We start from the raw sequence: 56,648 nt of genomic DNA, 5'->3' as shown, positions 1-56,648 counted from the left end.
GCTCGGGGCCGGAGTCCTGGGTCGTGCAGGCGGGCCCGGACTGGTCGCGCGAGCACCTGGAGGAGGCGCCGGCCGCCATCGTGCCGAAGCTCCTCGCCGCGCTGGCCGACGCGGCGGGCGGCCCCCTGCCCGAGCCCGCGGCGGCCTCGGCCCACCGCTGGCGCTACGCCCGCTCGGGGAGCCTCGGCCGGGACGCGCTGTGGGATGCCGAAACCCGGCTCGGCGTCTGCGGCGACTGGCTGCTCGGCCCGCGCGTGGAATGCGCCTGGATGTCGGGCTTCAGGCTGGCGGGGATGATCGGGGCCGCGTGAGCGGCCGGGTCCCGGGCGCGCCGAGCGCCTTCCCTCAACCGTCGTCGCGAGCGAGGCGATCCAGGACCGTGGTGAGCCGCCCGGAAGGCCGCCGCGGCGCGCCCCGTCCCAGAGGGGTCGGCTGGACCGCGTCGCTCCGCTCGCGATGGCGGTGGAAACGGCGGTGCCGGATCCATCCGGAGCGAGCGGGCGGCTGCCCCGCGGCTCTACTTCTTCTTGCCGATCGGCTCGGTCGAGCCGCGGGTCATCAGGCCGGCGGCCTCGCTCGTGGCGCCGGCCTTGGGCTTGGCGTCCTTCTTCGGCTTGCCCTTGCTTTCCTTCTTAGGCTTGTCGCCCTTGGCCATGGCGGTCTCTCCGTCGACGCTCGCTCGCGGTCGGCGGGAGCGCCGACCGCGGCAGCATAGGCCGGGACCGGCGCGCTTCGCCAGGGGGCGGGGCTACTCGCCGAGCAGCCCCATGTCGACCTCGCCGAAGCTCGCGGTGAGCTTGGCCTCGTCGAAGTCTCCCGTGTTGGGGTCGCCGGTGCGGCTGAAGGCGAGCGCGCCGGCGTGCTTGGCCGCGGCCGCCTGGGCGCGGCGCCGGGCACTCTCGGCGTTGGGCGCTTCCGCCGGCTCCAGCGGCACGAGGTCGCCCTCCTCGCTGCGGGCGAAGGCCACCACGACGTGATAGGTGATCGGAATCGGGAGAGCCTCCTCGTCGGGTCGGCGCGGTCGGGCGCCGACGAAATCGTAACCGCCGTCGGCGATGGTGCGGCGTCGGGGAGCGGGTGCGATGGCGATCAGATACGTGGACATCGAGCCCGAAGACGGCAAGGCGAAGCCCGCCAAGGCGGCGGCCGGACCCGCCCCCGCGTCCGTCCCCGCGCCGCCGCCCGCCGACGAGGCGCCCGCCCCGGCCGCCAAGCCCAAGCGCCGCAAGAAGTAGGCCTCCCCTCCCCCCTCGTCGCGATATTTCGGCCGAACCAGTCCCCGCCGGGATCGTTCTGACAGGCCGCCTTGGGCCGGATCCTTGCATCCGGGGGGCGAGAGACTGTCGGGATCGAGGATCACGCATGACCACACGGCCTTCCGCGCGGCGCTTCCCCATGGGGGCGGAGCTCCTCGACCGCGGCTGCTCCTTCCGCGTCTGGGCGCCGGACCACCCCACCGTGACCCTGGTGCTGGAGGGCGGCGGCGAGCACGTGCTCGAACCCGAGCGGGACGGCTACCACGCCGCGACCGTGCCGGGGGTCGAGGCCGGCGCCCTGTACCACTATCGCCTCAGCGGCGACGACACGCTCTACCCCGACCCGGCCTCGCGCTCGCAGCCCGAGCGGCCGATGGGCGCCTCGCAGGTGGTCGACCCCCGCGCCTACCGCTGGACCGACGGCGACTGGAAGGGCGTCACCATCGTCGACCAGGTGCTCTACGAGATGCACGTCGGCACCTTCACGCCCGAGGGCACCTGGGCGGCGGCGGCGGACAAGCTGCCCTTCCTGAAGGACGTCGGCGTCACGGTCGTCAACATGATGCCGGTCAACGAGTTTCCGGGCCGCTTCGGCTGGGGCTACGACGGCGTCGACCTGTTCGCGCCCACCCACCTCTACGGCAAGCCCGACGACCTGCGCGCCTTCGTCGACAGGGCCCACGGCCTCGGCATGGGCGTGATCCTCGACGTGGTCTACAACCACATCGGCCCGGACGGGAACTTCCTCAAAGCGTTCGGGAAGGACTACTTCACCGACCGCCATTCGACGGAATGGGGCGAGGCGCTGAACTACGACGGCCCCAACAACACCGGCATGCGCGACCTCGCCGTGTCCAACGCCGCCTACTGGATCGCCGAATACCACTTCGACGGCCTGCGCCTCGACGCGACGCAGAACATCTACGACGAATCCGACGACTACGTGGTGGCGGCGCTGGGGCGCGCGGCCCGCGAGGCGGCGGGGGAGCGCAGCATCATCATCGTGGCCGAGAACGAGCCGCAGGACTCCGACCTCGTGCGCCCGGCGACCCAAGGCGGCGCCGGCCTCGACGGCGTGTGGAACGACGACCTCCACCATTCCGCCATGGTGGCCGCGACGGGCCGCAACGAGTTCTACTACCACGACTTCGAGGGCTCGCCGCAGGAGTTCATCTCGGCCGCCAAATACGGCTACCTGTTCCAGGGCCAGCGCTTCGGCTTCTCGGACGAGCGGCGCGGCGTGCTGGCGCTCGACCTCAAGCCCGACGCCTTCGTGACCTTCGTGCAGAACCACGACCAGGTGGCGAATTCGGCGCGCGGCTGGCGCCTGCACCAGCTCACCAGCCCGCCGCGGGCGCGGGCCCTGACCGCGCTGTCGCTGCTGATGCCCGGCACGCCGATGCTGTTCCAGGGCCAGGAGTTCTGGGCCTCGACGCCGTTCCTGTATTTCGCCGACCACCGGCCCGAGCTCGCCAAGCTCGTGCGCGAGGGACGCCACAAGTACATGGCGAACTTCCCCTCGCTCGCGACCGCGTCGGGCCAGAAGCAGCTCGTCGACCCCGAGGCGGACGAGACCTTCGAGCGCTGCAAGCTCGACTGGCGCGAGGCGGAGGCCAACGCCGCCGTCGTGGCGATGCACCGCGACCTGCTCGCCCTGCGCCGCACGGACCGCGCCTTCTCGTCCCACCACCGTCCGGCCTGCGACGGCGCCGTGATCGGGCCCGACGCCTTCGTGCTGCGCTTCTTCGAGAGCCACGGCGACGACCGGCTGCTGATCATCAACCTCGGGCGCGACATCGACCGCAAGAGCTTCCCCGAGCCGCTGGTGGCGCCCCCGCGCGGCAAGAGCTGGGAGGTGCTGTGGTCGAGCGAGGAGCCCGACTACGGCGGCACCGGCACGGCCGAGTTCGAGACCGCCAAGGGCTGGCACCTGCCCGCCAACACGCTGCTGGTGCTCAAGGGCCGGTAGGCGACGGCCGGTGCAGGCTTACATGTGTCGATCTCCAGAACACATCCCCCTCGACACGATCAAATGATAGTCTACATCGGCCGATGCTGCGACATTCGGGCCACTTCGGGCGTCCCGGCACAATAGTGCGATGCGCCGGGGCGGCCCGTTACGCTCTGTTGAGAGTCTGCGACGTAACGCTGTTTACGCGTGAGGCCGGCCCGCGGTGGGCCGGGCGAGCGTGGGACAGGGGTTCGCAGCGTCATGCAAGCGTCGAGGCCGCAACGGGGTGAGAGCTTCGGCCGTCCGTCGTCCGACGGGGGCGCCATGGCGGCGACCTTCCTCGACGGCGCCCCGGGCGGCGTCCTGCTCGTCGGGCGCGACGGCCGGGTGGCGCTGTGCTCGTCCGAGGCGCGGCGCCTCCTCGGGCTCGCCGCGGACGTGGTCGGCCTGTCCCTGCGCCACCTCCTGTCCGCCCTCGGACGGGGCCGGGCCGACGAGCGGCGCGTCGCGCTGATGCGGCTGCGCGGGCCGCTGCGCCGCGGCGAGGCCGTCACGCTGGCGCTCGCCTTCGCGGGCGTGCCGGTGCTGCTCGACGTGGCGCCGCTCGGACAGGCGGGGTGGTCCGTGACGGTCGAGGCCGCGGCGGCCCGCGCGGCCCGGCTCGACGGCGGCTCGGCCGGCACCGTCGATGCCCTGACCGGCCTCGCGAACCGCGTCCGCTTCGGGACCCGGCTCGACGAGGCCCGCGCGCGGCTCGACCGGCAGGGCGAGGGCTTCGCCGTGCTGGCCGTCGACCTCGACCGCTTCAAGCACGTCAACGACACGCTTGGCCACCCGATCGGCGACGCGCTGCTGCGCAAGGTCGCGGAGCGGCTCGAGATCACGCTGCGGCCCACCGACACGGTCGCGCGGCTCGGCGGCGACGAGTTCGCGGTTGTGCAGAGCGACGCGTCCGGGCCCGAGGAGGCCGGGACCCTGGCCAAGCGCATCGTCGACCTCCTCGGCCGCGCCTACGTGGTCGACGGGCACCTCGTCAACATCGGGGCCAGCGTCGGCGTGGCGCTCGCCCCCGCGGACGGCACCGATCCCGCCGCCCTGATGCGCTGCGCCGACCTCGCGCTCTACCGCGCCAAGCTCGACGGGCGCGGCGCCTTCCGCTTCTTCGAGCCCGAGATGGACGCGCGCGTGCAGGCGCGGCGGCAGTTGGAGCTCGACCTGCGCCGCGCCGTGGCGGCGCACGAGTTCGAGCTCGTCTACCAGCCGCAGTTGAACCTCGAAACGGAGCGCCTCGTGGGCTGCGAGGCCCTGATCCGCTGGCGCCACCCGGTGCGGGGCACGGTGTCGCCGGCCGAGTTCATCCCGCTCGCCGAGGAGATCGGCCTCATCGTGCCGATCGGCGAGTGGGTGGTCCGCACGGCCTGCCGCGAAGCCGCGTCCTGGCCCGGGGACCTGACGATCGCCGTCAACCTGTCGCCGGCCCAGTTCAAGAGCAGCAGGCTGGTGCAGGCCATCGCCTCGGCGCTCTCGTCCTCCGGCCTCGCGCCGCACAGGCTGGAGCTGGAGATCACCGAGGGCCTGCTGCTCCACGACAACGCCGCCAACATCGCCACGCTCCACGCCCTGCGCGACCTCGGCCTGCGCATCTCCATGGACGATTTCGGCACCGGCTATTCGTCGCTGAGCTACCTGCGCTCCTTCCCCTTCGACAAGATCAAGATCGACCGCTCCTTCGTGTCGGGCATCCCCAAAGCGGCCGGCGGCGACCACATGGCGATCGTGCGCGCCGTGGCGAGCCTCGGGGCCGCGCTCGGCATGGCCACCGTCGCCGAGGGCGTCGAGACGCTCGAACAGATGAGCCACATCCGCCGCGAAGGTTGCACCGAGGTGCAGGGCTACTTCATCTCCCGCCCCGTCCCCCCCGCCGAGATCGCCCGCCTCTTCGCCGAGCAGGCGGGCGCCGACCGACACGCCTCCCTCCCCCTGAGCCTGGCAGCCGCGCGATGAACGACCTTTACCGCCTGATCTACACCAGCCGGAACTTCCTCGGCGGCAGCGACGCCGAACAAGCCGCCGCCGTGGACGGCATCCTGGCCGTCTCCAAGCGCAACAACGCCCGCGTCGGCGTGACCGGGGCGCTGCTGTTCAACGCCGGCTTCTTCGCCCAGATCCTCGAAGGGCCCCGCGCTGCCGTCGAGACCACCTTCGAGCGCATCCAGCGCGACACTCGCCACAGCGACGTCAGCGTGCTGCAGTGCGAGCCCGTCGCGGCGCGCGGCTTCCCCAACTGGTCGATGGCCTTCGTGGGCCAGGGGTCGCAGGGGCGGACGCTGTGGGGCGACGTCGCGGAACAGACCGGCTTCGACCCCGCGCACGTCGAGGCGGACCGGCTCTTCGCCACCCTGCTGACCATCGTGGAGCGGGGTGAGAACGAGGACACCCCGGCCCCGCCGCCGCCCGCGCGCGGGCCGGGCCTCGACGTCGAGCGGCTGCGCGGCGCGCTGCGGGACCGGGCGCCCGCGGTCGCCCCGGCACCGGCGGGCGGCGAGTCCGGCGTGCTGCGCGCCGCGCTCGACGAGGAGCGCCGGCGCACGACCGGGCTGCGCCGCGAGCTCGACGACGCCCGCATCGCGCTCGCGGCGGCGCGGGCGGAGGTCGAGGCCGCGGAGCGCCTGAGCGAGGTGTGGGCCGAGCGCGCCCGCGCCATGGCGGCCATCCTGGCGCGCGAGCCCGGCCTCGCCCGCCCCGACGAGGCGGCGCCGGAGCAGGCCCGGCCGACGCTGGTGCGCCGAGCCGGCTGACGGCGCATCGGGCTGCGGGAGCCGGTCTGGCCAGCGCGGCGCCGATCGGGCAAGGTGCCGCCCTCCCCCACCGAGCGACGGGCCACCCCGATTCAGTCCGACATGCCGCACCCGGCCGCCGAGCCTGAGACCTGGCCCCCGCGCCGCCGGTCCTTTGCGCTGCCCGGGGTCCTGATCGCCATGGCGCTCGTGGCGGCGGCCTCCGGCGGCTACATGGTGTGGCACGCCCCGCTGGCTCCCGACCCCGACGGCGGGCTGCGCTGCACCCGCGCCTTCGACGCCCGGATGCGCGCGGCGCGGGGCGGCAGCGACGCCGACCTCCTGAAGCTCAGCGACGAGGCGCTGGCGGCCGGCTGCGGCCGGCAGAGCTACGACGCGGCCGACCTCGTGGGCGCGGAGGCGGCGGCCCGGCTCTGCGCGCGCCCGGCCGCCGCCGCCGATGCCGCGCTGAAAATTCTCTGCACCCGTTGAGGGGTCGGACTATCCTAAGATCGAGAATCTGACCGTCGCCTGCATCTTACGACGGGTCTGCCCATTGAAGCGCAGATCACGGAGAAATGAGCGATGGCTAAGATTGTGGTGGTGACGGGCGCCGGAGCCGGCGTCGGCAGGGCCGTGGTGACGGAATTTGCCAAGCACGGCTACGACGTGGCGCTGCTGTCGCGCGACCCGGACCGCCTGGAGCGCGCCGCCTACGAGACGCGCCGCCAGGGCGTGCGCGCCCTGCCGATCCCCACCGACGTCGCGGACGCCGCCGCCGTCGAGGCCGCCGCGGAGCGCGTCGAGAAGGAGCTCGGACCCATCGACGTGTGGGTCAACGTGGCCTTCTCGACCGTCTTCTCGCCCGTGGCCGACATCACGCCCGAGGAAGCGCTGCGCGGCACGGAGGTGACCTACCTCGGCCAGGTCTACGGCATGATGTCGGCGCTGAAGCGGATGCGCCCGCGCAACCGCGGCTCCATCGTCAACGTCGGCTCGGCCCTGACCTACCGCTCGGTGCCGCTGCAGTCGATCTATTGCGGCGCCAAGGCGGCCATCCGCGGCTTCACGGATTCGCTGCGCTCCGAGCTGATCCACGACAAGCTCGACATCCACCTCTGCATGGTGGACCTGCCGGCCGTGAACACGCCGCAGTTCAACTGGGCGGTCAACAAGCTCGGCTTCATGGCCCAGCCCGTGCCGCCGATCTACCAGCCCGAGGTGCCGGCCCGCGCGGTCTATTTTGGCGCCACCAACAAGCGCCGCGAGATCTGGGTCGGCTGGCCCACCGTGCAGGCCATCTGGGCCAACCGCATCGCCCCGGCCTTCGCGGACCGCTACCTCGCCAAGTTCGGCTACACGTCCCAGACCACCGACCAGAAGCTGCCACCCAACTACAAGGGGAACCTGTGGGAGCCCGTGAAGGGCGACTACGGCGCGCACGGCCGCTTCGACGCGAAGTCGCGGACGGGCTCGCTCGAGATGTTCACCGACCGCCACCGCGACGGCGTCTATGCCGGTGCGGCGATTTTGGCCGGCATCTTCGTCTTGCATCAGCTCGCCAAAAAGTACGATTTCTGAACTCCTCATAGGTCTGGAGGTCGATCGCCCATGGATTTCACGGCGCTCCTGCTGTCGCGGATGCAGTTCGCATTCACGGTCTCGTTCCACATCATCTTTCCGGCCTTCACGATCGGGTTGGCGGCCTGGCTGATGACGCTGGAGTTGTTCAGCTACTTCAAGAAGAAGCCCATCTACCGTCGGCTCTTCGACTTCTGGCTGCGCATCTTCGCCGTGGCGTTCGGCCTCGGGGTGGTGTCGGGCATCGTGATGGCGTTCCAGTTCGGCACGAACTGGAGCGAGCTGTCGCGCCGCTCGGGCGACATCCAGGGCGGCCTCCTGGCCTATGAGAGCTTCTCGGCCTTCATGCTCGAGGCGGCCTTCTTCGGCATCCTCATCTTCGGCCGCAAGCGCGTGCCGCCGCTGGTCTACCTCCTGGCCACGGTGGCGATCTCGCTCGGCACGGACCTGTCGTCCTTCTGGATCCTCGTCAACAACAGCTGGATGCAGCATCCGACGGGCTTCGTGATGGGCCCGAAGGACACCTTCGTGCCTGTCGACTGGGTGCAGATCCTGTTCAACTACGTGACGATCGTCCGCTGGCTGCACATGATCTTCGCGGCCTACGTCACGACGTCGTTCTGCGTCGCCGCCACCGGGGCCTGGTACGCGCTCCAGAAGCGCAACGACGCGGAAGCCAGGATCATGCTGCGCTTCGGCCTCGGCCTCGCGGCCGTGCTGGTGCCGGTGCAGCTCGTCTGCGGCCACCTCGTCGGCGGCTACGTGGTCAACGACCAGCCCTCCAAGATCACCGCGCTCGAGGGCCGCTGGCACGCCCAGCAGCCCGCCGGCGAGGTTCTGATCGGCTGGCCGAACCCGGCGCAGGAGCGCAACGACTTCCAGATCGCCCTGCCGCCGCCCTTCGGCAGCATCATCGACTCGGGCAGCCTGACCGCGCGCGAGCCCGGCATCGTCGACATCCCGGTGCAGGACCGCCCGTTCGTCTACATCATCTTCTTCACGTTCCGCATCATGGTGGGGCTCGGCCTGATCATGCTGGCGCTCGCGTGGTTCGGGACGTTCCTCGGCTGGCGCCGCAAGCTGATGACGACGCGCTGGTTCCTGTGGCCCGTGTTCATGAGCTTCCCCATCGGCTTCCTGGCGACGCTGATGGGCTGGTTCACGGCCGAGACGGGGCGGCAGCCCTGGGTCGTCTACGGCCACCTGCGCACCGCGGACGCGATCACGCCCGCGCTCACCACCGGCACCGTGGCGTTCACGCTGCTGCTGTTCGGCACCATCTACTCGGTGATCTTCATCGCCGGCACCTACTACATCTACCGCACCCTCAGGCGTGGCCCCGAGGCGCTCGACCGGCCCGTCGAGGACACGACCACCAACGCCAAGCGGCCGCTGTCGATCCCCGGCGGCAGCCCGCACGGCGCCTCGTCGAAGACCGGCACCGGCGCGCCGGGCCGCCCCCGCCCCACCCCGGCCGAGTGAGGGCGACCCGTGCTCACCTTCTGGTCCGCGGCCCTCGGCCTCTCGCTCCTGCTCTACGTCCTGCTCGACGGATTCGACCTCGGCATCGGCGTGCTGTTCCTGTTCGCGCCCTCCGAGCGGCACAGGCGCCACATGATGGACGCCGTCTCGCCCGTGTGGGACGGCAACGAGACGTGGCTCATCATCTCGGGGGCGACGCTGTTCGGCGTCTTCCCCGCCGCCTACGCGATCCTGCTCGGGGCCTTCTACATCCCCGTCATCGTCATGCTGTGCGGTCTCATCCTGCGCGGCGTCGCCTTCGAGTTCCGGTCGAAGACGCTGCACATGCGCTGGCTGTGGACGCTGAGCTTCGGCGTCGGCTCGATCGTGGCGGCCTTCACGCAGGGCGCCGCCATCGGCGCCTTCGTGCAGGAGCTGCCGGTGCGCGACGGCATCTACGTCGGCTCCGCCTTCTCGTGGGTGTCCTGGTACTCGATCCTGTGCGGGTTCGGCCTCGTGTTCGGCTACGCGCTGCTCGGCGCCTGCTGGCTGATCCACAAGACCGAGACGGAGGTCCGCGACTTCGGCTACGCCGTCATGCCGCGCATCCTCGCCGGCCTCGCGGCCTTCCTGGTGCTCGCAGCGATCGGGCTCTTCGCCTTCCACATGCGCGTCGCCGGCACGTGGTTCGAGCGGCCCTGGCTCCTGGTCCCGCTCGCCGTCGGCGCGCTGGCCGGCGCCCTGCTGGTCTACGGGGTGTGGAAGCGGATCGACAGGCTCCCGCTGCCCATGACCGTGGTCATGTTCGTCGCGGCCTTCGTCACCATGGTGGGCTCGCTCCTGCCCTTCATCGTGCCGTTCTCGCTGACCATCGCGGAGGCGGCGGCCCCGCCCGCGAGCCTGGCCTTCATGTTCTGGGGCATCGGCCTCGTGATCTATCCCGTCACGCTGATCTACACCGCCGCGGTCTACTGGGTGTTCCGGGGCAAGGTGCAGCCGCTCGGCGAATACGAGGGCGACGACCTCCCCGAGCCGGGGAGCGTCCTCGCCGAGGCGACCGTCGCGGTGGAGCTCGCGCGGCGCGACCTCGCCTCGACGATGGCGGATCTCAAGTCCAACCTCACCCCGGCCCACGTCATGGAGGACGCGTCCCGCGCCGGCCGCGCGGCGCTCGGCGCGGCCGTCCACCGGGGCGCGGAGATCGCCCGCACCCCGGAAGGCGCTGCCGCCATCGGGCTCGGCGCGATGGCCCTGCTCCGCGCCTTCCTCCGGCCGCGCCAGCCGAAACGCTGACGCGCCGCCCCCTCCCCGTCCAGGACACCTCCCATGAGTTCACGCATCGCGGATTACGGCCTCGTCGGCGACGGCCAGACCACGGCCCTCGTCGGGCGCGACGGCTCCGTCGACTGGCTGTGCTGGCCGCGCTTCGACAGCGACGCCTGCTTCGCGGCCCTGCTCGGGGACGAGCGGCACGGCTCCTGGTCGTTCAGCCCCAAGGCGAAGGTCACGGGCCAGTCGCGCCGCTACGAGGAGGACACGCTGGTCCTCCAGACCGACGCCGAGGTCGAGGGCGGCGCCTACCGCATCACCGACTTCATGCCGATGCGCGACGGCGACCTGTCGTCGCTCGTGCGGATCGTCGAGGGCCTGTCGGGCGAGGTCGCGCTCGACATGGTGCTGAAGCTCCGCTTCGCCTACGGCACGGTGCCGCCCTGGTGCGAGGCGACGGAGCGGGGCATCACCGCGAAGATCGGCCCCGACCAGGTGAGCCTCGACGCGCCCGTGGAGGTCGCGCTCGACGACGACGTCGCGACGGCGCAGTTCACCGTCCGCGAAGGCCAGCGCCTCGCCTTCGTGCTCTCCTATTCGTCGCTGATGGACACGGCCCTGGCGTCCGGCCAGAAGCGCCCCCCGGAGCAGGATGACCGGCTCGACGCCGAGCGGGCGCTCGCCGACACGCGGGACCACTGGCGCCGCTGGATCGGCCGCTTCGACGCGAAGCGCACGCGCTGGCCGGAGGTCGTCAAGCGCTCGCTCATCACGCTCAAGGCGATGCAGCACCACCTCACCGGCGGCCTCGTCGCGGCGCCGACCACGAGCCTGCCGGAGCTCGCCGGCGGCGACATGAACTGGGACTACCGCTACTGCTGGCTGCGCGACGCCTCCTTCACGCTGACGGCCTTCCTCAACGCGGGCTTCACCGAGGAGGCGACGGCCTGGCGCGACTGGCTGCTGCGCGCGGTGGGCGGCGCGCCGGAGAAGATGCAGATCATGTACCGGCTCGACGGCGGCCGGCACCTCGACGAGTACAAGATGGAGGAGTTGCCGGGCTACCGCGACGCCCGGCCCGTGCTGATCGGCAACGCGGCGGCCAAGCAGCACCAGATCGACGTCTACGGCGAGGTGCTCGACTGCCTCGACCTCGCGCGGCGCGCCGGCATCGAGGTCACGCCGCACCACGTCGCGGTCGAGCGCCGCATCGTCGACGAGTTGGAGAAGGTGTGGGACACGCCGGGCTCGGGCGTGTGGGAGTCGCGCGGCCACCCGCGGCAGTACACCTATTCCAAGGCCATGGCCTGGGCGGGCTTCGACCGCGCCCTGCGCGACGGCGGCACCTTCGCCGACGAGACGCCCGAGCGCCTCGCCCACCTCAGGGTCCTGCGCGACAAGGTGCATGCCGCCGTGAACCGCGAGGCCTGGAACGAGGGCCTGGGGACCTTCACGCAGGCCTACGGCAACGAGGCGATGGACGCGAGCCTGCTGCTCCTGCCGATCGTCGGCTTCCTGCCGGCGGACGATCCCCGCATGGCCGCCACGGTCGCCAGGGTCGGCGAGGTGCTGTCCGAGGGCGGGCTGATCCGGCGCATGAAGGCCAAGGTGGACGGGCCTAACGAGGGCGCCTTCCTGCCCTGCTCCTGCTGGATGGCGGACTGCCTCGACATGCAGGGCCGGCACGAGGAGGCGGTGGCGCAGTTCGAGCGCCTGCTCGCGGTCGGCAACGACCTCGGGCTCTTCGCGGAGGAGTACAACGTCCCGGCCCGGCACATGACGGGCAACTTCCCGCAGGCGCTGACGCATCTCGCGATCGTCAACACGGCCCTCGGCCTGTCCGGCCCTGTGCTGAGCCGCGGAGCCTGATGCGGGCCGCCGCGTGATCGGCTAAGGGAGGGAGGATCGCCGCCACGCCGAAAGGACGCGCATGCCGGACCCCTCGCCGCTCCGCATCCTCGTCACCGGCGCCGGCGGCAACCTCGGCCGCAAGCTCGTCGCCCACCTCGCCGAGGCGCCCTGGTGCGCGGCCGTCCTGGCGCTCGACGTCGAGGCCCCGGCCGCGGCCCACCCCAAGGTGCGGCCCCTCGCGATCGACCTCGCGCGGCGCTCGCCCGGCCTCGACGCGGCCTGCGCCGAGGCCGATGCGGCCGTCCACCTCGCCGCGCAGCGCCCCTACCCCGACGCCACCTGGGCCGACGCCGCCGCGTCCTTCGACATGACGCTGAACCTCGCCCTGGCGCTGGGGGATGCCGGCGGCCCGAAGCGCCTCGTCTTCGCCTCCTCCAACCACGTCATGGGCGGCTACGCGGAGGCGGAGCTCGCGCCGGGCACGCTGACGACGGCGCTGCCGCCGCGCCCCGGCACCCGCACCGGCGGGGTCGAGCCCGAGCGCGCCTATGCGGCGGCGAAGCTGATGGGCGAGCGGCTGCTGGCCGCGCGGGCCGAGGCCGGCGGCCTCACCGCGGTGAGCCTGCGCATCGGCTGGTGCCAGCCCGGCGACAACCGTCCCGGCACCATGACGGCCTCCGGGATCCCCGGCGATCCCGGCCCCGACACGCCGGAGGCGGCGCGCATCCTGCGCTGGTTCCGCGGCATGTGGCTGTCGAACCGCGACTTCCTCGCCGCCGTCTCGGCCGCCCTGCGCGCCGACGCGTCGGCCTGGCCGGCGCCGGCGATCGCGGTCAACGCCATGTCGGCCAACGCCGGCATGGCCTGGGACATCGGGGCGACGCGCGCGCTCATCGGCTACGCGCCGCAGGACGACTCTTCGCGCGAGGTCGCGCCGTGACCGGGGGGACGAGCCGCTTCCACGGGCTGCGCTGGGTCCGCCTGATGGCGGTCTTCGGCTCGGAAGGCGTGTGGCAGATGGACGGCACCGAGGGCGCCCTCGACGACCTCCCCGTGCCGCTTCCCCTGCGCGACCGCATCGACGCCTGGCAGGCGGCCTATGACGAGCACGACGACATGGACGAGGACGCGCCCGCGCTCGACGTCGCGCGCTTCGCCGCGGAGGGGCTGGCCATCGCCAAGGCCCTCAAGGCGGCGCTGCCGGACTGGACCGTGGTCTACCACGACGAGGCCAAGTCGAGGCGCGGCCTGCCCCGCGAAGCCTGCGAGACCGAGATCCTCGCACGGCCGTGGTGAAGCGCGGGGTAGGCCCCGGAGGGCGCGCCGCCAAGTCTCGACGGCGCTGTTTCTTCCGATCGCCCGAACTTCATCCGGAAAGACTGTCGAGCGACGGTTCCCGGTCAATATAACATAGGATGTCACAGTTCGGCACAAGCCTCGGATGCTCCTCTTTCGGTCGAAAGGAGCCCCGGCATGAGAGTCCGTCCGGGAAGTCAGGCTGCGCAACCTATGCGACGTAGCAGCATCATGACGGACGCAGCGTAGAGGAAGGCCTTTGCGGATGCGATTGTGGCCTCCGGATCCTTCCAGAGGCGTCGATTGCGGCTGATCCAGGCGAAGAAGCGCTCAACCACCCATCGCCGGGGGTGAACCACGAAGCCGACCTGCCCGGGTGGTTTGCGGACGATCTCGACGGCGATGAGCGTGGCGCTGTCCGGCTTGTCGCCGGCGTAGCCCGCGTCGGCGAAGGCCTTGGCGATGAAAGGATATGAACGGCGTGACTGCTTGAGCACCGGCACGGCCCCGTCGCGGTCCTGCACGTCGGCCGGCTGCGGGTCGAGCACCAGGGCGCGGCCGTCCGTGTCGACCAGGGCCGGCGCTTGCGACCCTTCACCTTCTTGCCCGCGTCGTAGCCCCGCGGACCGCCGCTCTCCGTGGTCTTCACGCTCTGGCTGTCGAGCACGGCCGCGGTGGGCGAAGCCTCTCGCCCGGCCCGCTCGCGATCCAGCATGACGAGATGGTGGTTGATGCCGGCGAACAGGCCCTCATCGCGCCACGCGCTGAAGTAGCCGTACACCGTGCTCTTCGGGGGCAGGTCCTTCGGCAACAGGCGCCAGGGAACGCCGCCCCGCAGCACATAGAAAATGCCGTTCACAATCTCCCGCAACGACCACAGCCGGGGCCGTCCGAGCGGGTTGCCGGGCGGCAACAGCGGTTCGATGACGGCCCATTCGGCGTCGGTCAGATCGGTTGAGTAGCGGAGTTCGGAGCGGCTATGCTGCTCGCGGGTGGCCGGGGTCCACATGGCGGTTCCAGATCAGGTTTCAGCACCCTCCTGGAATCATCTCAGCCCCGGCCACTCAACCCCACGTGCCCTTATCGGACGGACACTGAGCCTGTTCGGAACCCTCAACACCGGCGTCTCGGGCATGGCCGCGCAGGCCAACATGCTGAGCACCATCGGCGACAACATCGCGAACTCCGCGACCACGGGCTACAAGGACGCGACGGTCGCCTTCGAGACGATGATCGGGGACCGGTCGACCTTCGACTACAGTTCGGGCGGCGTGCAGTCCAAGGTGCGCTACGGCATCGGCGACCAGGGCACGCTCACGGCCTCGACCTCCGTCACCGACCTCGCCATCAAGGGCAACGGCTTCTTCGTCGTGCAGGGCTCGAACGGCGCGACCGCGCTGACGCGGGCCGGCTCCTTCGTGGCCGACGCGTCGGGCGACCTCGTCAACACCGCCGGCTACAAGCTGATGGGCTACAACCTGACCGACGGCTCGACCGCCACGGCCAACGGCACCGGCGGCCTGCAGGTCATCAACCTCAACAAGCAGCAGCTCAACGCCGCCCCGTCGCAGACCGGCACGCTGCAGTTCAACCTGCCCTCGAACGCGGCCTCCGGCGCCACGTCCAAGACCTCGATCGTCGCCTACGACGACCTCGGCAACCCGCTCACCCTCGACATCACCTTCACCAAGACCGGCACCAACGCCTGGAGCGCCCAGATCACAAACGACGCGGATGGGACGACGATCGGCGCGGCCCAGCCGCTGACCTACGACCCCACCACCGGCAAGCTCGCGAGCGGCAGCAACGCCAGCGCCACGACGCTGACGGCGGACCTGACGAGCCTCGGCGGCAAGAAGCTGACCCTCGACGTCAGCCAGTCGACCCAGCTCGCCTCGTCCTTCACGATCAACACCGCGACGGTGGACGGCAGCGCGCCTTCCAAGCTCGACCACGTCACGATCGGCACGGACGGCACGGTGACGTCCGTCTACGCCAACGGCGTCAGCGAGGCGACCTACCGCATCCCGCTCGCCGACGTGCCGAGCCCCGACAACCTGACCTCGCTGACCGGCAACGTGTACCAGGCCAACCTCGCCTCCGGGACCGTGACGGTCGGCACCGCCACCACGGGCAGCCTCGGCGAGATCGACTCGGGCAACCTGGAGAACTCCACCGTGGACCTCGCCACCGAGCTCACCTCCATGATCTCGGCGCAGCGCTCCTACGAGGCCAACTCCAAGGTCATCCAGGCCAGCTCCGACCTCCTCAAGGTCGTCGACCAGCTGTCGGCCTGACCCACGCCGTCGATCAGGGGGAGGCGGGCGCCGCCTCGGCGATGGCGCGGAGCCGGGACGCCAGGGCGCGCAGGCTCGTCTCGCCCTTGTTGAGGATCTGGCTGGCGCCCTGCAGGCGGCGGCGGTCCTCGCGCGTCAGGTCGCGCGCGGTGAGCACCACCACGGGGATGTCGGCGCAGCCCGGCACGGCCCGGAAGGATTCGAGGAAGCCGAAGCCGTCCATCACCGGCATCTCGAGGTCGAGCAGCACCACGCGGGGCAGCGCCGCCGCCACCGAGGCCAGCGCGGCCTGCCCGTCCCCGGCCTCCACCACCGACCAGTCGTCGCGCTCCAGCACGGTGCGGAGGTGGTGGCGCGTGTCGGGGTCGTCGTCGACCACCAGCACGTCGCCCTCGGCGTCGCGGAAGCGGTCCATCACCTGGCGGAAGCGCTCCCACTTCACCGGCTTCATCACGTAGTCGGCGGCGCCGAGCGAGGTCGCGAGCCCGCGCTCCTCCTGGAAGGTCACCATCACGACCGGGATGGCGGCCAGCACCGGGTCGGCCTTCAGCGCGGACAGCACCGACCAGCCGTCGAGCCCCGGCATCGTGACGTCGAGCAGGATGGCGCGCGGGCGCAGGCTGCGGGCGAGCTGCAGGCCAGTGTAGCCGTCCGGCGCCGTGAGCGCCCCGAACCCCTCGCGGCCGAGGAAGCGCGTCATCAGATCGCGCTGGGCGGGGTCGTCGTCGATCACCAGCACCACGTCGCGGTGCACGTCGGGCGCGCGGTGCGGCGCGGGTGCGGCGCCGTGGTCTCCCCCCTCGCCCGCGGCGGCCGGCGCTTCCGGCAGGGTCGCGGGCAGGAATATCGTGAAGGTCGAGCCCTCGCCGGGCGCGCTGTCGACCGACAGGTCGCCGCCCAGCATGGTGCCGAAGGCCTTGGAGATCGACAGGCCGAGCCCCGTGCCGCCGAAGCGGCGCGTGGTCGAGGCGTCGGCCTGGGTGAAGCGCTGGAACAGGCGCCCGAGCTGCTCCTCCGTCATGCCGATGCCGGTGTCGGCCACGCGGAACACCAGCCAGTCCGCATCGCCGTGGGCGCCCGTGATGCGCGACACCGACAGCGTGACGGTGCCGCCTTCCGTGAACTTGGCGGCGTTGGACAGGAGGTTGAGGAGCACCTGCCGGAGCTTGGTCACGTCCGTGTGCATGGTGCCGAGGCCGGGCTCGAGGTGGAGGTCGAGCCGGTTGTCCTTGCGGTCCACCAGGGCCTGCACGGTGGAGCCGAGGTCGCCCACCATCTCGGCCACGTCGAAGGTTTCGGCGTAGAGCTCCATGCGGCCGCTCTCGATCTTGCTGAGGTCGAGCACGTCGTTGATGAGGCCGAGCAGGTGGCGGGCGTTGGTCTCGATCTTGCGCACGTCCTCGGCCGGCGCGTCCCCGCCGCCGGCGTCGGCGAACTCCTCCTGCAGCATCTCCGCGTAGCCGATGATGGCGGACAGCGGCGTGCGCAGCTCGTGGCTCATGTTGGCGATGAAGGTGCTCTTCGCGAGGTTGGCCTCCTCGGCGGCGTCGCGCGCCGCGGCGAGCTCGCGCTCGGCGCGCTTGCGCTCGCCGATGTCGATGGCCACGGCCAGCAGGGTCGGCGCGGAGGCGCCGCCCGACGGGGCGCCCGAGGCGATGAGGCTGACCGTGTCGGCGACCCACACCTCGGCCCCGTCCGGCCGGACGTAGCGCTTCTCGACCGCGACCGCCTCGCCGGTCTCGGCCATGCGCTCGACCGGCAGCGCGATCCCGTCGTCCGGATGCGTGATGTCGGCCATGCGGAGCGCCAGCAGCTCCGCGCGGCCGCGCCCGACGAGCTCGCAGAAATGGTCGTTGACCGACAGGAAGCGGCCGTCGACGTCCGTCTCGGCGAAGCCGGCGCCGGTCTGGCGGAAGATGCCGGCGAGGTGGGCCTCGCTGTCGCGCAGCGCGGCCTCGGCCCGGGCGCGGTCCACCGCCTGCCACACGCGCGCCGCCACCTCCTCGACCAGCGCCACCTCGTCCGGCGTCCAGCGCCGCGGCTCGCGCCCGTTGACGAAGAGCCCCGCCGCCATGCGGCCGTCGCGGATCAGCGGCACGGAGATCAGCGCCCGCGCTTGCACGGCCAGCCATGCCCTGGGGTCGTCGGAGGTGTCGGCCAGCACGTCGGCGCGCACCACCGTCTCGCCCCGCCGCTGCGGCGCCACGATCGAGGGGCCGAAGTCGTCGAGGCGGAACAGGCCCGTCACCGGCGGCAACCCGTCGGCGTAGCTGGTTTCGAGCACGATGCTCTGGTCGTCGGCCAGCACGTGGCCGTAGCCGACCCGGTGGGCGCCGAGGTGGCGGCCCAGCGCCGACACGCTTTCGCGCACGATCCCGGCCGCGTCGGACACCTCGCGCAGCCGGGCGTCGAGGTCGAGGCGGAAGCGCTGGCGCCGGTCGGCCAGCACCTGGCCCGTGGTCTCGGTGCAGGGGCAGAACAGGCCATCGACGGAGCCGTCCTCGGCCCTCACGGGCGTGTACGAGAAGGCGAAATGCGTGTCCTCCGGGCCGTCGCCGCGGTCCAGGGTCAGCGCGATGTCGTCCATGTGGACCGGCTCGCCGCCGTACACCTGGTCGACCAGCGGCTGCAGCGCCTCGCGCAGGTCCGGCCACACGTCGAGGAAGGGGCGGCCGAGCGCGTCGTCGACGTCCTTGCCGCCGAGGATGGACGTGTAGGCGTCGTTGAACAGCAGGAGCCGCTCCGGCCCCCAGCACAGGAACATCGGCTGCTTGGCGGCCAGCATCACGCCCACCAGCGTCTTCAGCGACTGCGGCCAGGCCCCGGCCGGCCCGAGCGGCGTCGCGCCCCAGTCGCGCGCCCGCATGCGGGACCCCATGGCGCCGCCGCCCGACAGGAACACGGCCGATCCCGTTTCCATCACCACTGCGCCGCTCCGGCCGTCGTCCACGATGTCACGCCGCCGCCTCGCGCGCCGGCGCCGGGTCAATGCCGCAGGCTCGCGTTCCGTTCGGCGGAGCGGCCCCGCGGACGCGCCTCCGGCCTGGACGCAGGGCCGCGGCCCGGCTACTCGGCGCCGGGACGGCGTTGGAGGGGGCGGACATGGCGGACACAGGCGCGGACGATCCGGCCATCGCGGCGCTGTTCGGCCGGCTCGGCCTCGACCCCGCGCGCGTCGAGCACCCGCCGGTCCACACCGTCGAGGAAGCCCTGCCGCACTGGGCCGGCCTGCCCGGCGAGCACACCAAGAACCTGTTCCTCAAGGACGGCCCGCGCCTCTACCTCGTGACGCTGCGGACGGGCACCCGCGCCGACATGAAGGCGCTGGCCCCGCTGCTCGGCGCCAAGCGCCTGTCCTTCGCCAGCCCCGAGCGGCTGATGGAGCACCTCGGCACGGAGCCCGGCTCCGTGGGCTTCCTGAGCCTCGTGAAGGACGATGCCAAGGCGGTGCGCTTCGCCGTCGAGCGGGCGCTGTGGGACGCCGAGCGCGTCACCGCCCACCCGCTGCGCAACACCGCCACGGTGTCGCTGACGCGGGCCGAGTTCCGCGCCGTGCTGGCCGACCTCGGCGTCGAGCCGATCGTGCTCGACCTGTAGGGCGGGACCGGCGGCGCGGCATCGGACCGCGCGGCACGGGGCGGGATTCGCGCGGGCGGGCGAAGTCGGGCATTGCGGAAATGTCCGACGTCCGGGATGTTGCGCCGCACCCAAGCGGCGGAACGGGGTCTTCGACCCGCCCGTTGGCGTCACACGCGCGCGACCGTCCCTCCCGTCAGATCAAGGCAGCCCGTTGGATTCCTTCTCCGATCCCCGCATCCCGTCAGGCGCCACGCCCCCGGTCTCGGCTTTCCAGAAGGATCTCGTCGTCTGCTTCAGCCATCTGCGGTGGGACTTCGTGTTCCAGCGCCCGCAGCACCTGATGACGCGCTTCGCGCGGCGCGGCCCCGTGGTGGTGTTCGAGGAGCCGGTGTGGACAGACGAGGGCGCCCCGCGCCTCGTCAGCCGCACCGACGAGCGCAGCGGCGTGGTGGTGGCCACGCCCCACCTGTCCTGGCACCTGCCGGCCGCCGACAAGCGCGCGGCCCTGCGCTCCATGCTGGACCGCCTGCTCGCCGAGCGCGGCGCGCGCTCCCCCGTGCTGTGGTTCTACACGCCGATGATGTTCGACTTCGCGTCGCACGTCGGGCACGCGACCGTGGTCTACGACTGCATGGACGAGCTGTCGGGCTTCAAGTTCGCCGATCCCGAGCTGCCGCGGCTCGAAGCCGCGCTGATCGCCCGCGCCGACGCGGTCTTCACCGGCGGCCACGCCATCTACGAGGCCAAGCGCCACCTCCACGGCAACATCCACCCCTTCCCGTCGAGCGTCGACGCCGCCCACTTCGCGGCCGCCCGCGCGGGCGGCGAGGAGCCGGCCCTCCAGCGCGCCATCCCGCATCCGCGGCTCGGCTTCTACGGCGTGATCGACGAGCGCATGGACCTCGGGCTGGTCGACGCCCTGGCCGCGGCGCGGCCGGACTGGCACGTCGTCATGGTCGGCCCCCTGGCCAAGCTCGACCCCGCCGCCCTGCCGCGGCGCGCCAACATCCACTGGATCGGGCCGGCGTCCTACGACGAGCTGCCGCGCTACCTCGGCGGCTGGGGCGCGGCGCTGATGCCCTTCGCCATCAACGAGGCGACGCGCTTCATCTCGCCCACCAAGACGCCCGAATACCTCGCCGGCGGCCGGGTGGTCGTGTCCACCGCCGTGGCCGACGTGGTGCGGCACTATTCCGGCCTCGAATCCGTCCGCATCGCCGACACCGCCGAGGGCTTCGTCGCCGCGTGTGAAGCCGCGCTGGCGCTCGCCGCGGAGCCGGAGCGCTACGCCGCCGAGGTCGAGGCCCTGCTCGCCTCGAAGTCCTGGGACGCGACCTTCGACGCCATGGCGCGCATCGTCGACGCCGCCGCGGCCCGCCGCAGGGTGGCGCCGCCGGCCGGCATCGCCCTGCCGGCGCTCGACCGCGGCGCCCGCGCGGCCGACGTGCTGGTGGTGGGCGCGGGCTTCGCCGGCTCCGTCATGGCCGAGCGGCTCGCCGCCGAGGGCAACAAGCGCGTGCTGGTGATCGATCGTCGCCCCCACGTCGCCGGCAACGCCTACGACCACCTCGACGCGGCCGGCGTGCTGATCCACCGCTACGGCCCGCACATCTTCCACACCAATTCCGCGGCGGTGTTCGACTACCTGTCGCACTTCACCGCCTGGCGCCCCTACGAGCACCGCGTGCTGGCCCGCGTGCGCGGCCGGGAGGTGCCGATGCCGATCAACCGCACGACGCTGAACGCGCTCTACGGCCTCGACCTCAAATCCGACGCGGAGGCCGCGGCCTACCTCGCCTCTGTGGCCGAGCCCGTGTCGCCCGTCAGGACCTCGGAGGACGTCGTGGTGGCCGGCGTCGGCCGCGACCTCTACGAGACCTTCTTCCGGGGCTACACCCGCAAGCAGTGGGGCATGGACCCGTCCGACCTCGACAAGTCGGTGGCGGCCCGCGTGCCGGCCCGCACCGACACGGACGACCGCTACTTCACCGACGCGTTCCAGGCCATGCCGCGCGACGGCTACACGCGCATGTTCGAGCGCATGCTCGACCACGAGCGCATCGAGGTCGAGACCGGCGTGGAATACCGCGACGTCATGGCGGACGGCGTGTTCGACCACGTGGTGTTCACCGGCGCGGTCGACGAGTTCTTCGACCACCGCTTCGGCCGGCTGCCCTACCGCAGTCTGGAGTTCCGGCACGTCACGCTGGACCAGGAGCGGTTCCAGGCGGTCGGCACGGTGAACTACCCCGACGAGGCGGTGCCCTACACCCGCATCACCGAATACAAGCACCTCACGGGGCAGAAGCACCCGAAGACGTCGCTGACCTACGAGCACCCGCGCGCGGCAGGCGACCCCTACTACCCGATCCCGCGCCCCGAGAACCAGGCGCTGTTCAAGCGCTACGAGGCGCTGGCGCGGGAGCGCCACGACGTCAGCTTCGTCGGGCGGCTCGCCACCTACCGCTACTACAACATGGACCAGGTGGTCGGGCAGGCGCTGTCCACGTCCAAGGCGCTGCTGGCCCGCTGGGCGGCCTCGCCCCGCGACGGCCTGGGCCGCGGCGCGCTCGCGGACGCGTGACGTCCACCGTCATCGTGTAGGCGGATCCGGAGTCGGAGCGGAGCGGCGGCGGCGCCGAGCATCGCCCCGTATCCGCCACGGGGACCTCACCGTCATCGCGAGCGCAGCGAAGCGATCCAGCCTGCGCGCGCCGGAAGGGACGCCCCGCGCCGGGACGCGCGGCGGCTCACCGCGGCTGGATCGCGTCGCTCCGCTCGCGATGACGGCGGAGCCGTGGATCATCCGTTGACGGCGCTGGTGGTTGGAGTGGCGCGGTGGCGCCGCCGAGCCTCGCCCCGTGTCCGCCACGGCGTCCTCACCGTCATCGCGAGCGCAGCGAAGCGATCCAGCCCGCGCGCGCCGGAAGGGGCACCCCGCGTCGGGGCGCGGCGGCTCACCGCGGCTGGATCGCGTCGCTGCGCTCGCGATGACGGCGGAGCCGTGGATCATCCGTTCGCGCGGCCGGGGTCGAAGCGAAGCGGTGGCGCCGCCGAGCCTTGCCCCGTGTCCTCCACGACGTCCTCACCGTCATCGCGAGCGCAGCGACGCGATCCAGCCCGCGCGCGCCGGAAGGGGCGCCCCGCGCCGGGACGCCCGGCGGCTCACGCCGCCGTGAGGTCGTGCACCGTCACAGCCGGGCAGGCCGCGCGGGCGACGTCGATCAGGTGGCGGTGGTGGGTCAGGTAGATGACCTGCCCGACCTCGGCCATGCCGGCGAAGAGCCGGAACGCCTCCTCGGCGCGGAAGTCGTCGAACGTCTCCATGATGTCGTCGGCCACGAAGGGCACGGGCCGCCGCGTGCGCGCGAACTCGTGGTAGCCCGCGATGCGCAGCGCCAGGTAGAGCTGGAACCGCGTGCCCTTGCTCATGTCGGTGGCGAGCTTGGTGGCGCCGTCGGCCGCCACCCCGAGCAGCACCTCGGCGTCCTTCTCGGGCTGCGTGGCCAGCCCCCGGTAGCCGTGGCGGCTGATGTCGCGGAACGCGTCCGAGGCGCGGCCCATCATGGCGCTGCGGTGCCGGTCGCGGTAGGCGCGCAGCGCCGCCTCGGCGGCCGCCACGCCGGCGCGGAGCCGGAGGTAGCGGCGCGCCTGGTCCTCGACGTCGACGAGCAGGTTGCGCCGCTCGGCCTCGATGCGCGCCACGGCCTCGTCGCCCCCCACAGCCTCGACGGCGGCCAGAGCCGCGGCGCCGGCCGCGTAGAGCTCGCGCGCCTGGCTGTCGAGCGCGGCGAGGCGCGGCTCCAGCCCGGCGCGCTCCGCCTCCAGCGCGTCGCGGTCGAGCCCGTCGAGCGCCGCCTCGGCGGCGAGGGGGTCGTCCGTCCGCAGCGCGTCGCGGATCTCCCGCGCCGCCGCTTCGGCCTGCCCGCGCAGCTCCGAACGGCGCGCGGCGGCGCGCAGCCGGGTCTCGACGCCGGCCAGCGTGTCCACACCGAGATGCGCCGACATGAGGGAGGAGCGCCGCCCGACCGCCTCGGCCGCCTCGGCCGCCGCCCGGTGCCGCTCGCGCGCCTCGCCGAGGCGTCGTCCCGCGCCGGCCCGCAGCTCGCCTAGCCGCCGCGCTTCCGCGACCCGGCGCAGCACGGCCTCGTCGAGCCCGGCCTCCGGCCCGTCGGGGGCCATGCCCAGCGCATCCGCCACGGACCGGAGTTCGGCCGCGAAGGCGTCGCCGTCCCGGATCGCCGCGGCGGCGCGCTCGGCCAGGGCCGCGCGGGCGCCGAGCAGCGTCCCGAGTTCGGCCGCGGCCTTCAGCACTTCCCCGGCGGCGTCGGTCGAGGGCGTCCCGTCGAGGCCGGCCGCCGCGCAGGCCTCGGCCCAGGCGGCGCGCCACGCCGCGTCGGCAGCCTCGGCCTCGCCGAGCGCGCGGTCCCGCGCCGCGGCGTCGCGGCGCCGGTCCTCGGCCCGCGCCCGCAGCCCCTTCAGCGCCGCCGCGCCGTCGAGCGCCGCCGACGCCGCCGCGAGCAGGCGGTCGAGCGGCGCCGTGGGATCGTGCTCGACGCCCGCCTCGGCCAGCGCCGCACCGACGTCGGCGCGCGCCGCGGCGAGGTCGTCCGCCGCCTCGTCGCGGTCGCGCTCCGCGTCCCGCAGCGCGGAGGCGGCCGCGAGGGCCGCAGTGCGGCGCGCCGCCCAGGGGCCGAGGCGCGCCGCCACCGCGTCGGGCAGCGGCGGCTCCACCGGGCGCAGGGCCTCTGCCATCGCCGCCGCGGCGGCGTCGAGCGCGCCCGCCGCGGCCTCGCGGCGCCGCCCGGCTGCGGCCCGGTCGACCTCCAGCGTGGCGAGGGACAGGTGCAGCGCGTGCAGCCGCGCGACGTCCGCGGCCCGTCCGAAGCGCGCGCCGGCCGCGACGTCGTCGCGGCGCAGGGCGTCCTCGAAGGCCTCCGCGCTCGCGCTGTCGAGCCGGGCGCGGTGGTCCGCCCAGGCGCGCTCGCGCGCGGCCCGGAGCGACGCGGCCTCGGCGTCGCCGACGACGCCCGCCACTTCGCCGAGCGCGTCGGCCTCGGCGCGCATCCGGTCCCGCTCGGTTCGGAGCCGCTCCGCCTCCTCCTCGGTGCGGGCGAGCCGCGCGTCCGCCTCGGCCCGCGCGCGCTGCAGGGCCTCGAAGGCGGGGATGTCGGGCAGGCGCAGCGCGGCCAGCGCCGCGACGTCGCCGCTCCAGGGCGCGAGGTCGCGCAGCCGTCCCGCCAGCTCGTCGGCGAGGCGCGGCAGGGCGCGCTCGGCGAGGCGAAGCCGCGCTGAGCCGTCGCCCCCGCGGCAGGCCGCGACGGCCGCGGCGAGCCGGTCGAGGCCGACGGCGTCGGCCGGCGCGTCGCCGAGCGCCGCCACGGCCTCGGCGAGCCGCAGCCGGGCCTCGTCGCGCTCGGCCCGGGCCGCGGCGCAGCGGGCCTCGACGCCGGAGCGCCGCTCGATCAGCCCGCGCAGCGCGCCGCCCGCGGCGGCCGGGATCGCGGCGCGCTCCGGCGCCTCGCCGTCGGGGCGGCCGAGGCGGCGCAGGAGCTCGGCCGCGGCGCGGTCGGCGTCGCGCAGCTTCACCTGCAGCTCGGGCAGGTCGCGCGCGGCGGCGCGGGCGCGCCCGCGGAGGTCGGCCATGCGGTCGACCCGCGACGCCAGCGCCAGCGCCGCGGGATCCTCCGCGACGGCCTCCGCCTCGGCGGCGAGGCGCGCGAGCTCGGCGTCGAAGCCGCGGAGCTGCTCGCCGAGCGCGGCCTCGCGGCGGACGAGGTCCGGCAGCTCCTCGGCCCAGCCGGCCGGCGCCTCGGGCAGGCCGGCCAGGAGGGCGTCGAGCGGGGCGATCTCCCGCCGGACCTCGCGCAGGGCCGCGAGCCGCGGCAGGGCGCCGAGCAGGCGCGCGACCTCGCCGTGGCGGGTGCGGGCGGCCGCGAGCGCGGCGCTCCCCTCGGCATAGGCCGCGGCCGCGCGGTCGCGCCCCGCGACGAGCTGCGCGTATTGCGCCGCGTAGGTGTCGAGCGCGTCGCGGCGCGCCTTGCAGTCGGCGAGCCGCGCCTTCAGCTCGGCGAGGGCGGTGTCGCGCTTCTTCGGGCGGTGGAAGCCGTCGGCCTCGAGGCGCAGCTCGCCCAGCGTGCGGCTGAGCGCGGCGAGGCCCGCGCTGGCCGAGAACAGGAGCTGGCCGAGGTCGCCCCGGCTCGCCAGGATGGAGTTGCCGCCGGCTTCCAGCGTCTCGTCGTCGAGCGAGAACATGGTGCGGTAGGCCGCGCGGTCGATGCCGCCGAGCTCGCCCCCGACCAGCGCCTCCGACAGGGGCTGGCTCGCGGCGTCGAACAGGCTCGGGCCGGCGCGCTTCACCCGGAACAGCTCCTGCGCGCCGCCGGCGAACTCGACGACGCCGCCGACCCGCATGGTATTGTAGGGGTGGACGAAGTTGTAGCGGCTCTTGGTCTCGATGCCGAACAGCAGATCGAGGAAGGCCGAGAAGGCCGTCGACTTGCCGGCCTCGTTGGGGCCGTAGACGAGGTGGAGGTCCGGCCGGCCGTCCCGGCGCGGACCGAAGTCGAGCACGCGGTCGGTGAACTTGCCGTAGCGGGTGAGGTCGAGGCGGGCGAGGCGCATGGGTTCGGCCTCAGTCCGCGTCGTCCTGGCCGGCGCCGAGCCGCGCCAGCACGTCGTCGGCGCCCTCGGCGACGAGCGCGTCGAGGGTCGCGCCGAAGCTCGCCGGGTCGGAGCCCAGCATGTTGCGGCACTCGGGCGGCAGGGCCGCGCGCAGCTCCTCCGCCACGGCCTCCATCTCGGCGCGGAAGCCGTTCGAGCCGAGCACGTCCTCGTCGATCAGGCGGCGCAGCTCGTGCAGCGGGTCGCCCGGCAGGCCGGGAGCCGCGCCGTCGGCCGGGCCGGGGGCGAGGCTCGCCACCTCGATCTTCTCGATCGACACGGCGCCCAGCGCGGCCGCCCGCTCGTCGGCCTCGGCCTTGAGCAGGTCGATCTCGCGGCGCAGGCGCCACGCCAGCGGCGTCGTGCCGGTGACGCGCAGGCGCGCCACGAGGTGCTCGGAGGGCGCGGCTTCGCGCGCGAGCCCCAGCGCCGCGTCGATGGCGCGCGCCACGCCGCCCCAGTCGGCGACGCCGTCGAGGTCCACCGCGACGCGCTCGAACTGCGCCACGGAGGTGCGCCGGTGTTCGACGGTCACGCCGCGGTCATCGCCGACCGTCACCAGCGACACGCCCTTGGCGCCGCTCTCGTTGATGTCGCGGCCCTGCGGCATGCCGGGCATCACCACGGCGGGGGCGCCGCCGCGCGCCTGGAGCACGCGGCGCTTGTGGATGTGGCCGAGCGCCCAGTAGTGGAAGCCGGCCCCCTCCAGCTCCGCCTCCGTGCAGGGCGCGTAGGCGTCGTGCCCCTCCGAGCCGCCGAGGCTCGTGTGCATGATGCCGATGTTGACGGCGCCGGGCGTGGGGCTGCGGAACTTCGGCAGCAGGCTTTCGGCCGCCTGCGGCTCGCGGAAGCTCAGGCCGTGCACCACAACGTCGAAGCCCGCGCCCTCCACCGCCACGGCCTCGGCGCGCCCGCCGAACACCTTGACGCTGTCGGGAAAGGTCAGCTCGCGGGTGATGCGCGACAGGGCGTCGTGGTTGCCGCGGATCACGAAGGTGCGGATGCCGGCCTCGTCGAGGCGGCGGAGCTGGCCGGCGAGGAAGCGGGCGGTCTTCATCGACGTCTGGTCGCCGTCGTAGAGGTCGCCGCCGAGCATCAGCGCGTCCACCCCCTCGTCGAGGCACAGGTCGACGATGCCCACGAAGGCGCGCCGCGTGGCGTTGCCGATCAGCTCGGCCAGCGCGGGGTCGCGCAGCGCGAGCGACTTCAGCGGGCTGTCGAGGTGGATGTCGGCGGCGTGGACGAAGCGGTAGGCCATGCGGTGGAGCGCGTTCCCGGTCTGTCCCGAGGTGTCTACCGCAGCGGAGGGGCGGGCGCCACGGGGCGGCCCGCGCATCGTTCGGCCAAGGCCTTTCCAGAGGCCTGCCGCGGCGGGTCTCCCCCTCTCCCTTGTGGAGAGGGGAGCGGCAGGCGTCGCGCTTCGCCGAGTCAGATAGCTGCGATGCCCCCCTGCATCGAAGCCTGGTGTCCTGTACGCTGGCCCGAACGCGTCGGCATCGCGGTGATGTCCGGCGATCCGGCGACGGGGAGGCATCATGGCGCGACCCGAGGCACCCTTCGCGCGCTGCGCCGCCCTGCTGCGCGCGGGCGACCCCGCGGCTTCCGGCGCGCTCCGCGACTGCCTCGCGCGGCCGGCCGGCGACGCCGAGGGCTGGCTCGCGCTCGGCGAGGCGCTGGCCGGACTCGGGCGATCGGAAGCCGCCGCCGTCTGCCTCGCGCGCGCCCTGCGGGCGGCCGCGAGCGCGGATGTGGCGCTGCGGGCCGGCGTCGCGCTGCGGGGGCTCGGCCGCGCCGGGGAGGCCCGCGCCGCCTTCGCGGAAGCGGCGGCGCGCGACCCCGCCTCGGTGCGGGCCCGCTTCCTGCTCGGCGCCGCGGCCCAGGACGCCGGCGACCTCGCCGGGGCGGCCGCGGCCTACGCGGCGGCGCTGCAGCTCGACCCCGGCCTCGCCGAGGCGGCGCTGAACCTCGGCACCGTGCGCCAGGCGCAGGGCGACCTCGACGGCGCGCGCGAGGCCTACGGGCGCGCCGCGCGGCTCCGGCCCGACGGCTTCGCCCGCGCCGCCCAGGCGCTCACGACGGAGTCCATCGGCGAGCTATGGCTCGACCTCGGCGCCCTGCGTCGCGCGCTCGACCGCGCCTGACCGCCCCCGCCGCGCCCTGTGGCGGCGGCGGTAGTGGCCGGGCGCGGACAGCAGCGCGCGGGCTGTGCCCTCGTAGGCGTCGGCCCCGGCGGGGTCGAGCGGGCCGGTGTCGAGCTCCAGCGCCTCGCGCGGCACCGGAAAGCACTGGGCGACGGGCGTGCCGCGCGGCAGCACCCCCTCGAAGCCCGGGTCCTTCCACACGGCCGGGAACAGGATGCCGACGGCGGAGAAGCGGTCGGCGTCGACGAGGCCGGTGAGGAGCCGGAACGGCAGGTCCTCGCGGTTGGCCGGGTGGGCGGCGAAGAGCGACCAGCCGGGCGGCAGCTCCACCGTCCAGAAGCTGTTGAACTTCACCACCGCGCAGTCCGGCCGGTGGAAGGGCGAGCCCGCGACCTGGGCGGGCGGGTGGAACGACAGCGGCGAGCGCGGATGCGCCGGGAGCGAGGGCGTGGGCAAGTCCCAGTCCCAGGACAGGCGCCCGCCCGCGGCCCGCACGTCGCAGGGCAGCGGGATCACGAAGCCGTGCGCCATGGCGTCCACGAAGGGCGGGCAGTGCTTCACCGTCCGCACCGGGCCGCCGTGCAGCTCGGAGGCGGCGGTGCCCGGCATGGCGCGCAGCCAGTCCGGCAGCGCGGCGCGGGCCGGCACGGGCGGCGGGATGTGGCCGAGGAGGGCCGGGTCGCAGCGGAACCGGACCTTCACGGCCGGGGCGTGTTGGCGCGGCGGAGCGGCTCGTCGTCCACCATAACGTTGCGGCTCTTGAACTCGGCCGGGCTGGCGAAGGTGAGGTACTCGCGCAGGCCGGGGTCGTCGCCGACATTGGGGAAGAACGGCAGGTCGAGGGTGCGCGAGGGATCGCCGATCCAGGGCGGGGGACTGTCGGGCGCGTGGCGCTTGAACAGGTACTCGGCGGTGCCCCCGATCAGGGCGTCGAGCCGTGGGTCATCGAAGCGCGGCGGCTCCTCGGCCAGCATGGCCGAGCGGGCAGCGGGCGAAGGTTCGGCGTAGAAGGCTTGGAGGAAGTCGCCGATGGCCTTGTCGAACGGCTGTCCGGCTCGGATGCGCCGGCACGCTTCAGCGAGGGTAGATGGGCGCATCGCCGTCCTCCTGCCGCTCTCCCATCAGGCGCTTCAGCAGGAAGCGCTGCTTCGCCCCGTCGGCCGCGCTGCGCGGGAAGTAGCGGCCCAGGACCTCCATCGCGCCTTCGGCATCCACGCCGACGACGCGCATGAGGTTGAGGATGTCGGCGCTGTCCTGCGGGCCCTTGTAAGGGTCTGCGATCCGGGCCGCCTTGAGTTTGAGGCTCAAGAGGTACTCGGCCTTCGGGACGGTGACGGTGAGGCCGGCGGGACCCGAGCGGGGGAACGACCCGAACTCGACGTGGTCGGCCGCCCGGTCGGCCAGGGGGCTCAGGTGGAACGTCACGGCGTCGTTGAGCCAGCCCTCGGACCAGCCGTTGCGGCGGGCGATCCCGCTCACGGCCGCGCTCAGCCAGTCCGGCCAGGGCGTGCCGATCTCGGCGATGTCGACGTCCTCGGTCGCGAAGCGGAAGTTGCTCGCCAGCATGAGGGCGGCCCCGCCGTAGACCGCGAGTTCGAGGCGCGTGCCGTGGTCGCGCGCCGCGGCGCCCAACGCGTCGAAGGCGGCCAGCAGGCCCGCCCTGTCGAAGAACACGCCCATCGCGCCCGTCCGCCGCCCCTCAAGGCCTCAGAATGGTCCGCGCCACCGCGTCGCGCCAGCCGGCGAGCTTGGCGTCGCGCTTGTCCGCCGCCATGGTGGGCTCGAACCGGCGCTCCAGCTTCCACAGGCGCGCGAACTCGTCCGGCGCGGGGTAGAAACCCGATTGCAGGCCCGCGAGGTAGGCGGCGCCGAGCGCCGTGGTTTCCAGCACCGCCGGCCGGTCCACCGGCGCGTCGATCATGTCGGCGACGCTCTGCATCGTGTAGTCGCTGGCGCTCATGCCGCCGTCGGCGCGGATCACCGCCGCTTCCGACACGTGGGCGGCGTCCGCCCGCATCGCGTCGACGAGGTCGCGGGTCTGGAAGGCGGTGGATTCCAGCGCCGCGCGGGCGATCTCGCGCCGGCCGGAGCCGCGCGTCAGCCCCGTGACCGTGCCGCGCGCCTCCGCGTCCCAGTGCGGCGCGCCGAGGCCGACGAAGGCCGGCACGAGGTAGACGGGCTGGTCGGGATCGGAATCGGCCGCGAGGGCACCCGTCTCGGCCGCCGAGCGCACGAGGTGCAGCCCGTCGCGCAGCCATTGCACGGTGGCGCCGGCCGAGAAGATCGAGCCTTCCAGCGCGTAGGAGCGCGTCCCCCCGAGCTGGTACGCAACGGTGGTGAGCAGGCGGTGCGTCGAGGGCACGGGCGCCTCGCCGGTGTTGAGCAGCACGAAGGCGCCTGTGCCGAAGGTCGCCTTGACCATGCCAGGCGCGAAGCAGGCCTGGCCGATCAGCGCCGCCTGCTGGTCGCCCGCGATGCCGCGCACCGGCAGGGATCGGCCGAAGTGGCGCGCCTCGGTGGCGCCGAACTCGGCCGCGCAGTCCATCACCTCGGGCAGCATCGCCTCCGGCACGCCGAACAGGCGGCACAGCTCCGCGTCCCAGGCGCCGCGGCGGATGTCGTGGAGCGCCGTGCGGGACGCGTTGGTGGCGTCGGTGGCGTGCACCCGGCCGCCCGTGAGGTGCCACAGCAGGAAGGTGTCGACCGTGCCGAAGGCGAGCTCGCCGCGCTCCGCCCGCGCCCGCGCACCATCGACGTGGTCGAGGATCCAGCCGACCTTGGTGGCCGAGAAGTAGGGGTCGAGCAGCAGGCCGGCGCGCTCCTGCACGAGCTTCTCCGCGCCGTCCCGCTTGAGGTCCGCGCAGGCGCTCGCGGTGCGCCGGTCCTGCCACACGATCGCGGGGTGGATCGCGGCGCCGGTGCGCCGGTCCCACACCAGCGCGGTCTCGCGCTGGTTGGCGATGCCGAGCGCCGCCACGGAGAAGCCGGCCTCCTCGGCCCGCGCCATGGCGATGCGGGCCGTGGAGATCGAGGTGCGCAGGAGGTCCTTCGGGTCGTGCTCGACCCAGCCGGGGCGCGGGAAGCCCTGCGGGAACTCCTCCTGCGCGGAGGCCACCGGCGTGGCGTCCGGCCCGAACGCGATGGCGCGGGTCGAGGTCGTGCCTTGGTCGATGACGAGGATGGCGCCGGGCATGGGGGACTCGGGGACGTGAACGCTGGGAGGAGACTATCGCCCGGCCGCGCCCCATCCACCAGCCTTCGGCCGGTCCCCCTCCCCCGCTTCGCAGGGAAGGGTAGTGTGGCGGGCGACCGGTCTTGGGTCGGTACGGTCGCGTACCATCGGCGACCCTGTGTCAAATGAGAAGGACGGCACCCCCTTACGCCTGCCCATCTCAGCGCATCGCCAGCGGCTTTTCTCGGATTCTGGCGCCTGAGAGAGGATCGCGCTCTCCCGTCTCACGGAACAGCGCCATGCCTCTGTTTCACTTCCACCTCGTCGCGAGTGGCGAGCGCGAGCACGTCGGCACCCTGGACTTGCCCAGCCGCGGCAACGCGCTGCCAGCGGGCATCCGGCTCACAATGAGCATTCTCGCCGACCTCGCCTCGGCGGACGGCGCCGGGGACGGTCTCGTTATCCAGGCGACGGACAACGTCGGAGCCGTGGTCTACACCTTCGATGTCTCTCAGGAACCCGAGAGCGATGCACAGGCGAACAGCTATCTGCACCTGAAGGATGCGCGCTTTTGACCGCATCACCCATCACAGGTGAACGTCGGCCAGCTCAGACCCAGCTATCCATCCGACATCGTCGGATGATTGTCTCGGATGCCGACGACTGAGAGATGAGCGCGCTCCCCCGATCAATGGAGCTGCTGCCATGCCCCGCTACTTCTTCGACCGAAAGGATGGTGGATTCGATCCTGACGAGGACGGGACGGAGCTTCGCGATCTCAACGCGGCGCGGATCGAGGCCGTCAACTTCGCCGCGGGCACCATAAAGGACCGCCCAGACTATGTGTGGGACGGCAAGGAATTCAGCGTCGAGGTGTCCGATGCGAACAGGCTCCTTCTCTACACAGTGGTCGTGCTCGGCATCGACTCGCCGGCCGTGAAGGACCATCCCGCAACGTAGCCGAGAGATTCGCGCCGTTCCCAAGCGAAGCGTTTCAGGGACCGGCCGGAACATCCCTAGGTGACCTGCCGTCTTTCTGACGCGCCTGAGGGCGCACGTCCATATTGGACGCTTCCTCCCCTGACTTGGGCCGCTCGCAGCAAGGTGAGCGGCCCTTTTTATTTTTGCTTCCAGCAACACATGTTAGAGATCACATGGAAATATCTCTGCATCCCCGGACGACACACATCATAGGACAAGGGCATATGACATGATGCTCACGGTGTTGCAGGCCAACGTCTTGCAAAATCTGGACAGGATCGAGATGACGAGATCGGGAGGGAAATCCCGCTACTCGCTCGACGGCCGAGACTGCCGACCTCAGATCATCGGCCTCGCCGCTCAGGGTGCCGTCAAATGGGATGGCCACGGAAGGCCGGCGAGGGTAGCGACATCAGAGGACATCACCATCCGGCGACGGGTCGAGACGGAGTTGGGTGACCCCGGCTGACTCCCTGGTCCAAAGGTCAGGCGAGGCAGCTACAGAGCGCCGCGGGCGACCTGCGCTGTTCCGCCCCCGCTGGACGGCGGAGCGAGACCACGCGAAGCTTGGAAGGATCACGTCCGTCAAGATGGTGTAGTTTGGTCGGGTGTTCACCGCGGTCCCCTGACGGGCAATCAGGCTGCGATGTGGGTCAAGGCCGTCGGCTCGTCGGCGCGGCCGGCCATGGTTTCGAGCGTCATGTAGCGGTGCTGGAGCTGCCACTCATCGTTCTGTTCGAGCAGGACCGCACCGACCAGTCGCTTGATCGATTCCTCGTTGGGAAAGATGCCGACCACGTCGGCGCGCCGCTTCACCTCCTTGTTCAATCGTTCGATGGGGTTCGTGCTGTGTAGCTTCGGCCAGTGCTGTTTGGGAAAGCTCATGAAGGCGATCACGTCAGCTTCGGCCTCGTCCATCAACTCCGCCAGCTTGCGGATGCGGGGACGCAGCTGATCGGCGACTTGGCGCCAGGTCTTCGACGCCGCAGCCTGGTCAGCCTGCATGAACACCGTCCGGATCGCGGCAGCTACCATCTGATGCTGAGGCTTGGACACATGAGCCAACGCGTTCCTCATGAAATGAACTCGACACCTTTGCCACGTTGCTTGGAAGATCTGCGCGATGGCGGCCTTCAAGCCTTCGTGCGAGTCCGAGATGACCAGCTTGACACCCTTCAGGCCGCGCTTCTCCAACCCGCGCAGGAACCCGAGCCAGAACGTCGCTGCTTCCGACGGGCCGAGGCCGAGCCCCAAAATTTCCCTGCGCCCGTCGGTGTTCACCCCCGTGGCGATTATCGCCGCCACCGACACGATGCGCCCGTTCTCGCGCACCTTCAGATAGGTCGCGTCCAGCCACAGGTAGGTCCACTCGCCCTCGATCGGCCGCTCAAGGAAGGAGTTCACGCGGGCGTCGATGCCCTGCAAAGCTCCGACACCTGGCTCTTCGAGATCCCGCTCAGCCCCATGGCCTGAACGAGGTCGTCGACCTTGCGGGTCGACACGCCCTGGATCCAGGCCTCCTGGATCACCGCCACGAGCGCCTGCTCGGTCGTGCGGCGCGGCTCCAGGAAGCCGGGAAAGTACGAGCCCTTGCGCAGCTTCGGGATCTTGAGATCGAGCGTTCCCAGCCGCGTGTCGAAGGCGCGGTGGCGGTACCCGTTGCGCTGCGTGGTGCGCTCCTCGTTGCGCTCGTAGCGGCCGGCGCCGATCTGGCCCTCGACGTCAAAGGCCATCAGCCGTCCCAGGACCTCTTCGGCCAGCTCCTTCATGAAATCGCCTCCGCCGCGCTTCAGCAACGCGTCGAGAAGTGGCAGTGTGTCATCGGTCATCGTGCTCTCCGGTTCGTGTCGCTGGTCAGCAACCCGACCCTACCAGGGGGCACGGTGATCACCCAGGAGAGCGGCGGCCTCCGCTATGGGCGGAGCTCCGCCCGCCGCTCTCGACCCAAAATCTCCACCACTCGATCGGACGCTACCCTTGGAAGGGGCGACCGGGTGCGGCGCCCCCTCCTCCGCGGCGTCAGGCCTTCTTGGGCGGGGTCGAGGGCCAGGACTTGATCAGCGTGTCGTAGTCCACCGTCTCGCCCTGCGGCTTCTCGTTGGCCAGCTTGCGCTGCGGCGCGAGGTTGCCGTCCTTCTCGGCGCGGTCGTACCAGTATTCGGCCGTCATCTCCTTGTTCATCTTCGGGCCGAGCTTGCCCTGCACGCCGCTCTTCTCCAGGCGCGTCATGATGGCGTCCTGGTCGCGCGCGAGGCCGTCCATGGCGGCCTGCGGCGTCACCTGGCCCGAGATGGCGTTGGCGATGTTCTGCCACCACACCTGGCTCATCTTGGCATAGTCCGGCACGTTGACGCCCGTGGGGGTCCACTGCTTGCGGGCCGGCGAGCGATAGAACTCGACGAGGCCGCCGACCTTGGGCGCGAGCTCGGTCATGGCCGGGTGCCACACGTCCGACTCGCGGATGAGGTGGAGCGTGGTCAGCGCCTTCTTGAGCGACACGGTCTTCGAGGTCGTGAACTGCGCGTAGAGCCAGCCCGCCTTGATGTTGGGCATGGGGGCGTATTTCAGCATGGTCCAGCAGCCGACGTCCTGGTAGCCGAGCTTCATGCCATCCTTCCAATACGCCCCGTGCGGCGAGGGCGCCATGCGCCACTTCGGCGTGCCGTCCGGGTTCATCACGGCCTCGGCCTTGCGGGCCGAATCCGTGAAGGCCGAGTACCAGAAGATCTGCTGGGCGACGTGGCCCTGGCCGACCACCGGGCCGGATTCGAGGAAGTCCATGCCGGCCGCCTCCGGCGGGGCGTATTTCTTCAGCCAGTCGATGTACTTGGTCAGCGCGTAGACGGCCGCCGGCCCGTTGGCGTCGCCGCCGCGGGTGATGGACGAGCCCACCGGCAGGCCGTTCTCCAGGCGGATGCCCCATTCGTCGACGGGCTTGCCGTTCGGCAGGCCGCGGTCGCCGGCGCCCGCCATCGACAGCCAGGCGTCCGTGAAGCGCCAGCCGAGCGAGGGGTCCTTCTTGCCGTAGTCCATGTGGCCGTAGACCTTCTGGCCGTCGATCTCCTTCACGTCGTTGGTGAAGAAGTCGGCGATGTCCTCGTAGGCCGACCAATTGACGGGAACGCCGAGCTCGTAGCCGTACTTCGCCTTGAAGCGCTGCTTCAGCTCGGGGCGCTGGAACCAGTCGTAGCGGAACCAGTACAGGTTCGCGAACTGCTGGTCGGGCAGCTGGTACAGCTTGCCGTCCGTGAAGGTGCCGAAGGAGAGCCCCATGAAGTCGTTGAGGTCCAGCGTCGGGCTGGTCACGTCCTTGCCGTTGTTCGCCATGAAGTCGGTGAGCGAGCCGTCGACGATGTCGTTGTAGCGCGGATGCGTGCCGATGAAGTCGGAATCGTTCATCCAGAAATCGTAGATCGGCCGGCCCGACTGCATCTCGACGCCGATCTTGTCGACGAGGGCGCCCTCGTCCATGATGTCGTGCTTGACCTGGATGCCGGTGATCTCGGCGAAGGCCTTGGTCAGGACCTGAGATTCGTAGTCGTGGACCTTCAGCGACTCGGACACGCAGCTGAGGTTCATGCCCGCGTAGGGCTTGGCGGCGTTGATGAACCATTCGAGTTCCGCCATCTGCTCGTCCTTGGACAGGGTCGAGGGCTGGAACTCGGCGTCGACCCACTTCTTGGCGGCGTCGACCTTCTGGGCGTAGCTCGGGGTGGGCTTGATGACGCCGGCGGCGCCCGCGACGCCGAGCGCGGCGGCGCCCTTGATGACTTGGCGGCGATCGACCATGGGTTTCCTCCTTCTGCGGCCGGGTGCGGGATCGCCCCGTGTCTCGTTGGTCTTGGCGCCGCCCGCGTCGCGGGCCGGCGCGAACGCCCGTTCAGGCGAAGCGGAACAGCAGCGCCGCCGCGGCGACGGCCGCGAGGCCGGGCCAGGCGAAGTCCTCGCCGCCGAGGCGCACGAAGCCCACGAAGATGAAGGCGGACAGGAGCAGCGACACGAAGAAGCGGTCCCCCCGCGTCGTGGCGAAGCCGAGCACGCCCACGCGCGGCGTCTCGGGCCGCAGCACCGCCAGCGTGGTCAGCGCCGCCAGGCAGAGCGCGATGCCGGCGAAGAACAGCACCGTCTGCCAGGTCCAGGCCATCCAGGCGATGCGCTGGGCGACGTCGTCCATCACGGAACCCTTCAGACCCGCCCGAGGGCGAAGCCCTTGGCGATGTGGTTGCGCACGAACCAGATCACGACCGCGCCGGGGATCATGGTGAGCGTGCCGGCCGCGGCGAGCAGGCCCCAGTCGAGCCCCGCGGCCGAATAGGCGCGCGACATCATGCCGGCGATCGGCTTGGCGTTGACGGTGGTGAGGGTCGTGGCGAGGAGCTGCTCGACCCAGGAGAACATGAAGCAGAAGAAGGCCGCGACCCCGATGCCGTTGGCGATCAAGGGCAGGAAGATCTTGATGAAGAAGCGCGGGAACGAATAGCCGTCGATCGCGGCCGTCTCGTCGATCTCGCGCGGCACGCCGGAGATGAAGCCCTCCAAGATCCACACCGCGAGGGGCACGTTGAACAGGCAGTGCGCCAGCGCCACGGCCCAGATCGTGTCGAACAGCCCCGTCGCCGAATACAGGTTGAAGAACGGCAGCGCGTAGACGGCCGGCGGCGCCATCAGGTTCGACAGGAGCCAGAAGAACAGCGGCTTGTCGCCGACGAAACGGTAGCGGCTGAACGCGTAGGCGGCGGGCAGGGCCACCGCCACGGACAGCACGGTGTTGATCGTCACCATCAGCACCGAGTTGACGAAGGCCGCGTGCCAGTCGGGGTCGGTGAAGATCTTGGCGTAGTTCTCCAGCGTCGGGCGCTGCGGCCAGAGGCTCAGGCCCGACAGGATGTCCGGGTTGGTCTTGAAACTCGTGTTGATCAGCCAATAGACCGGCACGAGCAGGAACAGCATGTAGGCCGCCATGCCGAGGGTCCGCCCCGCCGGGCGGCGGGCGACCCGGACGCCGCGGGCCTGGCTCCCCGCGAGCGGGGCGGAGATCGCGGAGGAGCTCATGCGGCGTCCTTCGAATCCGCTTGGGTCGTGTAGGTGAAGAACACCCAGCAGACCGTCAGCGTGATCAGGTTGTAGACCAGCGAATAGGCGGCGGCGTTGCCGAGGTCGACCTGGCCCAGCGCCATCTTGACGAGGTCGACGGACAGGAAGCTGGTCGCCTCGCCGGGCCCGCCGCCCGTCACCGTGAAGGGCTCGGCGTAGATCATGAACGAGCCCATGAAGCGGAGCAGCATGGCGATGATCAGCACCTTGCGCAGCTTCGGCAGCTCGATGTTGCGGAACACGCTCCAGCGGCCCGCGCCGTCGATGCGGGCCGCCTGGTAATAGGCGTCCGGGATGGCTTTGAGGCCCGCGTAGCACAGCAGCGCCACCATCGAGGTCCAGTGCCACACGTCCATCAGCACGATGACGGCCCAGGCCGAGCCCGCGTTCTGCGTGACGTTGAAGGGCACGCCGGAGCGGTCGAGCGCCACGCCGAAGAGGCCGATGTCGGTGCGCGAGAAGAGCTGCCAGATGGTGCCGACGACGTTGTAGGGGATCAGCAGCGGCAGCGCGATGAAGACCAGCACGGCGCCGACCCGCCAGCCGGACTTCGGGATGCACAGCGCCACCGCGATGCCGAGCGGGACCTCGATCGCCAGCACGACGAAGGAGAACAGGAAGTTGCGCAGGAGCGCGCCCTGAAAGCGCGCGCCCACCGCCGTCGAGGGGTCGAGCAGGCCCTGGAACCAGCCGGGGCCGTTCCAGAAGAAGCTGTTCTGCCCCATCGAGTCCTGGAAGGCGTAGTTCACCACCGTCATCATCGGGACGAGGGAGGAGAACAGCACGAAGATCAGCACCGGCACGACGAAGAGCCAGGCGCGGTTGTCCCACACGCGTCCGTCCATCAGGCGGCCCTCCCCGCCTTCAGCGACCGGCCCTCGACGCGGCGCTCGTCGACGTAGACGTGGAGCTTCTCGGGATCGAGCCCGAGGCGCGCCGGGCCGGGCTCGACCGACATGCCGCGCGGCACGCTGGCCACGGCGGTCTGCCCGCCGCCGAGGGCGACGTGGGCCAGGAGCTTGCGGCCGAGGTCGTCGACCCGCGTCACCGTCACGGGCAGTCCCCCGCCCGCCACGAGGGTCGCGTAGTCGGGCCGGATGCCGAGCGTCACGGCCTGCCCGGGCTTCAGGGTCGGGTAGGCGGAGCCGAGCGGCAGCACGTGGCCGTCGACCCGCGCTTCCGCGCCCGACACCTCGGCGCGGAGCAGGTTCATGCCGGGCGAGCCGATGAAGTAGCCCACGAAGGTGTGCTCGGGCCGCTCGAACAGCTCGGCCGGCGTGCCGACCTGCACGGCGCGGCCCTCGTTCATCACCACGACGCGATCGGCGAAGGTCAGCGCCTCGACCTGGTCGTGGGTGACGTAGATCATCAGGAGGTCGAGCGCGCGGTGCACGGCCTTGAGCTTCGAGCGCAGCTCCCACTTCAGGGCCGGGTCGATCACGGTCAGGGGCTCGTCGAAGAGGACGGCCGAGACGTCCGGGCGCACGAGGCCGCGGCCGAGCGAGATCTTCTGCTTGGCGTCGGCCGTGAGGCCGCGGGCGCGGCGCTTCAGGTCCGCCGTCAGGTCCAGCATGGCCGCGACCTCGGCGACGCGCTTCTGGACCAGCGGCGTCGCGAGCCCCCGGTTGCGCAGCGGGAAGGCGAGGTTCTCGGCCACGCTCATCGTGTCGTAGATGACGGGGAACTGGAACACCTGCGCGATGTTGCGCTTCTCGGTCGGCAGGCGGGTGACGTCGCGCTCGTCGAAGAGCAGGCGCCCGTGGCTCGGGATCACCAGCCCCGAGATGATGTTGAGCAGGGTGGTCTTGCCGCAGCCGGAAGGGCCGAGCAGCGCGTAGGCGCGGCCGGCCTCCCACACGTGGTGGAGCGGCTTCAGGGCGAAGTCGGCGTCCGACTTCGGGTCCAGCCCGTAGGCGTGGCCGATGCCGTCGAGGGTGATCTGGGCCATGGCGCGGTCCCCGCTCAGGCCGGCACGGCGACGCGCGGCGCCGACGCCGGCGCGGCGGGCGCGCCGAGCCGCCGCCCGTCGGCCGCGAACGCGAAGGCGCGGGCGAGGTCGACCCGCGCCTCGACGCGCTGGCCGGGCTCGAAGCTGTGCACGCCATCGACGAGGCACACGAGCGTGCCGAGGCCGGCGTCGGTGGCGACGTGGACGAAGGATTCCGAGCCCGAGATCTCCGTCACCGCGACGGTGCCGGGGAAGCTGGCGCGGGCGCCCGGGCCGCCGGGCGCCGCCACGGCCGCGGCGTCGGCGCGGAACCCGACCGTGCTGGCGCCCGCCGGCAGCTCCTTCGCGGCCGCCACCGCGGAGGCGGGGAGCTCGTTCAGCGGCGGGTCGGAGAAGACGCGGGCGGCGGCCAGCGTGTCCGGCTCGCGGTAGACGCGCGCGGTCGGCCCGAACTGGGTGACGCGCCCCTCGCTCAGCGTGGCGGTGCGCCCCTTCAGCAGCAGCGCCTCGCTCGGCTCGGTGGTGGCGTAGACCAGGATGGCGCCGGTCTCGGCGAAGAGGCGCGGCAGCTCCTCGCGCAGTTCTTCGCGAAGCTTGTAGTCGAGGTTGGCGAGCGGCTCGTCGAGCAGCACGAGCCTCGCCTGCTTGACGAGGGCCCGCGCGAGGGCGGTGCGCTGCTGCTGGCCGCCGGACAGCTGCGCGGGCGTGCGCTTCAGCATGGGTTCGAGCCGCATCAGCTTGGCGGCGCGGGCGACGCGCGCCTCGATCTCGGCCTCGGCCAGGCCCTGCACACGCAGCGGGGACGCGATGTTCTCGTAGACGGTGAGCGTCGGGTAGTTGACGAACTGCTGGTACACCATGGCGACCGAGCGGTGCTTCACGCCGAGGCCGGTGACGTCGCGCCCGTCCTCGACGAGGCGGCCCGCCGTCGGGCGGTCGAGCCCGGCCATCAGGCGCATCAGCGTGGTCTTGCCCGACAGCGTCGGGCCGAGCAGCACGTTCATCGAGCCGGGCGCGAGGTCGAGCGACACGTCGTCGACGTAGACCTCCCCGCCGCGCTTGTAGCCGACCTTGTCGAGCACGAGGCTCACGGGCGATGCGCCCCGGCCACCATCCCGTGCGGGCTGTGCATGGTCGTCCTCCCGGCCCGGCGCCCTCGATGGGGCGCTCATTCGTCCGATGGAGGCGAGCCTATGTCGAAGGCGGAAGAACTGGCAAGCGAATAAAACGAAGGTCAGAACGAAAACAAAAGCGCGCTCATTCGATATTTAGCTTCTGCTCATTCGTCCTCGCTCTCTATTGGACCGCCGGCCTCCACCACTTCGACGCCGTGCGCGCGGCACAGCTCGGCCGTGGCGGGCGGCAGCCGGTCGGTGACCAGGATGTCGACGTCGTCGAGGTGGGCGACCCGCACGGGGGCCGAGCGGGCGAACTTGCTGGAATCCGCCACCAGCACCACGCGGCGCGCGTGCTCGATGATGGCGCGCTGCGCCTGCACCTCGCGGATGTCGAAGTCGAGCAGCGTGCCGTCGGCGTCGACCGCCGAGGTGCCGATCACCGCGAGGTCGACGCGGAACTGCGCGATCAGCGCTTCCGACTGCGCCCCCACGATGCCGCCGTCGCCGTGGCGCACGCTGCCGCCCGTGACCACCACCTCGATCGCGCTGTTGCGGTAGAGCTCGGCCGCGACCTGGAGGTTGTTGGTGATGACGAGGAGCCCCGCGTGGCCGCCGAGCGCGCGCGCCACCTCCTCGGTGGTGGTGCCGATGGTGAGGAACACGGAGGAATGATCCGGCACCAGCCGCGCCGCCGCTTCCCCGATCAGCCGCTTGTGCGGGCCGGCGATGAGCTTCCTCGCCTCGTAGGCGAGGTTGACGACGCCGGACGCCACCATGGCGCCGCCGTGCACCCGCACCACCATCTGGGCGTCGCTGAGGTCGTTGAGGTCGCGCCGGATGGTCTGCGGCGTGACCGTGAAATGCGCCGCGAGGTCCTCCACCGTGACGCGGCCCTTCTCGCGCAGCAGGCCGACGATCTCGACCTGGCGCCGCGTCGGCGCCCGCGGGGCGACGAGGCTCACTGGGGCAGCGACAGGTTGAAGGCCACCGAGATCCGGGTGCCGGTGCCGCGGTAGGGCCGCACCTGGTGGAGCAGCCAGGACGGGAACAGGATCAGGAGCCCCGGCTTCGGCCGGATCGTCTCGGCGCCGCCCGCGGAAGCGCCGTCGCCGGTGAACTTGAGCCCGGGGGCGTACATGCCGGGGCCGGGGCCGCGCGGGTCCAGCATCTCGAACTCGCCGCCGAGCGAGGGGTCGGCCGCGCAGCCGCCGTCGTCGACGTAGTAGGTGCCGGACCAGAAGGCGCCGCCGTGGTAGTGCGCCACGTTGGCGTGGCCGCTGGCGTTGACGTTGGCCCAGGCCGAGACGCGCCAGGCGGGGCGCACGGGGGCGCCGGCGCGGTCCGCCGTGAGCTGCGCCGCCATGCCGCGCGCGAGCTCGATCACCTCGGCGACGGCCGGGCCGCCCCAGGCGAGGATGTCCCGGTCGGAATGCCAGCCACCCGCGTTCGACGCCTGCACGGAGGGCGCCTCGGCCCGCCGCCGCAGGATGGCCTCGCCGAGCGCCGCGTTGATGCGCTCCGCCCCCGGCACCTCCAGCGCCGCCACGGGCGTGGCGAAGAGGCCCTGCACCGCGAGGTTCAGCCGCACCGCCATCCCGTCCTCCCCGCCCCGCCGACGGGGCAGCCTAGCCGATCGCGGGCGGGCGCGACACAGCGGAGGACAGCGCACCAGCGGCAGAACTCTTTCACTCCTCCCTCATCCTTGTTTACAAGGATAAGGGAGGTCAGCATTTTCTGCCAAACGTCGGACGATGATCGAAAGCCCCGGCCTTCCGTTCACCCCCTCCCCGCCCCCTCCGCCGCGGGCTCCGCGAGCCGGTGCAGGCGCTCCACCAGCGCGCGCAGGCTGATGTCGCCCTTGTTGAGGATCTGGCTCGCGCCGCGCAGGCGCCGCCGGTCCTCCGTGGACAGGTTGCGCGCCGTCAGCACCACCACGGGCACATCGGCGCAGCCCGGCAGCCTGCGCAGCCCGTCGAGGAAGTCGAAGCCGTCCATCGTGGGCATGTTGAGGTCGAGCAGCACCACGTCGGGGCGCCGCTCGGCCGCCCGCGCCAGGCCCTGGTGCCCGTCGCCCGCCTCCGTCACGGTCCAGCCGTCGTCCGCCAGCATGGAGCAGACGGCCGCCCGCGCGTCGTCGCTGTCCTCGACGACCAGGATCCCGCCCGACGCGCTGCGGAACCGCTCCATGACGTCGCGGAAGCGGTCCCAACGCACCGGCTTGATCATGTATTCGGCGGCCCCGAGCGAGGCCGCGAGGCTGCGCTGGTCGACCGAGGTCACCATCACCACGGGCGTCGAGGACAGGTCCGGGTCGGCCTTGAGCTCGGTGAGCACCGACCAGCCGTCGATGCCGGGCATCATCACGTCGAGCAGGATGGCGCGCGGCCGGAGCCTGCGGGCGATCTCCAGGCCGCGCCGCCCGTCGGACGCGACCTGCACGCGGAAGCCCTCGCGGTGGAGGAAGCGCGTCGTCAGCGCGCGCTGGTCGGCGTCGTCGTCGATCACCAGCACGAGGTCGCCGGCCCCGGCCTCCCCCCCTTCCCCGGACGCCGGCTCCGGATCGGGCGAGGCGGACTCCGGCTCGGCCGGCACGAAGATGGCGGGCAGCGCGAAGGTGAAGGTGCTCCCCTGCCCCTCGGCGCTGTCGACCCGCACCTCGCCGCCCAGCATGTCCGCGAAGGCGCGGGTGAGCGACAGGCCGAGCCCCGTGCCGCCGAAGCGGCGCGTGGTCGAGGCGTCGGCCTGGGTGAAGCGCTGGAACAGCTTGGCCAGCTGCTCGGCCGTCATGCCGATGCCGGTGTCCCGCACCGCGAAGGTCAGGCGGTCGGCCCCGCCCGGCCCCGGCCCGCGCGAGGCGGACAGCGTGACCGTGCCGCCTTCCGTGAACTTGGCGGCGTTGGACAGCAGGTTCAGCAGCACCTGCCGGAGCTTGGTCAGGTCGGTGTGGGCGCGGCCCAGGCCGGGCGCCATCTCCAGCACCAGCCGGTTGCTCTTCTTGCCGACGAGGCTTTCCACCGTGGCGGCGACCTCGCGCAGGGTCGGCTCGACCTCGAAGGCCTCGGCGTAGACATCCATCTTGCCGCTCTCGATCTTGCTGAGGTCGAGCACGTCGTTGATGAGGCCGAGGAGGTGCCGGGCGTTGTTCTCGACCTTGGCCATGTCGCCCGCGAGCTCGGCCCCGTCGCAGCCGTCGGCGATCTCCTCGGCCATCATCTCGCTGTAGCCGATGATGGCGGACAGCGGCGTGCGCAGCTCGTGGCTCATGTTGGCGATGAAGGTGGATTTGGCGACGTTGGCCTCCTCGGCCGCCGCCTTGGCGGCCGCCAGCGCCAGCTCGGCCCGCTTCTGGTCGTCGATGTCGGTGTTGGTGCCGATCCAGCGCACGACCTCGCCCGCGGGGTTGCGCTCGGGCAGCGCCCGCACGAGGTGCCAGCGGTCCTCGCCGTCGTGGCGGCGGATGCGGAACTCGGTCTCGTAGACGGTGCCGGCGGACAGCGCGGACGACCAGCGCTCCACGGCGCCGGGCGCGTCCTCGGGGTGGACCAGCGCGGTCCAGGCCTTCCCTTCGGCGATGAAGTCGCGCGTGCCGCAGTACTCGAGCGTCCGCTCGTTGGCCCAGTCGACGTCGCCGGCCGGCGTCGCGGTCCAGACCTGGTTGGGGATGGCCTCGGTGAGGGTGCGGAACCGGGCCGCGCTGTCGCGGGCCTCGTGCTCGGCGCGCACGCGCTGCACCGCGTCGCTGACCCGCGCCGCGACGGCCTCCACCAGCGCGACGTCCGCGGCCGACCAGCGGCGCGGCGCGGACTGGTTCATGAAAAGGGTCGCGGCGAGGCGGCCGGCCCGGATGATCGGCACCGACACGAAGGCCCGCGTGCCGATGGCGGCGAAGACCTCGGCGTCGAAGTCGGGGTCGAGCAGCACGTCCGGCACCACGGTGGTCCGGCCCCGGCGCTGCCGCGCCGCGTTGGCGCCCCCGAAGCTGCTGAGGCCGAAGCGGCCTTCCAGGACCGACACGCCGTCGGTGTAGCTCGACGCGAGCACCACGGTCTCGTCGTCGTCCTCGACCTCGGCGTAGCCGGCCCGGCTCGCGCCGAGGTGGCGGCCCAGCGCCCCCACGGCGGCGTCCATGAGGGATTCCGCGTCGTCGATGCCGCGCAGCGCGTCCTCCAGCTCCAGGCGGAAGGCCTGGCGCCGGTTCGCCATGACGACGTCGGTGGTCTCCGTGCAGGCGCAGAAGAAGCCGCGCACGGCGTCGCCCTCGTCGCGGACGGGCGTGTAGGAGAAGGCGAAATGCGCCTCCGGGTCCAGCCCCTCGCGGTCCATCATGAGCATGATGTCGTCCATGTGGGTGGACTCGCCCGCGAAGGCGCGCTCGACGAGCGGCACGAGGTCGGCACGGATCTCGTGCCACACGTCGAGGAAGTTGCGGCCGAGCGCGTCGCGTTCCTTGTGGCCGAGCACGGAGCGGTAGGCGTCGTTGAACAGCAGCGTCAGCCCCTCGCCCCAGACCGTGAACATGGGCTGTTTCGAGCCGAGCATGACGCCGACCAGCGTGCGCAGGGCGGCGGGCCAGGTGCCGGGCCGCCCGAGCGGCGTCGCGGACCAGTCGAGCGCCCGCATGCGCTCGCCCAGCGCGCCCCCGTCGTGGATGACGGCCTCGTGCGATCCTGCCATGCTCACCGTTCCCTCGGGCCGCCGCGCGGGGCGGCGCGGCCCGATCCCGCCGGCTCGGGCCGTGTCGAAGGTTATACCGCATCGGGACGGCCTGTCTCACCCGAGGCCGAGGCGCTTCCGGGCCGGGGGGAGATCCAGACGCGGTTCGATCCGGGTCACGCGGACAGCGGGCGAGGCACCGGCCGTCGGCGATCCCGAACGGCGCGAGGTCCGATCCCGCCTCAGTTCAGGAAGCAGCGCCGGCCGTAGGGTTCGGGGTGCGTGCCGGGCGGGCAGGGACGGGGGCCGACGCACCCGCCGACCGTCACGGAGGTCAGCAGCAGGGCGAGGATCGCGACGCGGAACTTCATCGATGGCTCGCGCAAAGGGCTGGAGATGGTCGGGACGGCGGAGCGTCGGGGGAACACCGGAACGGTAGACGCATCGCCGCATCCGGCGTCCCGGTCGCCCGCCGGCGCCGCGAGGGGGCGGCGTCGGCGGGGTAGGTGAGCGGGGCGTCAGGCCTTGCCGTGGCCGCCGGCGTGACCGCCCGAGTTGGCCGAGGTCGACGAGCGGCCCGCGCCGACGGTGCTGGTCGACGAATGGGTCTGGCCGTTGAAGCCCGTTACGGTCTTGGAGACGGTGAAGCCGTCCTGATGGTTGGGCGCGATCTTCTCGCTGACGGTGCGGACCTTGCCGTCGGTCTTGGTCTTCGTCACCTTGAGGTCGGTGACGTCCGTCTTCGTGTGGAAGTTCGTCTTGGCGACCACCACCGTGCCGTCGGCCTTGGTGAAGGTCCTCGTCTCCTTGATGTCCTTCGCGAAGGCGACGGGGACGGAGGCGAAGGTGGCGGCGACCAGGGCGGCGATCGTGACAGAGCGGATCATGGTTTCATCCATTGCGATGGGTTGCGACCGGTTCGGCGGGTAGCCCCGCCGTCTGGACGTGGGAATATTTCCCACAAAAAGGACCGAAACTCTGACCCAATGGGGGCGTTCCCGGTACGATTTCGGGTTTCCCAAGCCACGTTTCCCTGAACAGGCGTTCATGGGACGGCCGTCCGCCGACCCGGCCGTGCGGCACGGCGGGGGGCTGTCCGGGCTCTCCGTTCCCTTCCCCGTCCCGCCCCGCTACCCTGCCGCGGCGACCCGAGGAGCCGACCCGATGCACGAGGGACCCTGCGCGCTGATCGGCGCGCCCGTGGAGGCCGGCACGGGCCGGCGCGGCTGCGGCATGGGCCCGGCCGCCTACGCGGCGGCCGGGCTCGCGGAGGCGCTGACCGGGCTCGGCTTCGCGGTCGAGGACCGGGGCAGCGTCGCGCGCGGCCCCCTGCGGGACGTCCACCACCCCAACCGGGCGATCCGCAACCTCGCCGAGATCGCGGCCTGGACGGCGGCGCTCGACGAGGCGGCCTATGCGGCGAGCCGCGACAGCTTCCCGATCTTCCTCGGCGGCGACCACAGCCTGTCGGCCGGCACGATCGCCGGCATGAGCCGGAGAGCCGCGGCCGAAGGGCGCGAACTGTGGGTCGTGTGGCTCGACGCGCACCCGGACCTCCACACGCTCGACACGACGGAAAGCGGCAACCTGCACGGCACGCCCATGGCCTACCTCACGGGCCGCCCCGGCTTCGCACCCTCGATGCCGGGGCCGGCCGTGCCCGTGAGGCCCGAGCACGTCTGCATGATCGGGCTGCGCAGCGTCGACCCCGTCGAGCGCCGCGCGCTGGCGGAAGGCCCCATCGAGGTCCACGACATGCGCTCGATCGACGAGCGCGGCCTCGCGGCGCCGCTCGCGGGCTTCCTCGCGCGCGCCGCGGCGGCGAACGCCATGCTGCACGTCAGCCTCGACGTGGACTTCCTCGACCCCGGCATCGCGCCCGGCGTCGGCACCACGGTGCCGGGCGGCGCGACCTTCCGCGAGGCCCACCTCGCCATGGAGATGCTGCGCGACAGCGGCCTCGTGCGCAGCCTCGACCTCGTCGAGCTGAACCCCTTCCTCGACGAGCGCGGCCGCACCGCCATCCTGATGGTCGACCTCGCCGCGAGCCTCATGGGCCGGCGCATCCTGGACCGCCCGACCCGGAGCTCGTGAGGGCCATGACCGTGCTGAACCTCGTCCCCTTCGTCAGCGTCGACGACATGATGGGCCTCGTGCTCGACACCGGGGTGGAGCGCTTCCTCCACGGGCTGGCGGAGGCGATCGAGGAGGATTTCCGCCGCTGGGAGCGCTTCGACAAGGTGGCGCGGGTGGCGTCGCACAGCGCCGAGGGCGTGATCGAGCTGATGCCCGCCAGCGACGGCGCGCTCTACAGCTTCAAATACGTCAACGGCCACCCGCTGAACGGCCGCACGGGGCGCCAGACCGTGGCGGCCTTCGGCATGCTGGCCGACGTCGCGACGGGCTACCCGCTGCTGCTTTGCGAGATGACGATCCTCACGGCGCTGCGCACGGCCGCGACCTCGGCCGTGGCGGCGAAGCACCTCGCGCCGCGGGGCGCCCGCACCATGGCCTTGATCGGCAACGGCGCACAGTCGGAGTTCCAGGCCCTGGCCTTCAAGGCGCTGCTCGGCGTCGACCGGCTGCGCCTCTACGACGTCGACCCCGCGGCCACGCGCAAGTGCGCCGCCAACCTCGCGCATCTTGGCTTCACCATCCACGCGGCCGGGAGCGTCGAGGAGGCCGTGCAGGGCGCCGAGATCGTCACCACCGCCACGGCCGACAAGCGCCGCGCCACCGTGCTCGGCGACAACCACGTCGGCGCGGGCGTGCACGTCAACGCGGTGGGGGGCGACTGCCCCGGCAAGACCGAGGTCGGCGCGGGCGTGCTGCGGCGCGCCGACATCTTCGTGGAATATCCGCCACAGACGCGGGTCGAGGGCGAGATCCAGCAGCTCCCGCCGGACCACCCGGTGACGGAGCTGTGGCGCGTGGTGGCCGGCGAGGCCCCGGGCCGGCGCGACGCGCGGCAGGTCACGCTATACATCTACGACGCGACGACCCGAGAATCCTTTGGGTCTCGGATGCGGAAGTTATCGGTGATTCGGGATGAGAAGCGACTGAAGTGCTTCGGGACCGTTTCCTTGAGGAATGTCAGGATCGCCTCCGCGAAGTCCTTGAATGTGGCATAGTACCGGTTGTGGGTGACGTTCTGGTGCATCACGCCCCAGAGCCGCTCGATCGGGTTGAGGTGAGGGCAGTAACTCGGGATGAAGTGAAGCACGATGCGCCGTCCCGGTTGCCTCATCCAATCCTGAACAGCACGGGCATGATGATAGCGGGCGTTGTCCAGATAGACATGGATCCGACGCATCGTCGTGTAGGCGTTCTCGATGGAGGTCAGAAGCTCGATCGTGCTTTGCGCATCGACCGAAAGCACTTCCTTCATCCGCGTCGCGCCGGTCTCCAGGTCGATCACACCATGGATGTTCATGCGATCACGGCCCGACGCCGCAGGAACCGCGACGTCGGCGCCACGCGGCATCCACACGCCCGCCGGTCGCGTCTGATGGGTCGGGTGAACGGCATCGCCGTAGACGATCGCTTCGTCGGCCCCAAGGCCGTTGCGGAGCCGCTCATGCTGCTCGATGAACGCTTCCTGCGCCGCAAGGTCGAGATGCGAGGGCACAAGGTCAGGCTTGCGCCAGACAAAATCCAGCGCCGCCATCAGCTTGATCAAACCGGATCGCGTGTACGACATGCCATACGTCGTCCGGATGTGATGACCGATCGCGCGTGTCGACGCCGGAAGCGCCTCCGTGGCCCAGGCTTTCAGGGCCGTGAGCTGCTCCACCGTCAAGGCGCGGTGCCCGCCCGCCAAGTCGAAGCGCGCCAGAGCCGGTACGCCGCCCTCGCGATAAACCTTGAACCAGCTCCGGATCGTGTCGTCGTCCAGGAGGAGAGCCTCCGAAACCTGCTCGCAACTCCAGCCCTTGTCCAACAAAAGGATCGCGTTGGCGCGCCGGGCGACCCGATGCTCCTCAAGCCCATCCCGCGCGATGCCCGTCAGCCGCGCACGATCGTCCTTGCTCAGGAAATGGCGCTTGATCATCGACACAAAACCGAATCGAAAGCGACCCCGCCGTCAACCCCGCATCCTCACGGAATCGGGCTATATTCGACTCCGTGGGCTTCGCGATCGAGGATTTCTCGGCCCTGCGCTACGTGCGGGAGCGCATCGCCGGCACGGGCTTCGGCCGCGACCTCGACCTCCTGGCCGACCCCGACGAGCCGCGCGACCTGTTCGGCATGTTGCTCCGCGCCGAGGCCAAGCGGTCCTCCGCCGGCCGCTGAAGCTTGCCCCAGCCTGACCGCCAACGACGAAAGAGCCCCGGAGGGCTTGAGATTTTTGCAGTGCGGTATATTCTTCGATTCGCACCGTTCGCGGTGCATGCCCTTCTTGGGCGTTTCCTCCCTAGACTCAGGCCGCTTTCCGCGAGGGGAGCGGTCTTTTTTCGTCTCGGCGGTGGTTTTTTGCATGACGGCTGGATGAACGCAAGGCAGCCATGCCGCTTTGTTGCATGAGTTCGAGCTGAAATTCTGAGCAGCGCAGCCGATCCCAACCTGAGCGTGCCGAATTCAGATAAAACTCACCTCAGGCGAGAGTCCCCGATCCTCCTCGTCGCCCCGCGCGGTCGCGGCCGGGCTCAGCTCCGCCCGCCCGATCCGCGCCGGATCAGCGTCGGGGCGAGGCGGTGGAGGGCGGGCGGGCCCGCGGTCTTGCCGATCCGCGCCCGCAGCAGCAGCGCCGCGCGCCGCCCGATCTCGTCGCAGGGCTGCGCCATGGCGGTCAGGCTCGGCTCGAAGGAGTCGCTCCACTCGAAGTCGTCGAAGCCGACGAGCGCGATGTCGCGCGGCACGGCGAGGCCGGCGCCGCGCAGCGCCGCGAGGATGCCCACGGTCGCGAGGTTGTTGGCGCCGATGAAGCCCGTCGGCGGCTCCGGCAGGGCCAGCATGCGGGCCGTCGCGTCCCGCGCGGTCGCGACCTCGACGTGGCCCACGGAGGACAGGCCGGGATCGGGGGCGAGGCCGCGGCGGCGCAGCGCTGCGGCGTAGCCCTCGACGCGCTCCCGCGTGGTCGTGAAGCCCTCCTGCCCGGCCACGAGGCCGATGCGCCGGTGGCCATGGACGGCGAGTTCGTCGACCAGCGTCCCGATCGCGGAAGCGTTCTCGACGCCGATGCCGTCGAAGCCCGCCTCCGGCAGCCGGTCGACCAGCACGGCGGGGATCGCGTTGTCGCGCAGGTAGGCGAGGGCCGCGGCGTCCGGGCCGGCGCTGGGCGTGAGGATGATGCCGTCGACGCGGCGGCGGTGGAGTTCTTCTACGGCGCGCAGTTCCTCGTCCGGGTCGTCCCGCGTGTTGGCCAGCAGCACCATCATGCCGAGCTTGGCGCATTCGCCCTCGACCGCGTTGGCGATGTCGCCGAAGTAGCGGTTGCGGCTCGTCGAGATCGCCAGGCCCACCGTGTTGGTGACCGAGCGGGCCAGGGCGCGGGCCAGGACGTTCGGCGTGTAGCCGACGGCCGCCACGGCCTCCTCGACGGCGCGGGTGGTTTCCGGGCTGACGACGCGCGTGCGGTTGAGGACGTGCGAGACCGTGGATGTCGCCACCCCGGCGCGCCGGGCCACGTCCGCGATCGTCGCCACTCGTGGCCCTCCCGTGACCGCGCGAGGCGGCGCGGTCGTGCTCGCTTTGGATGTAGACGCGAGAAGGCGGCTTGTCACGGGAGCGTCGCTGTCGGCGGCGTGAGATACAGTGGCGTCGGGCGAGCGGTTTCTTCGGGCCGCAGGCGCGGTCGGCGGGACTCCTCCGGGGGCGCAGCAGGAGAGGCTCGGTCGCCCGTCGATCGACAGCGACGCTGTCGTCGCGAGTGCGACGTCATCGCGTGTAAGCGCGCGCCGCTCGGTCCGGTATCGCACCCAGAGGCATCCACCTGTCCTGGTCTTGTTTTTGGGTTGTGAGATCAATCCGGAGATGCGTTGATGTCGACCGTCCGGCCCGACACGCGTGAGCGGAGGTCGAAACCGTCGGCTCATCCGGGCCTCCAGCCCCGTCATGCTCCGATACTGTCTCCAAACACGCGACGCGAAAGGATTTTACGAGGGAGAGCTCGGCGACGACTTCGCCACCATCGGCAACGCGCGAGACCAAGTCCCCATCTGCTTCCGGATATCGCCCGTTGCGAGCCGCCGGACGGCGAACTGCACACCGTCGCCTGCGACGTGCGAGATGAGACGGGCCTGGTCGTGCACCGGGGGACGGTCACCTGCGAGGGAGCGCGTTTTTGACCTCGGGCAGCGGCGACCGGGACATCAAAGACACGAGCAGATCGCTCCTCGGGAATGCAGAACGATTTCGGTGGCCCTGCGACGGCCACCCCAAGCGATGAGTGACCTGATGGAGAGCATCGAATATATCGTCGGCGGGCTCGCAGTGCTGCTCACGGCCGTCCTGGCGCTGATCGCATTCGGCCCTGAGTGACGTCGATCGCGGAAGGCCCCGACCCGCTGCATCCATGCCCTCCAGCGGGCGAGGCGCCATGGCTCGTGTGGCTGGGTGCATGACCTGCCCATCTGCCTACAGCCGTGTCATCACGCGAGCGTATTCGGCTTCTGCGACCTGGTAGGCGCTCCCGGCGATGTGGATGAGCCTTTCGCGGTTGCGGACCACGATGCGCCCCCGGACCGCCCGGATCGCTCCCACGCCTTCCAGAACATGGGTGGCGACCGTCACGCCGGGCCGTCTCACACCGAGCATCGCCGACAGAAAGCCGTGGGTCATGGCGAGATCGTCGCCGTCCGTCCTGTCCTGGGTCATCAGAACCCAGCGCGCCAGCCGCGCCTCGATCGTGAACGTCGCGTTGGCATAGGCGGTTTGCGCCAACTGGATCATCAGCGTGTGTGCGAACAGGCCGAGCGGGCGAAAGATCGAGGGGCGGCTCGCCAGAGCCGCGCTGAGATCCGACGTCGCGATCCGCAGGGCGGCTCCTTCCGCCTGGACTTGCGAGGTGTAAGGGGCGCTGTCCGCGCCGAGGATGGCGGGGAGCCCGACGACGCCCTCGCGCCCGATGATGCCGACCTCGATCCGCCCCGCATCGGTGTGAGCGACCGTGGTGACGATGCCGCTCTCCAAAAAATGGACGTGTTCGATGGGCTGATGGGCCCTGATGATGGGCGTCTGGGCCGGCAGCGAGACGCGTTCCAGCTTCGGCACGAGATGGTTGTAGTCGTCCGCCGTCAGCATCGATAGGAGGCGATTGCGAACTGACGCGGACTGGGAAAACGGCATCGGTCTCCGCCCGAGAGGAGGGCGAAAATAGGATAAACCACCGGCGGTTAAGAGGCGGCATGGACTGAGCTGCAATGGCTCATCCGTCCGCTACCGTACCTTTCGGGCTCGCGGCGTCCCGAATACGGCGACAGGGCTTTGCGCTCTGCGATGTCGACGAGGTGCCGCATCGACAGCGCATCCGTTTCTGGCACAGCAGGAGAGCTCTCGCACGTTCATCCGGCTCACACCGGCACGGATCGAGGCTCCACCCCTTAATACTCGGAGAACCACGCGTCCTACAGTAGCAAATCTCTGAAAATAATAATTTCGGCGACGATGTATATTTTAATTCATAATGGCCCAAGGTGATCTTCAGACGAGTTTTTCCGAAATTGATTATTTCTACAATAAGTCAACGGATGTTTTAGAATATCTCTCCTCTCCGCCGTTTCTTCGAACGTGCCTCAAGCGAATCATCTGAGATTTCGACTTATCTGAGGCGCACCTCAAACCGAAACACCGCGGTCGAGACAGCCGTCGGTCAGGTCGTGATGCTGTCATCCGGCGATCACGTTCATCCGAAGCGGCCCGAAGCCGCCGAATTCCGCATCACGGGCCTGCCGCGCCCCGCGCGGGCTCACGCCCCGGGGCTCTCCCGCATCGCGGCCGCGGCCGCGTCGAGCCCCCAGCGCAGGATGCGCTCGGCCTCCGCCGGCGTCTCCGCCTCGGCATAGCAGCGCAGCTCGGGCGCGTTGCCGGAGGCGCGGAAGTGGATCACAGAGCCCCCCTCCAGGCCGACCCGGACGCCGTCGACCGCGCTGACCGAGGCGACGCGGCCGAGCGGCCGGAGGAAGGCCGCGCGGGCCTCGGGGTCGGCCAGGGTCGCGAGGAACGGGCCGGAGCGCGCGGGCGGCACCTCCTGCAGGCGGTGGCTCGCGGTCGCCTTGAAGCGCAGGGAAGCGGCCAGCGCCGCGAGGCTCGATCCCGCCGCGCGCGCCGCCGCCAGGGTCGCGACGAGCGGCAGCGCGGCATCGCGCGTCGGCAGGGCGCCGAGGCGCCGGCCCGCGACCATGACGTCCGAACCGAGCAGGAAGCCGCCGTTGGCCTCGAAGCCCGCGATCCGCTCCGCGCCGTCGCGGCCCGCCTCCGCCATGCCGGCCACCACGTAGGGCGAGCCGATGCGCGTGCGCACCACGCGGGCGAAGCCGCCCGCGGCCTCGATGGCGGAATTGGCCGAGACCGGCACCGCGACCGCGTCCGCGCCGAGGTGGCGGGCCGCGACCGTGCCGACCACGTCGCCGGGCAGCACATTCCCGTCCGCGTCGGCCAGGAGGGGGCGGTCGGCGTCGCCGTCCGCGCTGAGGATCGCGTCGAGCGCGCTTTCCGCCGCGGCGGCCCTCAGCGCCGCGAGGTCCTCCGGCCGGTGGGCTTCGGTGTCGACCGGCACGAAGCTGTCCGAGCGGCCGAACGGCACCGGCGTGCCGCCGAGCGCGGCCACCAGCTCGACCAGCATGTCGCGGACCACGGTGCTGTGCTGGTAGACGCCGACCCGGAGGCCCGACAGCGCGTCGGCCGGGAAGGCGTCGGTGTAGCGCGCGAGGTAGCGCCGCGCCGCCTCCGGATGGGGCTCGGCCGCGCCCGTGCTCGCCGCGCCGGGCGCCAGGGCGGCCAGGATCGCGGCCTCCTCGTCCTTGGTGATCTCGCCGCGCGCCGTGTAGAACTTCAGCCCGTTGCGGTCGTCCGGGATGTGGCTGCCGGTGACCATCACGGCCGGGCAGCCGAGGCGCGCGGCCTCCAGCGCCAGGGCGGGCGTCGGCAGCGCGCCACCGTCGAGCGGCCTGTACCCCGAGGCCGCCACCGCCGCGGCGGCGGTCGCGGCGATGGCGGGGCTCGAGCCGCGGAGGTCGCGGCCGATCAGCACCGGCGAGCCCGGCGCGAGCTCGTCCCCGAGCGCGAGCAGGAAGGCGCGCACGTGGTCGTCCGTCGGCCGCCCGACGAGGTCGACCACGAGGCCGCGCAGCCCGCTGGTCCCGAACTTGAGGCTGCTCACCGGATCACCTCCCCTCACATCCGCCGCGGCACCGCGATGCCGAGCATCCACAGCGCGCGCGACAGCACCGCGAAGGCGAGCTCGCACAGCGCGAGGCGCGCGGCGCGCTCGTCTTCCCCGGCCGCCAGCACGGGGCATTCCGTGTAGAAGCGGCTGAAGCTCTGCGCCACCGCGAAGGCGAAGCCGGCGATCTCGTTCGGCGCGGCGCCGGCCGCCGCGGCCTCGACGGCGTTCGGCAGCCCCAGGCAGGCCATGGCGAGCGCCCGCTCGGCCGGGTGGCCGAGCGCGATGGCCGAGGCTTCCGCGCCCGCCGCCTTCGCCCTGGCCGCGATGGCGCCGATCCGCACGCAGGCATATTGCACGTAGGGGCCCGTGTTGCCCTCGAACGACATCATGCGCTCGAGGTTGAACACGTAGCCGCCGAGCCGGCCCGTCGACAGGTCGGCCCATTTCACGGCCGCGAGGCCCACCTGCTGCGCCAGCTCCTCGGCGTCGACGTCCGGGTCCGAGGCGTCGACGCGCTCGCGCGCCTTGGCGACCGCCTCGTCGAGCAGGTCGCGCAGCCGCGCGACCCCGCCCTCGCGCGTCTTGTAGGGTTTTCCGTCGAGCCCGTTCACCGTGCCGAAGCCGACGTGGGTGAAGGCGACGCCAGGCGCGAGGCCGGCCCGGCGGGCGGCGCGGAACACCTGCGTGAAGTGCAGCGACTGGCGCTCGTCCACCACGTAGACGTAGCGGCCGCAGTGCCGCGACTCCGCGTTGTCGGGCCGGTCGGCGATCGTGGCGAGGTCGGTGGTGCCGTAGGTGGCGGCGCCGTCGGACTTCTCCAGCATCAGCGGCGGGATCTGCTTCGTGTCCGACGGCTCCGCGACCGCGATCACCACGGCGCCGTCGTCGCGCTCGGCGACCCCGCGGGCCATGAGGTCGGGCACGAGCCGGTCGACGGTGGCCTGCACGTCGCTTTCGCCGAGGTAGAGGTCGAAATGCGCCCCTAACCGGTCGAAGTCGCCCTTCTGGTCGGCGAAGGACGTGGCGCGCAGCGCGGCCCAGTCGGCGCGGGCTTCGGCGTCGCCGCCCTGCAGCGCGGCCGTCAGCGCCCGCGCCTCCGCCATGCGCCCGGGATCGGCCTTGCAGGCCGCGGCGGCCTCCGGATAGAGCCGCTGCATCTCGTCGATGCCGATCACCTCGCCCACGGTGCCCGGCGCCCGGCCGGGATGCGCGCGGCGGATGGCGCCGATGAGCATGCCCATCTGCAGGCCCCAGTCGCCGAAATGCACGTCCGACACGGTCTCCAGGCCCTGCGCCTGGAAGATGCGCGACAGCGACTCGCCGATCACCAGCGAGCGCAGGTGTCCGACGTGGAGGGGCTTCGCCACGTTGGCGCCGCCGAAGTCGAGCAGCACGGGGGCGCCGCCGGTCTGGACGATGCCGAGCGTGGGGGACGCGGCCTGCTCGCGCGCGAGGCCGGCCACGAACCCGTCGGCGAGGCGCAGGTTGAGGAAGCCCGGCCCGGCGACCTCGACGGAGGCGAAGTCGGGGTCGGCCCGCAGCGTCTCGGCCACCGCGGCGGCGAGGTCGCGCGGGTTGCGCTTGGCCGCTTTGCCGAGCGCCATGGCGGCGTTGCACTGGAAGTCGCCGAACTCGGGGCGCGTGGCGGGCACGGATCTCACGCCCTCGACCGGCAGCGACGCTCGCGCGAAGGCGCGCCGCAGCTTGTCGTCCACCCAGCCCACCAGATCCACCATCGCCGCTCTCCGCCCCGGGCCGCCCGGCCCGTCCCCTCGCAAGGCGGGACTCTTACGGGGCGCGGCGGGAGGGGGCAAATCAGGCGGGGCGTCCTTCCCCGCCGGGCCGGTCGCCCCGGCGCCCCGTCACATGAACAGCCGGTCCTTGCTCATGCCGCTGTAGAGCGAGGCCACCTCGTCGCCGTAGCCGTTGTAGATCACGGTCGGGCGGCGGCTCCCGGTGCCGAGCACCTCCTCGGTGGCCTGGCTCCAGCGCGGATGCGGCACGGCCGGGTTGACGTTGGCCCAGAAGCCGTACTCGTCCGGCGCCAGCGCGGCCCAGGTCGTGTCGGGCTGCTTGTCCGTGAAGGACACCTCGACGATCGACTTCACCGACTTGAACCCGTATTTCCACGGCACGGCGAGGCGCAGCGGCGCGCCCATCACCTTCGGCAGCGGCTTGCCGTAGGCGCCCGTCACCATGAAGGCGAGGTCGTTCGTCGCCTCCGCCATGGTGAGC

General features: G+C 71.9%; 47 protein-coding genes and 3 pseudogenes (2 of these 50 cut by a window edge). 22 read left to right on the top strand and 28 right to left on the bottom strand.

Going from position 1 to position 56,648, the window contains the following annotated elements; all coding sequences use genetic code 11:
- Window positions 1–311 carry the final stretch of an NAD(P)/FAD-dependent oxidoreductase gene (locus L7N97_RS14245; protein ID WP_237479006.1) on the top strand. The gene continues 625 nt to the left of window position 1, outside the view, so 311 of the gene's 936 nt are visible here — the last part of the coding sequence; the start codon falls outside the window, past its left edge; it ends in the stop codon at window positions 309–311.
- A 206-nt stretch (window positions 312–517) separates the two neighbouring features.
- On the opposite strand, the gene L7N97_RS14240 is transcribed toward L7N97_RS14245, so the two are convergent.
- Both L7N97_RS14240 and L7N97_RS14235 read right to left on the bottom strand, forming a co-directional pair.
- Window positions 518–655 (bottom strand): hypothetical protein, encoded by a 138-nt coding sequence (locus L7N97_RS14240; RefSeq protein WP_237479005.1) that lies wholly within the window; start codon window positions 653–655, stop codon window positions 518–520.
- Window positions 656–748: 93 nt separating this feature from the next.
- Window positions 749–1,105: a hypothetical protein gene (locus L7N97_RS14235; protein ID WP_237479004.1), complete on the bottom strand. Its 357-nt coding sequence runs from the start codon at window positions 1,103–1,105 to the stop codon at window positions 749–751.
- Here L7N97_RS14235 and L7N97_RS14230 point away from each other — a divergent pair.
- The 11 genes from L7N97_RS14230 to L7N97_RS14180 all read left to right on the top strand — a co-directional run bounded on the left by L7N97_RS14230 (window position 1,083) and on the right by L7N97_RS14180 (window position 13,442).
- Window positions 1,083–1,235, top strand: coding sequence for a hypothetical protein (locus L7N97_RS14230; protein ID WP_237479003.1), 153 nt, complete (start codon window positions 1,083–1,085; stop codon window positions 1,233–1,235). The two genes, L7N97_RS14235 and L7N97_RS14230, sit on opposite strands and share 23 nt — an antisense overlap.
- A gap of 127 nt (window positions 1,236–1,362) precedes the next feature.
- Window positions 1,363–3,225 carry a malto-oligosyltrehalose trehalohydrolase gene (treZ, locus tag L7N97_RS14225; RefSeq protein ID WP_237479002.1) on the top strand — a complete coding sequence of 621 codons (1,863 nt, stop codon included), beginning with the start codon at window positions 1,363–1,365 and terminating at the stop codon, window positions 3,223–3,225.
- Between the two features lie 306 nt (window positions 3,226–3,531).
- Window positions 3,532–5,211 (top strand): putative bifunctional diguanylate cyclase/phosphodiesterase, encoded by a 1,680-nt coding sequence (locus L7N97_RS14220; protein ID WP_237479001.1) that lies wholly within the window; start codon window positions 3,532–3,534, stop codon window positions 5,209–5,211.
- A complete protein-coding gene (locus tag L7N97_RS14215; RefSeq protein ID WP_237479000.1) occupies window positions 5,208–6,005 on the top strand; it encodes a BLUF domain-containing protein in 798 nt (265 codons plus the stop codon). The genes L7N97_RS14220 and L7N97_RS14215 overlap by 4 nt, the downstream gene beginning before the upstream one ends.
- A 102-nt stretch (window positions 6,006–6,107) precedes the next feature.
- A complete protein-coding gene (locus L7N97_RS14210) occupies window positions 6,108–6,476 on the top strand; it encodes a hypothetical protein (protein ID WP_237478999.1) in 369 nt (122 codons plus the stop codon).
- A 93-nt stretch (window positions 6,477–6,569) separates the two neighbouring features.
- A complete protein-coding gene (locus tag L7N97_RS14205) occupies window positions 6,570–7,565 on the top strand; it encodes an SDR family oxidoreductase (protein ID WP_237478998.1) in 996 nt (331 codons plus the stop codon).
- Between the two features lie 30 nt (window positions 7,566–7,595).
- Window positions 7,596–9,047, top strand: a complete 1,452-nt coding sequence (locus L7N97_RS14200) for a cytochrome ubiquinol oxidase subunit I (RefSeq protein WP_237478997.1) — start codon at window positions 7,596–7,598, stop codon at window positions 9,045–9,047.
- Window positions 9,048–9,056: 9 nt separating this feature from the next.
- Complete coding sequence (cydB, locus tag L7N97_RS14195) at window positions 9,057–10,319, top strand: cytochrome d ubiquinol oxidase subunit II (RefSeq protein ID WP_309242801.1); 1,263 nt, start codon at window positions 9,057–9,059, stop codon at window positions 10,317–10,319.
- Between the two features lie 33 nt (window positions 10,320–10,352).
- The gene (locus L7N97_RS14190) at window positions 10,353–12,164 is read left to right on the top strand and encodes a glycoside hydrolase family 15 protein (RefSeq protein ID WP_237478996.1); all 1,812 of its coding nucleotides are present in this window, start codon (window positions 10,353–10,355) and stop codon (window positions 12,162–12,164) included.
- A gap of 61 nt (window positions 12,165–12,225) precedes the next feature.
- Complete coding sequence (locus L7N97_RS14185; RefSeq protein WP_237478995.1) at window positions 12,226–13,086, top strand: NAD-dependent epimerase/dehydratase family protein; 861 nt, start codon at window positions 12,226–12,228, stop codon at window positions 13,084–13,086.
- Window positions 13,083–13,442, top strand: coding sequence for a hypothetical protein (locus L7N97_RS14180; RefSeq protein ID WP_237478994.1), 360 nt, complete (start codon window positions 13,083–13,085; stop codon window positions 13,440–13,442). The genes L7N97_RS14185 and L7N97_RS14180 overlap by 4 nt, the downstream gene beginning before the upstream one ends.
- Before the next feature lie 197 nt (window positions 13,443–13,639).
- Here the strand turns inward: L7N97_RS14180 and L7N97_RS14175 are convergent.
- A protein-coding gene (locus tag L7N97_RS14175; protein WP_428980972.1) for an IS5 family transposase occupies window positions 13,640–14,451 on the bottom strand; the annotation gives its coding sequence in 2 pieces (ribosomal slippage) (window positions 13,640–14,019 and window positions 14,019–14,451; 813 coding nt in all).
- Between the two features lie 73 nt (window positions 14,452–14,524).
- Here L7N97_RS14175 and L7N97_RS14170 point away from each other — a divergent pair.
- On the top strand, window positions 14,525–15,739 hold the full coding sequence (locus L7N97_RS14170) for a flagellar hook protein FlgE (RefSeq protein ID WP_309242864.1): 1,215 nt from the start codon (window positions 14,525–14,527) through the stop codon (window positions 15,737–15,739).
- A 13-nt stretch (window positions 15,740–15,752) separates the two neighbouring features.
- On the opposite strand, the gene L7N97_RS30060 is transcribed toward L7N97_RS14170, so the two are convergent.
- Window positions 15,753–18,659, bottom strand: coding sequence for a response regulator (locus L7N97_RS30060; RefSeq protein WP_305069258.1), 2,907 nt, complete (start codon window positions 18,657–18,659; stop codon window positions 15,753–15,755).
- Window positions 18,660–18,841: 182 nt separating this feature from the next.
- Between L7N97_RS30060 and L7N97_RS14155 the strand changes: the two genes are divergently transcribed.
- Both L7N97_RS14155 and glf read left to right on the top strand, forming a co-directional pair.
- Window positions 18,842–19,336: a prolyl-tRNA synthetase associated domain-containing protein gene (locus tag L7N97_RS14155; RefSeq protein WP_237478993.1), complete on the top strand. Its 495-nt coding sequence runs from the start codon at window positions 18,842–18,844 to the stop codon at window positions 19,334–19,336.
- A 322-nt stretch (window positions 19,337–19,658) separates the two neighbouring features.
- Window positions 19,659–21,902 carry a UDP-galactopyranose mutase gene (glf, locus tag L7N97_RS14150; RefSeq protein ID WP_237482239.1) on the top strand — a complete coding sequence of 748 codons (2,244 nt, stop codon included), beginning with the start codon at window positions 19,659–19,661 and terminating at the stop codon, window positions 21,900–21,902.
- Between the two features lie 581 nt (window positions 21,903–22,483).
- Here the strand turns inward: glf and L7N97_RS14145 are convergent.
- Both L7N97_RS14145 and L7N97_RS14140 read right to left on the bottom strand, forming a co-directional pair.
- A complete protein-coding gene (locus L7N97_RS14145) occupies window positions 22,484–25,942 on the bottom strand; it encodes a YhaN family protein (RefSeq protein ID WP_237478992.1) in 3,459 nt (1,152 codons plus the stop codon).
- 10 nt (window positions 25,943–25,952) lie between these two features.
- Window positions 25,953–27,239: a metallophosphoesterase family protein gene (locus L7N97_RS14140; protein WP_237478991.1), complete on the bottom strand. Its 1,287-nt coding sequence runs from the start codon at window positions 27,237–27,239 to the stop codon at window positions 25,953–25,955.
- A gap of 277 nt (window positions 27,240–27,516) precedes the next feature.
- Between L7N97_RS14140 and L7N97_RS14135 the strand changes: the two genes are divergently transcribed.
- Entirely contained in the window at window positions 27,517–28,122 is a 606-nt protein-coding gene (locus tag L7N97_RS14135) for a tetratricopeptide repeat protein (RefSeq protein WP_237478990.1), read from the top strand.
- Here the strand turns inward: L7N97_RS14135 and L7N97_RS14130 are convergent.
- From L7N97_RS14130 to glpK, 4 genes are read right to left on the bottom strand one after another with little or no spacing between them, the layout of a single operon-like run.
- A complete protein-coding gene (locus tag L7N97_RS14130; protein WP_237478989.1) occupies window positions 28,075–28,824 on the bottom strand; it encodes a hypothetical protein in 750 nt (249 codons plus the stop codon). The genes L7N97_RS14135 and L7N97_RS14130 overlap by 48 nt on opposite strands.
- Window positions 28,821–29,219: a hypothetical protein gene (locus L7N97_RS14125; protein WP_237478988.1), complete on the bottom strand. Its 399-nt coding sequence runs from the start codon at window positions 29,217–29,219 to the stop codon at window positions 28,821–28,823. The genes L7N97_RS14130 and L7N97_RS14125 overlap by 4 nt, the downstream gene beginning before the upstream one ends.
- A complete protein-coding gene (locus tag L7N97_RS14120; protein WP_237478987.1) occupies window positions 29,197–29,802 on the bottom strand; it encodes a hypothetical protein in 606 nt (201 codons plus the stop codon). Before L7N97_RS14120 ends, L7N97_RS14125 begins: the two co-directional genes overlap by 23 nt.
- A gap of 19 nt (window positions 29,803–29,821) precedes the next feature.
- Window positions 29,822–31,315, bottom strand: a complete 1,494-nt coding sequence (glpK, locus tag L7N97_RS14115; protein ID WP_237478986.1) for a glycerol kinase GlpK — start codon at window positions 31,313–31,315, stop codon at window positions 29,822–29,824.
- A 278-nt stretch (window positions 31,316–31,593) separates the two neighbouring features.
- On the opposite strand from glpK, the gene L7N97_RS14110 reads away from it, so the two are divergent.
- The 3 genes from L7N97_RS14110 to L7N97_RS14100 all read left to right on the top strand — a co-directional run bounded on the left by L7N97_RS14110 (window position 31,594) and on the right by L7N97_RS14100 (window position 32,744).
- Window positions 31,594–31,869: a DUF6894 family protein gene (locus L7N97_RS14110; RefSeq protein WP_237478985.1), complete on the top strand. Its 276-nt coding sequence runs from the start codon at window positions 31,594–31,596 to the stop codon at window positions 31,867–31,869.
- 130 nt (window positions 31,870–31,999) lie between these two features.
- A complete protein-coding gene (locus tag L7N97_RS14105) occupies window positions 32,000–32,254 on the top strand; it encodes a DUF6894 family protein (protein WP_237478984.1) in 255 nt (84 codons plus the stop codon).
- 250 nt (window positions 32,255–32,504) lie between these two features.
- On the top strand, window positions 32,505–32,744 hold the full coding sequence (locus L7N97_RS14100) for a hypothetical protein (RefSeq protein WP_237478983.1): 240 nt from the start codon (window positions 32,505–32,507) through the stop codon (window positions 32,742–32,744).
- Between the two features lie 167 nt (window positions 32,745–32,911).
- Here the strand turns inward: L7N97_RS14100 and L7N97_RS14095 are convergent.
- The 12 genes and pseudogenes from L7N97_RS14095 to L7N97_RS14045 all read right to left on the bottom strand — a co-directional run bounded on the left by L7N97_RS14095 (window position 32,912) and on the right by L7N97_RS14045 (window position 45,975).
- Window positions 32,912–34,104: pseudogene (locus tag L7N97_RS14095) on the bottom strand (IS256 family transposase).
- Between the two features lie 190 nt (window positions 34,105–34,294).
- Window positions 34,295–36,064 carry an ABC transporter substrate-binding protein gene (locus L7N97_RS14090; protein WP_237478982.1) on the bottom strand — a complete coding sequence of 590 codons (1,770 nt, stop codon included), beginning with the start codon at window positions 36,062–36,064 and terminating at the stop codon, window positions 34,295–34,297.
- Window positions 36,065–36,155: 91 nt separating this feature from the next.
- The gene (locus tag L7N97_RS14085) at window positions 36,156–36,449 is read right to left on the bottom strand and encodes a DUF2160 domain-containing protein (protein ID WP_237478981.1); all 294 of its coding nucleotides are present in this window, start codon (window positions 36,447–36,449) and stop codon (window positions 36,156–36,158) included.
- Between the two features lie 11 nt (window positions 36,450–36,460).
- Complete coding sequence (locus L7N97_RS14080; protein WP_237482237.1) at window positions 36,461–37,237, bottom strand: carbohydrate ABC transporter permease; 777 nt, start codon at window positions 37,235–37,237, stop codon at window positions 36,461–36,463.
- An 86-nt stretch (window positions 37,238–37,323) separates the two neighbouring features.
- Window positions 37,324–38,214: a carbohydrate ABC transporter permease gene (locus tag L7N97_RS14075; protein ID WP_237478980.1), complete on the bottom strand. Its 891-nt coding sequence runs from the start codon at window positions 38,212–38,214 to the stop codon at window positions 37,324–37,326.
- Window positions 38,214–39,317 (bottom strand): ABC transporter ATP-binding protein, encoded by a 1,104-nt coding sequence (locus tag L7N97_RS14070; RefSeq protein ID WP_237478979.1) that lies wholly within the window; start codon window positions 39,315–39,317, stop codon window positions 38,214–38,216. Before L7N97_RS14070 ends, L7N97_RS14075 begins: the two co-directional genes overlap by 1 nt.
- Before the next feature lie 14 nt (window positions 39,318–39,331).
- Window positions 39,332–40,408, bottom strand: a complete 1,077-nt coding sequence (locus L7N97_RS14065) for an ABC transporter ATP-binding protein (protein WP_237478978.1) — start codon at window positions 40,406–40,408, stop codon at window positions 39,332–39,334.
- A gap of 188 nt (window positions 40,409–40,596) precedes the next feature.
- On the bottom strand, window positions 40,597–41,397 hold the full coding sequence (locus L7N97_RS14060; RefSeq protein WP_237478977.1) for a DeoR/GlpR family DNA-binding transcription regulator: 801 nt from the start codon (window positions 41,395–41,397) through the stop codon (window positions 40,597–40,599).
- Window positions 41,394–42,029, bottom strand: a complete 636-nt coding sequence (locus tag L7N97_RS14055) for a TIGR02466 family protein (protein WP_237478976.1) — start codon at window positions 42,027–42,029, stop codon at window positions 41,394–41,396. The genes L7N97_RS14060 and L7N97_RS14055 overlap by 4 nt, the downstream gene beginning before the upstream one ends.
- A gap of 182 nt (window positions 42,030–42,211) precedes the next feature.
- Complete coding sequence (locus L7N97_RS14050; RefSeq protein ID WP_237478975.1) at window positions 42,212–45,109, bottom strand: response regulator; 2,898 nt, start codon at window positions 45,107–45,109, stop codon at window positions 42,212–42,214.
- Window positions 45,110–45,330: 221 nt separating this feature from the next.
- Window positions 45,331–45,459 (bottom strand): hypothetical protein, encoded by a 129-nt coding sequence (locus L7N97_RS29765; protein ID WP_255721666.1) that lies wholly within the window; start codon window positions 45,457–45,459, stop codon window positions 45,331–45,333.
- Window positions 45,460–45,606: 147 nt separating this feature from the next.
- Window positions 45,607–45,975 (bottom strand): hypothetical protein, encoded by a 369-nt coding sequence (locus L7N97_RS14045; RefSeq protein WP_237478974.1) that lies wholly within the window; start codon window positions 45,973–45,975, stop codon window positions 45,607–45,609.
- 277 nt (window positions 45,976–46,252) lie between these two features.
- Here L7N97_RS14045 and rocF point away from each other — a divergent pair, with 277 nt between their 5' ends.
- Both rocF and L7N97_RS14035 read left to right on the top strand, forming a co-directional pair.
- Window positions 46,253–47,182 (top strand): arginase, encoded by a 930-nt coding sequence (gene rocF / locus L7N97_RS14040; protein ID WP_237478973.1) that lies wholly within the window; start codon window positions 46,253–46,255, stop codon window positions 47,180–47,182.
- A gap of 5 nt (window positions 47,183–47,187) precedes the next feature.
- Window positions 47,188–48,070: pseudogene (locus tag L7N97_RS14035) on the top strand (ornithine cyclodeaminase); the annotation flags it as partial.
- A 4-nt stretch (window positions 48,071–48,074) separates the two neighbouring features.
- Here L7N97_RS14035 and L7N97_RS14030 read toward each other — a convergent pair.
- A complete protein-coding gene (locus L7N97_RS14030; RefSeq protein WP_237482112.1) occupies window positions 48,075–49,139 on the bottom strand; it encodes an IS630 family transposase in 1,065 nt (354 codons plus the stop codon).
- Between the two features lie 56 nt (window positions 49,140–49,195).
- On the opposite strand from L7N97_RS14030, the pseudogene L7N97_RS14025 reads away from it, so the two are divergent.
- Window positions 49,196–49,381, top strand: a pseudogene (locus L7N97_RS14025) (ornithine cyclodeaminase); the annotation flags it as partial.
- A gap of 353 nt (window positions 49,382–49,734) precedes the next feature.
- On the opposite strand, the gene L7N97_RS14020 reads toward L7N97_RS14025, so the two are convergent.
- From L7N97_RS14020 to msrP, 5 genes are all read right to left on the bottom strand, one after another.
- Window positions 49,735–50,733 (bottom strand): LacI family DNA-binding transcriptional regulator, encoded by a 999-nt coding sequence (locus tag L7N97_RS14020; RefSeq protein WP_237478972.1) that lies wholly within the window; start codon window positions 50,731–50,733, stop codon window positions 49,735–49,737.
- A 931-nt stretch (window positions 50,734–51,664) separates the two neighbouring features.
- Entirely contained in the window at window positions 51,665–52,375 is a 711-nt protein-coding gene (locus L7N97_RS14015) for a Crp/Fnr family transcriptional regulator (RefSeq protein WP_237478971.1), read from the bottom strand.
- A 619-nt stretch (window positions 52,376–52,994) separates the two neighbouring features.
- Window positions 52,995–54,407: a phosphohexomutase domain-containing protein gene (locus L7N97_RS14010; protein WP_237478970.1), complete on the bottom strand. Its 1,413-nt coding sequence runs from the start codon at window positions 54,405–54,407 to the stop codon at window positions 52,995–52,997.
- 14 nt (window positions 54,408–54,421) lie between these two features.
- Window positions 54,422–56,149, bottom strand: coding sequence for an arginine--tRNA ligase (gene argS / locus L7N97_RS14005; protein ID WP_237478969.1), 1,728 nt, complete (start codon window positions 56,147–56,149; stop codon window positions 54,422–54,424).
- A gap of 126 nt (window positions 56,150–56,275) precedes the next feature.
- Window positions 56,276–56,648: the final stretch of a protein-methionine-sulfoxide reductase catalytic subunit MsrP gene (gene msrP / locus L7N97_RS14000; protein ID WP_237478968.1), read on the bottom strand. 626 nt of this gene lie beyond the right edge of the window; only the last 373 of its 999 coding nucleotides appear in the window; its start codon lies off the right edge, out of view — the gene reads right to left on this strand; its stop codon occupies window positions 56,276–56,278.

The organism is Lichenibacterium dinghuense, assembly GCF_021730615.1.
Classification (GTDB): Bacteria; Pseudomonadota; Alphaproteobacteria; order Rhizobiales; family Beijerinckiaceae; genus Lichenihabitans; species Lichenihabitans dinghuensis.
This window is presented reverse-complemented; position numbering and strand designations above follow the sequence as displayed.

Excerpts from the sequence above, each read along its gene's own strand:
- L7N97_RS14240 (WP_237479005.1), bottom strand. The coding sequence starts at position 655 with ATGGCCAAGGGCGACAAGCCTAAGAAGGAAAGCAAGGGCAAGCCGAAG.
- L7N97_RS14230 (WP_237479003.1), top strand. The coding sequence starts at position 1,083 with ATGGCGATCAGATACGTGGACATCGAGCCCGAAGACGGCAAGGCGAAG.
- L7N97_RS14235 (WP_237479004.1), bottom strand. The coding sequence starts at position 1,105 with ATGTCCACGTATCTGATCGCCATCGCACCCGCTCCCCGACGCCGCACC.
- treZ (WP_237479002.1), top strand. The coding sequence starts at position 1,363 with ATGACCACACGGCCTTCCGCGCGGCGCTTCCCCATGGGGGCGGAGCTC.
- L7N97_RS14220 (WP_237479001.1), top strand. The coding sequence starts at position 3,532 with ATGGCGGCGACCTTCCTCGACGGCGCCCCGGGCGGCGTCCTGCTCGTC.
- L7N97_RS14215 (WP_237479000.1), top strand. The coding sequence starts at position 5,208 with ATGAACGACCTTTACCGCCTGATCTACACCAGCCGGAACTTCCTCGGC.
- L7N97_RS14210 (WP_237478999.1), top strand. The coding sequence starts at position 6,108 with ATGCCGCACCCGGCCGCCGAGCCTGAGACCTGGCCCCCGCGCCGCCGG.
- L7N97_RS14205 (WP_237478998.1), top strand. The coding sequence starts at position 6,570 with ATGGCTAAGATTGTGGTGGTGACGGGCGCCGGAGCCGGCGTCGGCAGG.
- L7N97_RS14200 (WP_237478997.1), top strand. The coding sequence starts at position 7,596 with ATGGATTTCACGGCGCTCCTGCTGTCGCGGATGCAGTTCGCATTCACG.
- L7N97_RS14190 (WP_237478996.1), top strand. The coding sequence starts at position 10,353 with ATGAGTTCACGCATCGCGGATTACGGCCTCGTCGGCGACGGCCAGACC.
- L7N97_RS14185 (WP_237478995.1), top strand. The coding sequence starts at position 12,226 with ATGCCGGACCCCTCGCCGCTCCGCATCCTCGTCACCGGCGCCGGCGGC.
- L7N97_RS30060 (WP_305069258.1), bottom strand. The coding sequence starts at position 18,659 with ATGGAAACGGGATCGGCCGTGTTCCTGTCGGGCGGCGGCGCCATGGGG.
- L7N97_RS14155 (WP_237478993.1), top strand. The coding sequence starts at position 18,842 with ATGGCGGACACAGGCGCGGACGATCCGGCCATCGCGGCGCTGTTCGGC.
- glf (WP_237482239.1), top strand. The coding sequence starts at position 19,659 with ATGACGCGCTTCGCGCGGCGCGGCCCCGTGGTGGTGTTCGAGGAGCCG.
- L7N97_RS14145 (WP_237478992.1), bottom strand. The coding sequence starts at position 25,942 with ATGCGCCTCGCCCGCCTCGACCTCACCCGCTACGGCAAGTTCACCGAC.
- L7N97_RS14140 (WP_237478991.1), bottom strand. The coding sequence starts at position 27,239 with ATGGCCTACCGCTTCGTCCACGCCGCCGACATCCACCTCGACAGCCCG.
- L7N97_RS14135 (WP_237478990.1), top strand. The coding sequence starts at position 27,517 with ATGGCGCGACCCGAGGCACCCTTCGCGCGCTGCGCCGCCCTGCTGCGC.
- L7N97_RS14125 (WP_237478988.1), bottom strand. The coding sequence starts at position 29,219 with ATGCGCCCATCTACCCTCGCTGAAGCGTGCCGGCGCATCCGAGCCGGA.
- L7N97_RS14120 (WP_237478987.1), bottom strand. The coding sequence starts at position 29,802 with ATGGGCGTGTTCTTCGACAGGGCGGGCCTGCTGGCCGCCTTCGACGCG.
- glpK (WP_237478986.1), bottom strand. The coding sequence starts at position 31,315 with ATGCCCGGCGCCATCCTCGTCATCGACCAAGGCACGACCTCGACCCGC.
- L7N97_RS14110 (WP_237478985.1), top strand. The coding sequence starts at position 31,594 with ATGCCTCTGTTTCACTTCCACCTCGTCGCGAGTGGCGAGCGCGAGCAC.
- L7N97_RS14105 (WP_237478984.1), top strand. The coding sequence starts at position 32,000 with ATGCCCCGCTACTTCTTCGACCGAAAGGATGGTGGATTCGATCCTGAC.
- L7N97_RS14100 (WP_237478983.1), top strand. The coding sequence starts at position 32,505 with ATGATGCTCACGGTGTTGCAGGCCAACGTCTTGCAAAATCTGGACAGG.
- L7N97_RS14090 (WP_237478982.1), bottom strand. The coding sequence starts at position 36,064 with ATGGTCGATCGCCGCCAAGTCATCAAGGGCGCCGCCGCGCTCGGCGTC.
- L7N97_RS14085 (WP_237478981.1), bottom strand. The coding sequence starts at position 36,449 with ATGGACGACGTCGCCCAGCGCATCGCCTGGATGGCCTGGACCTGGCAG.
- L7N97_RS14080 (WP_237482237.1), bottom strand. The coding sequence starts at position 37,237 with ATGGCGGCCTACATGCTGTTCCTGCTCGTGCCGGTCTATTGGCTGATC.
- L7N97_RS14075 (WP_237478980.1), bottom strand. The coding sequence starts at position 38,214 with ATGGACGGACGCGTGTGGGACAACCGCGCCTGGCTCTTCGTCGTGCCG.
- L7N97_RS14070 (WP_237478979.1), bottom strand. The coding sequence starts at position 39,317 with ATGGCCCAGATCACCCTCGACGGCATCGGCCACGCCTACGGGCTGGAC.
- L7N97_RS14055 (WP_237478976.1), bottom strand. The coding sequence starts at position 42,029 with ATGGCGGTGCGGCTGAACCTCGCGGTGCAGGGCCTCTTCGCCACGCCC.
- L7N97_RS14050 (WP_237478975.1), bottom strand. The coding sequence starts at position 45,109 with ATGGCAGGATCGCACGAGGCCGTCATCCACGACGGGGGCGCGCTGGGC.
- L7N97_RS29765 (WP_255721666.1), bottom strand. The coding sequence starts at position 45,459 with ATGAAGTTCCGCGTCGCGATCCTCGCCCTGCTGCTGACCTCCGTGACG.
- L7N97_RS14045 (WP_237478974.1), bottom strand. The coding sequence starts at position 45,975 with ATGATCCGCTCTGTCACGATCGCCGCCCTGGTCGCCGCCACCTTCGCC.
- rocF (WP_237478973.1), top strand. The coding sequence starts at position 46,253 with ATGCACGAGGGACCCTGCGCGCTGATCGGCGCGCCCGTGGAGGCCGGC.
- L7N97_RS14030 (WP_237482112.1), bottom strand. The coding sequence starts at position 49,139 with ATGATCAAGCGCCATTTCCTGAGCAAGGACGATCGTGCGCGGCTGACG.
- L7N97_RS14015 (WP_237478971.1), bottom strand. The coding sequence starts at position 52,375 with ATGCCGTTTTCCCAGTCCGCGTCAGTTCGCAATCGCCTCCTATCGATG.
- argS (WP_237478969.1), bottom strand. The coding sequence starts at position 56,149 with ATGGTGGATCTGGTGGGCTGGGTGGACGACAAGCTGCGGCGCGCCTTC.